The sequence below is a fragment of the Rhodococcus sp. 05-2255-3B1 genome, from assembly GCF_002258545.1.
Taxonomy (GTDB): domain Bacteria; phylum Actinomycetota; class Actinomycetes; order Mycobacteriales; family Mycobacteriaceae; genus Rhodococcoides.
Genome location: NZ_NOZC01000035.1, coordinates 170,520 through 226,101 on the forward strand (window position 1 = coordinate 170,520; position 55,582 = coordinate 226,101).

At 65.0% G+C, this 55,582-nt stretch carries 59 protein-coding genes and 2 pseudogenes (2 of these 61 only partly in view); 38 read left to right on the forward strand and 23 right to left on the reverse strand.

Going from position 1 to position 55,582, the window contains the following annotated elements; genetic code table 11:
- The 5 genes in view from clpB to dnaK are tightly spaced (at most 8 nt apart) and all read right to left on the reverse strand, a layout consistent with a single transcriptional unit that may run on beyond the window.
- Window positions 1-570, reverse strand: the 5' portion of a protein-coding gene (clpB, locus tag CH249_RS20165) for an ATP-dependent chaperone ClpB (protein WP_094648490.1). Its footprint begins 2,064 nt before the window's first position; 570 of the gene's 2,634 nt are visible here — the first part of the coding sequence; the start codon lies at window positions 568-570; its stop codon lies beyond the left edge, outside the window.
- Window positions 552-881: a chaperone modulator CbpM gene (locus CH249_RS20170; RefSeq protein WP_032376243.1), complete on the reverse strand. Its 330-nt coding sequence runs from the start codon at window positions 879-881 to the stop codon at window positions 552-554. The genes clpB and CH249_RS20170 overlap by 19 nt, the downstream gene beginning before the upstream one ends.
- Complete coding sequence (locus CH249_RS20175) at window positions 878-1,807, reverse strand: DnaJ C-terminal domain-containing protein (RefSeq protein ID WP_068055997.1); 930 nt, start codon at window positions 1,805-1,807, stop codon at window positions 878-880. Before CH249_RS20175 ends, CH249_RS20170 begins: the two co-directional genes overlap by 4 nt.
- A 6-nt stretch (window positions 1,808-1,813) precedes the next feature.
- The gene (locus CH249_RS20180; RefSeq protein WP_032396037.1) at window positions 1,814-2,338 is read right to left on the reverse strand and encodes a nucleotide exchange factor GrpE; all 525 of its coding nucleotides are present in this window, start codon (window positions 2,336-2,338) and stop codon (window positions 1,814-1,816) included.
- An 8-nt stretch (window positions 2,339-2,346) separates the two neighbouring features.
- Window positions 2,347-4,227, reverse strand: a complete 1,881-nt coding sequence (gene dnaK / locus CH249_RS20185; protein WP_032396347.1) for a molecular chaperone DnaK — start codon at window positions 4,225-4,227, stop codon at window positions 2,347-2,349.
- 598 nt (window positions 4,228-4,825) lie between these two features.
- Here dnaK and CH249_RS20190 point away from each other — a divergent pair.
- Entirely contained in the window at window positions 4,826-5,122 is a 297-nt protein-coding gene (locus CH249_RS20190) for a putative quinol monooxygenase (RefSeq protein WP_032376247.1), read from the forward strand.
- A gap of 139 nt (window positions 5,123-5,261) precedes the next feature.
- Here CH249_RS20190 and CH249_RS20195 read toward each other — a convergent pair whose 3' ends face one another.
- On the reverse strand, window positions 5,262-6,254 hold the full coding sequence (locus tag CH249_RS20195; RefSeq protein WP_094648488.1) for a phytanoyl-CoA dioxygenase family protein: 993 nt from the start codon (window positions 6,252-6,254) through the stop codon (window positions 5,262-5,264).
- Complete coding sequence (locus CH249_RS20200; protein WP_179272988.1) at window positions 6,245-7,057, reverse strand: bifunctional 2-polyprenyl-6-hydroxyphenol methylase/3-demethylubiquinol 3-O-methyltransferase UbiG; 813 nt, start codon at window positions 7,055-7,057, stop codon at window positions 6,245-6,247. Before CH249_RS20200 ends, CH249_RS20195 begins: the two co-directional genes overlap by 10 nt.
- Window positions 7,058-7,120: 63 nt before the next feature.
- Here CH249_RS20200 and CH249_RS20205 point away from each other — a divergent pair, with 63 nt between their 5' ends.
- The 4 genes from CH249_RS20205 (at window position 7,121) to CH249_RS20220 (ending at window position 10,986) form a co-directional block, all read left to right on the forward strand.
- Entirely contained in the window at window positions 7,121-8,032 is a 912-nt protein-coding gene (locus CH249_RS20205; protein ID WP_143544565.1) for a bifunctional 2-polyprenyl-6-hydroxyphenol methylase/3-demethylubiquinol 3-O-methyltransferase UbiG, read from the forward strand.
- Window positions 8,033-8,211: 179 nt separating this feature from the next.
- Complete coding sequence (locus CH249_RS20210) at window positions 8,212-9,132, forward strand: oxygenase MpaB family protein (RefSeq protein WP_094683604.1); 921 nt, start codon at window positions 8,212-8,214, stop codon at window positions 9,130-9,132.
- 135 nt (window positions 9,133-9,267) lie between these two features.
- Window positions 9,268-10,482 (forward strand): acyl-CoA dehydrogenase family protein, encoded by a 1,215-nt coding sequence (locus tag CH249_RS20215; protein WP_094683605.1) that lies wholly within the window; start codon window positions 9,268-9,270, stop codon window positions 10,480-10,482.
- 45 nt (window positions 10,483-10,527) lie between these two features.
- Window positions 10,528-10,986, forward strand: a complete 459-nt coding sequence (locus CH249_RS20220; protein WP_094683628.1) for a VOC family protein — start codon at window positions 10,528-10,530, stop codon at window positions 10,984-10,986.
- Between the two features lie 25 nt (window positions 10,987-11,011).
- Here the strand turns inward: CH249_RS20220 and CH249_RS20225 are convergent, their stop codons facing one another.
- The 4 genes from CH249_RS20225 to CH249_RS20240 form a co-directional block, all read right to left on the reverse strand.
- On the reverse strand, window positions 11,012-12,517 hold the full coding sequence (locus CH249_RS20225) for a YdiU family protein (RefSeq protein WP_094683606.1): 1,506 nt from the start codon (window positions 12,515-12,517) through the stop codon (window positions 11,012-11,014).
- Between the two features lie 59 nt (window positions 12,518-12,576).
- Window positions 12,577-13,398 carry an ABC transporter ATP-binding protein gene (locus CH249_RS20230; protein ID WP_094630360.1) on the reverse strand — a complete coding sequence of 274 codons (822 nt, stop codon included), beginning with the start codon at window positions 13,396-13,398 and terminating at the stop codon, window positions 12,577-12,579.
- Entirely contained in the window at window positions 13,395-14,360 is a 966-nt protein-coding gene (locus CH249_RS20235) for an iron ABC transporter permease (protein WP_032396341.1), read from the reverse strand. Before CH249_RS20235 ends, CH249_RS20230 begins: the two co-directional genes overlap by 4 nt.
- A 92-nt stretch (window positions 14,361-14,452) precedes the next feature.
- Complete coding sequence (locus CH249_RS20240) at window positions 14,453-15,499, reverse strand: ABC transporter substrate-binding protein (RefSeq protein WP_094683607.1); 1,047 nt, start codon at window positions 15,497-15,499, stop codon at window positions 14,453-14,455.
- Between the two features lie 164 nt (window positions 15,500-15,663).
- Between CH249_RS20240 and CH249_RS20245 the strand changes: the two genes are divergently transcribed.
- The 4 genes from CH249_RS20245 to CH249_RS20260 all read left to right on the forward strand — a co-directional run bounded on the left by CH249_RS20245 (window position 15,664) and on the right by CH249_RS20260 (window position 18,744).
- Window positions 15,664-16,083: a nitroreductase/quinone reductase family protein gene (locus tag CH249_RS20245; protein WP_094630362.1), complete on the forward strand. Its 420-nt coding sequence runs from the start codon at window positions 15,664-15,666 to the stop codon at window positions 16,081-16,083.
- Between the two features lie 561 nt (window positions 16,084-16,644).
- Complete coding sequence (locus CH249_RS20250) at window positions 16,645-17,100, forward strand: nuclear transport factor 2 family protein (RefSeq protein ID WP_141214670.1); 456 nt, start codon at window positions 16,645-16,647, stop codon at window positions 17,098-17,100.
- A 62-nt stretch (window positions 17,101-17,162) separates the two neighbouring features.
- A complete protein-coding gene (locus tag CH249_RS20255; RefSeq protein WP_141214671.1) occupies window positions 17,163-17,759 on the forward strand; it encodes a TetR/AcrR family transcriptional regulator in 597 nt (198 codons plus the stop codon).
- A gap of 118 nt (window positions 17,760-17,877) precedes the next feature.
- Window positions 17,878-18,744, forward strand: a complete 867-nt coding sequence (locus CH249_RS20260) for an alpha/beta hydrolase (protein ID WP_176459123.1) — start codon at window positions 17,878-17,880, stop codon at window positions 18,742-18,744.
- A 27-nt stretch (window positions 18,745-18,771) separates the two neighbouring features.
- Here the strand turns inward: CH249_RS20260 and CH249_RS20265 are convergent, their stop codons facing one another.
- The gene (locus tag CH249_RS20265; protein WP_094683608.1) at window positions 18,772-19,386 is read right to left on the reverse strand and encodes an NAD(P)H-dependent oxidoreductase; all 615 of its coding nucleotides are present in this window, start codon (window positions 19,384-19,386) and stop codon (window positions 18,772-18,774) included.
- Window positions 19,387-19,465: 79 nt separating this feature from the next.
- Between CH249_RS20265 and CH249_RS20270 the strand changes: the two genes are divergently transcribed.
- Window positions 19,466-20,041, forward strand: a complete 576-nt coding sequence (locus CH249_RS20270) for a TetR/AcrR family transcriptional regulator (RefSeq protein ID WP_094683609.1) — start codon at window positions 19,466-19,468, stop codon at window positions 20,039-20,041.
- A gap of 22 nt (window positions 20,042-20,063) precedes the next feature.
- Here CH249_RS20270 and CH249_RS20275 read toward each other — a convergent pair whose 3' ends face one another.
- Window positions 20,064-20,300: a hypothetical protein gene (locus CH249_RS20275; RefSeq protein WP_094683610.1), complete on the reverse strand. Its 237-nt coding sequence runs from the start codon at window positions 20,298-20,300 to the stop codon at window positions 20,064-20,066.
- A 162-nt stretch (window positions 20,301-20,462) separates the two neighbouring features.
- Here CH249_RS20275 and CH249_RS20280 point away from each other — a divergent pair, with 162 nt between their 5' ends.
- Window positions 20,463-20,993 carry a hypothetical protein gene (locus CH249_RS20280; RefSeq protein WP_094648471.1) on the forward strand — a complete coding sequence of 177 codons (531 nt, stop codon included), beginning with the start codon at window positions 20,463-20,465 and terminating at the stop codon, window positions 20,991-20,993.
- A 31-nt stretch (window positions 20,994-21,024) separates the two neighbouring features.
- Here CH249_RS20280 and CH249_RS28550 read toward each other — a convergent pair whose 3' ends face one another.
- A complete protein-coding gene (locus tag CH249_RS28550) occupies window positions 21,025-21,153 on the reverse strand; it encodes a hypothetical protein (RefSeq protein ID WP_256988390.1) in 129 nt (42 codons plus the stop codon).
- 21 nt (window positions 21,154-21,174) lie between these two features.
- On the opposite strand from CH249_RS28550, the gene CH249_RS20285 reads away from it, so the two are divergent.
- Genes CH249_RS20285 through CH249_RS20295 form a run of 3 tightly spaced genes read left to right on the forward strand, consistent with a single transcriptional unit; the run spans window position 21,175 to window position 24,414 of the window.
- Window positions 21,175-22,647, forward strand: coding sequence for a PepSY domain-containing protein (locus CH249_RS20285; protein ID WP_256988391.1), 1,473 nt, complete (start codon window positions 21,175-21,177; stop codon window positions 22,645-22,647).
- Complete coding sequence (locus CH249_RS20290) at window positions 22,644-23,198, forward strand: copper chaperone PCu(A)C (protein ID WP_094683612.1); 555 nt, start codon at window positions 22,644-22,646, stop codon at window positions 23,196-23,198. The genes CH249_RS20285 and CH249_RS20290 overlap by 4 nt, the downstream gene beginning before the upstream one ends.
- Complete coding sequence (locus CH249_RS20295) at window positions 23,191-24,414, forward strand: Dyp-type peroxidase (protein ID WP_094683613.1); 1,224 nt, start codon at window positions 23,191-23,193, stop codon at window positions 24,412-24,414. The genes CH249_RS20290 and CH249_RS20295 overlap by 8 nt, the downstream gene beginning before the upstream one ends.
- A 21-nt stretch (window positions 24,415-24,435) precedes the next feature.
- Here the strand turns inward: CH249_RS20295 and CH249_RS20300 are convergent, their stop codons facing one another.
- From CH249_RS20300 to CH249_RS20310, 3 genes and pseudogenes are all read right to left on the reverse strand, one after another.
- Entirely contained in the window at window positions 24,436-25,038 is a 603-nt protein-coding gene (locus CH249_RS20300; RefSeq protein ID WP_094683614.1) for a TetR/AcrR family transcriptional regulator, read from the reverse strand.
- A gap of 80 nt (window positions 25,039-25,118) precedes the next feature.
- Window positions 25,119-26,238: pseudogene (locus tag CH249_RS20305) on the reverse strand (TIGR03364 family FAD-dependent oxidoreductase).
- A gap of 27 nt (window positions 26,239-26,265) precedes the next feature.
- Window positions 26,266-26,979, reverse strand: a complete 714-nt coding sequence (locus CH249_RS20310) for a GntR family transcriptional regulator (RefSeq protein WP_032396017.1) — start codon at window positions 26,977-26,979, stop codon at window positions 26,266-26,268.
- A gap of 108 nt (window positions 26,980-27,087) precedes the next feature.
- On the opposite strand from CH249_RS20310, the gene CH249_RS20315 reads away from it, so the two are divergent.
- The 6 genes and pseudogenes from CH249_RS20315 to CH249_RS20340 all read left to right on the forward strand — a co-directional run bounded on the left by CH249_RS20315 (window position 27,088) and on the right by CH249_RS20340 (window position 33,169).
- Complete coding sequence (locus CH249_RS20315; protein ID WP_094630382.1) at window positions 27,088-27,786, forward strand: phosphonatase-like hydrolase; 699 nt, start codon at window positions 27,088-27,090, stop codon at window positions 27,784-27,786.
- 77 nt (window positions 27,787-27,863) lie between these two features.
- Window positions 27,864-28,831: pseudogene (locus CH249_RS20320) on the forward strand (phosphate/phosphite/phosphonate ABC transporter substrate-binding protein).
- A complete protein-coding gene (gene phnC / locus CH249_RS20325) occupies window positions 28,831-29,637 on the forward strand; it encodes a phosphonate ABC transporter ATP-binding protein (RefSeq protein WP_179273048.1) in 807 nt (268 codons plus the stop codon). Before CH249_RS20320 ends, phnC begins: the two are co-directional and overlap by 1 nt.
- The gene (gene phnE / locus CH249_RS20330) at window positions 29,634-31,226 is read left to right on the forward strand and encodes a phosphonate ABC transporter, permease protein PhnE (protein ID WP_094683615.1); all 1,593 of its coding nucleotides are present in this window, start codon (window positions 29,634-29,636) and stop codon (window positions 31,224-31,226) included. The genes phnC and phnE overlap by 4 nt, the downstream gene beginning before the upstream one ends.
- The gene (locus CH249_RS20335) at window positions 31,202-32,218 is read left to right on the forward strand and encodes a zinc-binding dehydrogenase (protein WP_094683616.1); all 1,017 of its coding nucleotides are present in this window, start codon (window positions 31,202-31,204) and stop codon (window positions 32,216-32,218) included. Before phnE ends, CH249_RS20335 begins: the two co-directional genes overlap by 25 nt.
- 153 nt (window positions 32,219-32,371) lie before the next feature.
- Entirely contained in the window at window positions 32,372-33,169 is a 798-nt protein-coding gene (locus CH249_RS20340) for a DNA-formamidopyrimidine glycosylase family protein (RefSeq protein WP_094683630.1), read from the forward strand.
- A 120-nt stretch (window positions 33,170-33,289) separates the two neighbouring features.
- Here the strand turns inward: CH249_RS20340 and CH249_RS20345 are convergent, their stop codons facing one another.
- Complete coding sequence (locus tag CH249_RS20345) at window positions 33,290-34,009, reverse strand: GAF and ANTAR domain-containing protein (protein WP_094683617.1); 720 nt, start codon at window positions 34,007-34,009, stop codon at window positions 33,290-33,292.
- 222 nt (window positions 34,010-34,231) lie between these two features.
- Window positions 34,232-34,402: a CsbD family protein gene (locus CH249_RS20350; RefSeq protein WP_008718579.1), complete on the reverse strand. Its 171-nt coding sequence runs from the start codon at window positions 34,400-34,402 to the stop codon at window positions 34,232-34,234.
- Window positions 34,403-34,552: 150 nt separating this feature from the next.
- Here CH249_RS20350 and CH249_RS20355 point away from each other — a divergent pair, with 150 nt between their 5' ends.
- The 14 genes from CH249_RS20355 to CH249_RS20420 all read left to right on the forward strand — a co-directional run bounded on the left by CH249_RS20355 (window position 34,553) and on the right by CH249_RS20420 (window position 47,923).
- A complete protein-coding gene (locus tag CH249_RS20355; protein ID WP_094630639.1) occupies window positions 34,553-35,536 on the forward strand; it encodes a YihY/virulence factor BrkB family protein in 984 nt (327 codons plus the stop codon).
- A gap of 128 nt (window positions 35,537-35,664) precedes the next feature.
- Window positions 35,665-36,267: a TetR/AcrR family transcriptional regulator gene (locus CH249_RS20360; RefSeq protein ID WP_094630386.1), complete on the forward strand. Its 603-nt coding sequence runs from the start codon at window positions 35,665-35,667 to the stop codon at window positions 36,265-36,267.
- Window positions 36,264-37,847, forward strand: a complete 1,584-nt coding sequence (locus tag CH249_RS20365; RefSeq protein ID WP_094683618.1) for a carboxylesterase/lipase family protein — start codon at window positions 36,264-36,266, stop codon at window positions 37,845-37,847. The genes CH249_RS20360 and CH249_RS20365 overlap by 4 nt, the downstream gene beginning before the upstream one ends.
- 579 nt (window positions 37,848-38,426) lie before the next feature.
- Complete coding sequence (locus tag CH249_RS20370) at window positions 38,427-39,425, forward strand: substrate-binding domain-containing protein (RefSeq protein ID WP_032396008.1); 999 nt, start codon at window positions 38,427-38,429, stop codon at window positions 39,423-39,425.
- Between the two features lie 41 nt (window positions 39,426-39,466).
- Window positions 39,467-40,456: an ABC transporter permease gene (locus CH249_RS20375; RefSeq protein WP_032396007.1), complete on the forward strand. Its 990-nt coding sequence runs from the start codon at window positions 39,467-39,469 to the stop codon at window positions 40,454-40,456.
- On the forward strand, window positions 40,453-41,235 hold the full coding sequence (locus CH249_RS20380) for an ATP-binding cassette domain-containing protein (RefSeq protein WP_032396006.1): 783 nt from the start codon (window positions 40,453-40,455) through the stop codon (window positions 41,233-41,235). The genes CH249_RS20375 and CH249_RS20380 overlap by 4 nt, the downstream gene beginning before the upstream one ends.
- Window positions 41,216-42,139: a PfkB family carbohydrate kinase gene (locus tag CH249_RS20385; RefSeq protein ID WP_094681887.1), complete on the forward strand. Its 924-nt coding sequence runs from the start codon at window positions 41,216-41,218 to the stop codon at window positions 42,137-42,139. The genes CH249_RS20380 and CH249_RS20385 overlap by 20 nt, the downstream gene beginning before the upstream one ends.
- Complete coding sequence (locus CH249_RS20390) at window positions 42,129-42,779, forward strand: nucleoside/nucleotide kinase family protein (RefSeq protein WP_045196796.1); 651 nt, start codon at window positions 42,129-42,131, stop codon at window positions 42,777-42,779. Before CH249_RS20385 ends, CH249_RS20390 begins: the two co-directional genes overlap by 11 nt.
- Before the next feature lie 45 nt (window positions 42,780-42,824).
- Window positions 42,825-43,859, forward strand: coding sequence for a LacI family DNA-binding transcriptional regulator (locus CH249_RS20395; RefSeq protein WP_094645778.1), 1,035 nt, complete (start codon window positions 42,825-42,827; stop codon window positions 43,857-43,859).
- Window positions 43,860-43,867: 8 nt separating this feature from the next.
- Window positions 43,868-44,890 carry a class II fructose-bisphosphate aldolase gene (gene fbaA / locus CH249_RS20400; protein WP_032396002.1) on the forward strand — a complete coding sequence of 341 codons (1,023 nt, stop codon included), beginning with the start codon at window positions 43,868-43,870 and terminating at the stop codon, window positions 44,888-44,890.
- A 95-nt stretch (window positions 44,891-44,985) separates the two neighbouring features.
- Window positions 44,986-45,393: a YciI family protein gene (locus tag CH249_RS20405; RefSeq protein ID WP_045196792.1), complete on the forward strand. Its 408-nt coding sequence runs from the start codon at window positions 44,986-44,988 to the stop codon at window positions 45,391-45,393.
- Window positions 45,394-45,401: 8 nt separating this feature from the next.
- Window positions 45,402-46,538, forward strand: coding sequence for an RNA polymerase sigma factor (locus CH249_RS20410; protein ID WP_045196790.1), 1,137 nt, complete (start codon window positions 45,402-45,404; stop codon window positions 46,536-46,538).
- A 93-nt stretch (window positions 46,539-46,631) separates the two neighbouring features.
- Window positions 46,632-47,645, forward strand: a complete 1,014-nt coding sequence (locus CH249_RS20415; protein WP_230596878.1) for an alpha/beta hydrolase family protein — start codon at window positions 46,632-46,634, stop codon at window positions 47,643-47,645.
- Window positions 47,646-47,707: 62 nt separating this feature from the next.
- Window positions 47,708-47,923 carry a DUF2945 domain-containing protein gene (locus CH249_RS20420; RefSeq protein ID WP_032395999.1) on the forward strand — a complete coding sequence of 72 codons (216 nt, stop codon included), beginning with the start codon at window positions 47,708-47,710 and terminating at the stop codon, window positions 47,921-47,923.
- A gap of 57 nt (window positions 47,924-47,980) precedes the next feature.
- Here CH249_RS20420 and CH249_RS20425 read toward each other — a convergent pair whose 3' ends face one another.
- Entirely contained in the window at window positions 47,981-49,969 is a 1,989-nt protein-coding gene (locus CH249_RS20425) for a hypothetical protein (protein WP_094645848.1), read from the reverse strand.
- Between the two features lie 41 nt (window positions 49,970-50,010).
- Window positions 50,011-51,252, reverse strand: a complete 1,242-nt coding sequence (locus CH249_RS20430; RefSeq protein ID WP_094630393.1) for an acetyl-CoA carboxylase biotin carboxylase subunit family protein — start codon at window positions 51,250-51,252, stop codon at window positions 50,011-50,013.
- 216 nt (window positions 51,253-51,468) lie between these two features.
- On the opposite strand from CH249_RS20430, the gene CH249_RS20435 reads away from it, so the two are divergent.
- The 3 genes from CH249_RS20435 to CH249_RS20445 all read left to right on the forward strand — a co-directional run bounded on the left by CH249_RS20435 (window position 51,469) and on the right by CH249_RS20445 (window position 53,431).
- Complete coding sequence (locus CH249_RS20435; RefSeq protein ID WP_094681896.1) at window positions 51,469-51,810, forward strand: GNAT family N-acetyltransferase; 342 nt, start codon at window positions 51,469-51,471, stop codon at window positions 51,808-51,810.
- A gap of 81 nt (window positions 51,811-51,891) precedes the next feature.
- Window positions 51,892-52,827 (forward strand): pirin family protein, encoded by a 936-nt coding sequence (locus tag CH249_RS20440; RefSeq protein ID WP_032395997.1) that lies wholly within the window; start codon window positions 51,892-51,894, stop codon window positions 52,825-52,827.
- A gap of 28 nt (window positions 52,828-52,855) precedes the next feature.
- Window positions 52,856-53,431 carry a hypothetical protein gene (locus CH249_RS20445; protein ID WP_094630395.1) on the forward strand — a complete coding sequence of 192 codons (576 nt, stop codon included), beginning with the start codon at window positions 52,856-52,858 and terminating at the stop codon, window positions 53,429-53,431.
- On the opposite strand, the gene CH249_RS20450 is transcribed toward CH249_RS20445, so the two are convergent.
- Window positions 53,428-54,381 (reverse strand): DAPG hydrolase family protein, encoded by a 954-nt coding sequence (locus tag CH249_RS20450; RefSeq protein ID WP_256988392.1) that lies wholly within the window; start codon window positions 54,379-54,381, stop codon window positions 53,428-53,430. The genes CH249_RS20445 and CH249_RS20450 overlap by 4 nt on opposite strands.
- A gap of 60 nt (window positions 54,382-54,441) precedes the next feature.
- Here CH249_RS20450 and CH249_RS20455 point away from each other — a divergent pair, with 60 nt between their 5' ends.
- Complete coding sequence (locus CH249_RS20455) at window positions 54,442-55,056, forward strand: TetR/AcrR family transcriptional regulator (RefSeq protein ID WP_052049656.1); 615 nt, start codon at window positions 54,442-54,444, stop codon at window positions 55,054-55,056.
- A gap of 15 nt (window positions 55,057-55,071) precedes the next feature.
- On the opposite strand, the gene CH249_RS20460 is transcribed toward CH249_RS20455, so the two are convergent.
- Window positions 55,072-55,582: the 3' portion of a YoaK family protein gene (locus CH249_RS20460; RefSeq protein ID WP_045196782.1), read on the reverse strand. It continues 215 nt past the right edge of the window; the window shows 511 of its 726 coding nt (coding positions 216-726); the start codon falls outside the window, past its right edge; it ends in the stop codon at window positions 55,072-55,074.

Here is a 55,582-nt window from a genome sequence, read left to right on the forward strand (position 1 = left end):
GGCGTCTCGTCCGATCACCGGATCGAGTTTGCCCGCCCGCCCCTCGGCGACCAGATCGCGTCCGTACTTCTCCAGCGCGTCGTACGCACCTTCCGGGCTGGCCGAGGTGACGCGTTGATTGCCGCGCACCTTCGTCAGCGCTGTGAGGAAGGAGTCCCTGGTGATTCCGTGACGGGCGAGTACTCGCCCTGCCGCAGTGGCCGAACCCTCTTCGGCGAGGCCCATCAGGAGATGCTCCACCGACACGTAGGAATCCTTGAGCCGCTTCGCCTCTCGATCGGCGGCGTCGAGGAGCACGGACAAGCGTCGGGTGATCGTCACCTGACCGGTCCCGGCACCGGGGCCGCTGACCTTGGGCCTTCGCGAGAGTTCACGTTCCAGATCGGATTGCAGGGCATCGACCTCGGCACCGGCCTGCTCGAGCAATCGGGGCACCAAGCCATCCTGCTGACCGACCAAGGCGAGCAGTAGGTGCTCTCCGTCGACCTCGGTGTGACCCATTCTGGTCGCAAGGCTCTGGGCCTCCTGCAGTGCTTCGCGCGACTTCTCGGTCAGGTTGCTGATGTCCATGTGGTTGTCCTCCTTCTGCGGGAAGATGCTTCGAGTGTCTCGATTCGTTCCAGCAGGTCGAGCACGAGCCCGATTGCCGAGTAGTTCAGGCCGAGACCGGTCCGCAGTCGTCGAATGCGGGCTGCATGGGCCACTTCGGTTGGTGCGAAGAACATTTCGCCACCTACGACGCGATCTGCGTCGAGCAGACCGAGGACCACGAGCTTCCGTGCAAGTTCCGGATGCAGCCCCGTACGTTCGGCGAAGGCGTCGGTCGACAATTCGGTGCGTCGAACCAGTACGTACCGGACCACCGGGTTCGGGTCGCTCATGTCTTTGTCCTCGGATCGAAGTTCGATTCTGCGGCCAACTGCTCGAACAGTGCGCGTTCGCGTGCTGTCGGTTTCGACGGCACCATCACCTTGATCTCGGCGTACAGGTTGCCGTTGGTACCACGTGGATTCGGCATTCCTTCGCCGCGCAGTCGCAGCTTCCTTCCAGTCGACGAGCCCGGAGCCACTTTCACTTTCGCCTCGCCACCCGGGGTGGGAACGGCGACGGTCGCCCCGAGGACCGCCTCCCATGGCGATACCGGGAGGTCGACGTGAATGTCTCGGCCCTGTACTCGGAACCGGGAATGTGGCTCGATCCGCACCACGAGGTACAGATCCCCCGGCGGCGCGCCGCCGTTGCTCCGTCCGCCTTGTCCGGCCAACCGAATTCGCTGGCCGTCCACGACCCCGGCCGGAATGTCGACGTCGTACTGCCGTCCGTCCAGTCCGAGCGTGCGTGTGCCGCCCCGGTACGCCTCCTCGACCGTCAAGGCCAGTTCCGCTTCCTGATCGGCACCGGGAATCGGCCCGTACCCGCCACCGCCGCCGAACATCTGCCCGAAGAGGTCGTCGAGATCGACACCACCGTCGCCACCGGGACCGAAGTGCACGCGTCTGCTCCCGCGGTCGTATCCTCCGCCACTGTTCCCGCCACCGCGGTATCCACCCGAGTGGGTGCGGGTCCGTTCGTCGTAATCCTCGGGGACACGCCGAAAGTCGGCACCGAACCGGTCGTAGCGTTTCCGAGTGTCCGGGTCGGACAACACCTGGTAGGCCTCGTTCATCTCCTTGAACGTGTCTTCCGCTGCGGGGTCCTTGTTCACGTCGGGGTGATACTTGCGAGCCAGCTTGCGGTAGGCCTGCTGGATCTCGTCGGTGCTCGCACCCCGCGGGACTCCGAGCGATTCGTAGTGGTCACGCGCCATCGGTGCTCACCCCTCGGGGCGGCTGACGACCACCGACGCCGGCCGCAGTTGCCGTCCGTCCTCTCCGTAACCCGGACGGACGACGTCGATCACGGTCCCGGACGGAAGGTCGGGCCGGACCACCACGCTGACCACTTCGTGCAATTGCGGGGAGAACGGAACTCCGACCTCGTCGTGACGCTCGAAACCGAACCGTGACAGCACCTGCACCGCCTGATCGCGGATCGCCTTGACGCCGTCGACAACGGTCTGCGAATCGCTGTCCGCATGTGCCAACGCAAGTTCCAGATTGTCCAGTACCGGCAGCCACGCCGCGGACACCTTCGTCACCTCCGCGGCCCGTTCTCGCTCCAGGTCCTTGGCATACCGCTTGCGCAGGTTGTCCAGATCGGCAAGGGCTCTGCGCCAGCGGTCGTCGAGTCGAGCCTCCTCGGCACTCGTGGCGGCGTGATCCGGTACCGTCTCGGTTCGATCGCCTTCCGTGACGTCGGCCGCTGGTTCGGGTGTCGAATGATCTGCAGCCCTTTCCATCTCGTGCCTCAGCTTCGATCGAATTCGGCGTCGATCACGTCGTCGTCATCGGTCGAGGCCGCGTCCGCGCCACCGACCTGACGTCCGTCACCGCCGTCCTGTACCGGCACGAGCCCGTAGAGGAGCTGTTGGAGCTCGGAGGCGAGTGGTTGTACATCTGCAGGCGAAGCGCCGTCCTTCACTGCCTTTCTGGCATCGGCGATCAGCATCTCGGCCCGTGCCCTGTCGTGCGGTGGCGCGCTGTCACCGAGTTCGGCGAGTCGCCGTTCCACCTGATACGCAACGGAATCGAGTTCGTTGCGCGCGTCGACAGCTTTGCGCAGCGCCTCGTCATCGCCCCGATTCCGTTCGGCCTCGGCCAGCATGCGTTCGACCTCGCTCGGGTCCAGATTGCTCTGCTCACTGATCGTGATGCTCTGTTCCTTGCCGGTGTCCTTGTCCCTGGCCGTGACATTGAGGATGCCGTTGGCGTCGATATCGAACGTGACCTCGACCTGGGCGTCGCCGCGCGGTGCGGGCCGGATGTCTTCCAGACGGAAACGTCCGAGCGAACGGTTGTCGGCGGCCCGCTCGCGTTCGCCCTGCAGCACAACGACATCCACGGCGGACTGCTCGTCCTCCGCGGTGGAGAACACTTCGCTGCGGCGGGCCGGGATGGTCGTGTTGCGCTCGATGATCTTGGTCATCACCCCGCCCTGTGTCTCGACGCCGAGAGACAGCGGGGTGACGTCGAGCAGCAGCACGTCGGAGACCTCGCCCTTGAGCACGCCGGCTTGAACCGCCGCGCCGAGAGCCACGACTTCGTCCGGATTGACGCCCATGTGGGGGTCCTTGCCGCCGGTGAGCCGGCGAACCAGGGCTTGCACCGCCGGGATGCGCGTCGAACCACCGACCAGAATCACTTCGTCTATGTCGTTGGCGGTGACCTTGGCATCACTCATTGCCTGTTTCACCGGGTCGAGGCAGCGCTCCACGAGATCCGCCGTCAGATCCTCGAACTTCGATCGCATGACGGTGGTCGTGAGGTGCTTGGGACCGTCCGAATCGGCGGTGACGAACGGCAGGTTGACCTGGGCCTGGGTCACCGAGGACAACTCGACCTTGGCCTTCTCTGCGGCCTCGAAAAGGCGCTGCAACGCCTGTGCGTCCTTGCGCAGATCGATGTTCTCCACCTGCTGGAAGTCGTCGGCGAGGTAGTCCACCAGGCGTCGATCGAAGTCGTCCCCGCCCAGGTGAGAGTCGCCGGCCGTCGACCGAACCTCGACGACGCCCTCGCCGACGTCGAGCAAGCTCACATCGAAGGTGCCGCCGCCGAGGTCGAAGACCAGTACGGTTTCGTGGACCTGCTTGTCCATGCCGTACGCCAGCGCCGCAGCGGTCGGCTCGTTGATGATCCGCAGGACTTCGAGGCCCGCGATACGGCCGGCGTCCTTGGTGGCGTTGCGCTGCGCGTCGTTGAAGTACGCAGGAACTGTGATGACCGCTTCCTTGACCTTCTCGCCGAGAAACTTGCTCGCGTCGTCGACGAGCTTGCGCAGTACGAGGGCACTGATCTCCTCCGGCGCATACTTCTTGCCCCGCACATCGATTCGGGCCTCGCCGTTGTCACCGGCCACGATGTCGAAGCTGACCGCTCTTGCCTCATCGGAGATCTCGTCGTAGTGGCGTCCGATGAAGCGTTTCGCCGAGTAGATCGTGCCCTTCGGATTCAAGATCGCCTGCCGTCGGGCAAGCTGACCCACCAGCCGTTCTCCGCTCTCGGTGAAGGCCACCACCGACGGCGTCGTCCGCGCTCCCTCGATATTGGAGATCACCACCGGCTCGCCGCCTTGCCAGCTGGCGATGACGGAGTTGGTGGTGCCCAGGTCTATACCCACAGCAGTCGCCATGACTCGTTCCTTTCGATCGGTCCGGCCGGTGAGCATGTGGACAGCGGCGTCCGTTACCCCGACATCGGCGAAGACTTCGTAGTGAGGTGGTTGTACTGGTTGGTACGAGTCGAGATCGGCACGCCTGTTGGGAAATGCAGGTCGAGAAGGTGGCCGACGCACCCGCAGTGAAAAATGATGGGATGAGAACGAATGCGGCTGGTAGACAGCATTATTCACCGTACAACGGAGGTCGACCGCCTGAATCCCTGGTCGCGACTGTCGACGTCGGCCAGTGTCGGTCGTTCGATATTTCTGTATCCGTGCAACAGATCGTGATGTTCGAGCCGATACGCGGTGTGGGCAGTTCGAAGCAGCACACTGAACTGACCGGTAACCCAAAACGTTGGCACATCAACATGTTTCGCGACGTGACCGAAATTCGGCCGGCGCTGCACCTGGCGTGCTTATTCCCTCTACCGGTCGAGTCTCCTCTCTCGGCTGCGAGATTACCAGGGGTAAAACCAAATTCGATCGCGCGCGGACTGCAGACCCTTCCCTTTGCCGGTCCGAGGTGTGATGCTTGGCCGTGTCCACCACTTCGAACAGGAGAATCGTCATGGTCACCAAGGCACTGCTGGTCCGACTCGAAGCCAAGCCCGGCAAGGAAGATGCAGTCGAGGAGTTTCTCCGGTCGGCCCAACCGCTCGTCGAACAGGAGCCCGGCACCCGACCCTGGTTGGCGGTACGGTTCGGCCCATCGACGTTCGGCATCGTCGATGCTTTCCCGGACGACGCCGCCCGTGAAACGCATCTCAACGGACCGGTCGGCCAGGCTCTCGGCGAACGGGCGGACGAACTCTTCGCCTCGCCGCCCGAAATAAGCTACCTCGATGTACTCGCCGAGAAACTTTGACGGTTCCTCCGTCTGCGATGCAGCCCACCTCATTCGGAAGGGAGCGGTCGCATCGGTGCCGGTAGTGCCAGGGTCTGTTGCGCCACTACGGCAGCGTCGACCGATCCCATCGCATGTGGTCTCGGGCGAGCAGTCCGGTTCAGTCTCGGCGGCCGACCACCGGGTTCAGTTCGGAGGCCGCGAGGCCGCCGGGCTCGACACCGGGGAGGAACTCGCGCCACGTGCCACTGATCAGTGTCGGCGATTCCACGACCCGAGCCCCGTCGGCGAAATAGGTGGTGGCCAGTGCTCGGCGCGGCTGTGTCGTCCGATTCGGCCCGGCGGTGTGGAAGCACAGCGCGGAGTGGAACGACACGTCGCCCACTTCGAATGGCTCCGATGCCACCGCGACGCTGCGCTCGACGAAGCGCTGGGCGACGGCCTCGTCGTACGACGTGCCGACCTTGTCGAACTCCAGGTCTTCGACCTCGTCGAGCACGTCTGCTCCGCGCGCGAACGACAGCGGACCCATTCGGCCGGGGATGGCCGACATCGGCATCCACGCAGTGACCGCCTGGACGGTCTGCAGTGGGAAATGCTCCGCGTCGTGATGCCAGGGCGTGCGTCCACAGCCGGGCTCCTTGGACAGCGCGTTGTCGTGGTAGAGCCGCACGGCCGGTTCGTCCAGCAAGGCCGCGGCCAGGCCGCCGATCCGGGGCGAGAGTGCCACGGCACGCATCAGGTCGTCGTGGAGCCACATCTGCTCCAGTGCGGTGAACCGACCGGCGACGTTCTCGCCGTGCTCGGCGCGCAGTAGCTCCTCGAGGCGCTCGGCGAGGCGTCGTACCACGGCAGGGGAGAACACGGCGGGCAGCCGAACGAAGGCCTCCCGGGCGAAGGACCCGACCGCGGCCGGGTCGAGGTCGTACGGCTCGGCAAGCTCACGCTCGACCTGCTCGTCGGACGCTGCGTCGACGTCCGGCAGGCCCGGCCCGTCGACCAACTCGGCGGGCACCTGGTCGTTGGCAGCCAGAGTGACGTACCAATCCCACCAGTCCTGATCGTCGCCTGCCCAGTCCTGGTCGATACCGCCATCGCGATTCTGCTGGGGGAGCCGTTCGTTCGTCGGAGCCGCAGGTTCGTTCAGAGCCACAGCAGGGCCGCCTCGTGCGAGAAGGTGTAGGAACCCGACTCGTCTCGACAGGAGGCGAGGTAGTCTCCCAGCACCGGTGCAGCCTCCATCTCCTCCAGCGACACGGAGTCGTCGAAGGCGCAGCGCTGCAGAAAGCCCTCGGCGACAACACGATCGGATGTCCCGGTGGTGTACGTGACGCGCTGGTCGCGCACATCCGCGCCGGCTCGGATCAGCGCGTCGCGCACCTGCTCGGCCGTCGTGTACGGGGTCGCGTCACGCACGCCTGCCCGGAAGGCGTCGTAGAACGCCAGGTAGTGGGAGCTCGCCGTGGCCTGCGCGACCAAACCGAGGCCGCCGGGGGCCAGCGCAGCCACGAATCGTTCGGCTGCGGCATCCAATTCTGTGGGCGGAAGGGCGTACAGCGCGTGGGTGGCCCACACGATGTCGTACCCGGTCCGATCCGCCGGCAGGTCCTGCAGGGTCATCACCAGGTCGTCTCGAGGCACGAACGGTGTGCCGAGGGCTCCGCGAGCCTCGGCCACCGAGAAGGCAGACGGGTCGAGCAGGTCGTAGGCCAGCTCGGGCACCGTCGACAGATCGGTGTAGCGGCGTAGAGCGGTGGGGAACTTGCCGCTGCCGCAGGCCACGTCGAGCAGCGACCAGCCGTCGCGGCTGTGCTCGGCGAGCAGGGCGGGCCAGTCGGCGGCCAGTGCCAGTTGGTGGTAGTCCTCCGTGGCCAGGGCGTAGAAGGCCTCCATGCCCGTGCGGCCGGCCTCGCTCCAGTGCTCCAGACTGCGCTCGGCCGTGTCTCCGTTGCTCATGGCACTCCTCTCGGGAAGCCAACCGCAACGCATTCCCGGTTGCGTCGTGGTTCACTCGATGTGGTGTCCAACATAGCTCCGTATCCGTCGAGCGACGCTGCAGCCGGGTTCCTCGACGCGTTACGCGCCCTGCGGCGTGACTCCGGGCCTCTGCCCGGTCTCGCGGCCGACTCCTACGCCCGAGACCACGCCGCTTTCGAGCGACTGTCCGACCAGCGCGGTCTGATCGCCGAGCACCTCGCCGCCCGGCTGGCAGCGATGGGGGATGGACCGATCTCGGTGCTGTCGGTGGGCTGCGGTGACGGGTCGCTCGACGTCCGGCTCGCCGCCGGTCTGGTGCAGCGGCTGTCCGGGCAACCAGTGCGGTACGTGGGCATCGACCCCTGGCCCGGGAGTGTGGAGCTGTTCACCGCCAGGATGGCCGCGCTGACGACCGCCGAGCTCAGCGTCGATGCGCACGTCGCGTCCTTCAGTGACGCCCCGGTCGACGAGACTTTCGACGTCGTGTTGTTCGTGCACTCGATGTACTACGTCGCCGACGTGGGGGCGACGCTGCGAAGCGCTCTCGACCTGCTGCGGCCCGGCGGTGAGCTGTGGGTGGCCGTTGCACCGTCGGCTGCGCTCAACGCTCTGGTGGGCGTTCTCGCCCCGCCGCTGGAGGGCCACCGGCAGTGGTTCAGTGCAGACGTCGAGAAAGCCTTCGTCGACGGCGGGATCGCAGTGGATGACGTGGCCACTCTGGACGCGTTGGTAGACCTCGCCTCTGCCGGCGACGAGGTACTCGACTTCGCAGTGCAGGCCCGGCTGACTCCCGAGTTGTACGGCACCGTGCGGGCCTATCTCGACGCGGTCTCGGTGCCGGGCACCGACGGCAGACGTCGGGTGCCGCACCCGGTCGACGTGTTCGCCGCAACCCGTCGTCGACCGGTCACGCAGGATCTGCGCCGACAATGTGCGGCCCTTCGCCGCGAATGAGCTCCGCGGGCCAGGAAAGTCGCCCCTCGTCTTGACCCACAGCGCGCGAACGGGGGGAATTGCCACCGGAGGCGCAAATCTCCGGTGACATATTGACACGAAGACGTTCCTAGTTGCATGGTGAACTGAGAACGGTGCCGTTCCTGTTTGGTGCCGATGACGGAACGTGGAGGTAAGTCATGGCAACGAACGCGGCACTGATGTCTCGGAAGTGGGTGACGGGGCGGGCGGTCGGTCGCCGGATCGAGGAACTCGACCCGGTTGTGGGCAACGAGGAAGCCACGCATCTGAGCCTCGAAGTCCGTTATGGCGACGCCATTTTCGCCCATGCCGCGTACACCGTGGCATTCGCTCGACAGGTGGCGGTTCCGTCGATCGCGCGAATTCTGTACCGGACCGGTACCGGCGACATGATGCACGACGTGCGCAGACGCAACGACGACACGCTGCTCTTCTTCGGCGAGATGCTCCATCACGGGCATTCCAGCGAATACGGCCGATCGATCATCGACCGCATGGAACAGATTCACTCGCGGTTCGGTATCACCGACGACGACAAGCTGTACACATTGGGTTCGCTGGCCTTCGAGCCGGACCGCATCGTCGAACATCTCGGGTTGAGCGTCTTCACCGACAACGAGCGTGAAGCGCGTTTTCACTTCTGGCGTCAGGTCGGGGAGTACATGGGCCTCGATGTTCCGCAGACGCGAGAGCGTTTCTTGCGCTGGACGTTCGACTACGAGTCTCGGTACGAGCACACCGACGGTGCCCGCAAGATCGTCGATCAATTGTTTCTCGATTGGCAGGAGCGATGGTTCCCCGGTCGGACGAAGCGCTTCGCCGACGGCATTCTGCTGTCGGTGTTCACCGAAGACCTGCGTGCGATACATCGATTGCCCGAGCCGTCCCGAGGCCATCGGCATGTCGTGCCGCCGGCGATCGGTGCGTACCTGGCATTTCAGGGCGTTCGCCCGCATCGGCCCCACCGATCCTGGTCCGACCACTTCGGAACGCGGCATCCCAAGCCGCTGGACATTCCCACACTCGGCCACCGCAAGGCCGTCGGACGCACCGATGGCCCGGCACTGGGAAGCCGTTGATGGACAACAGAGTCACGAGGACTCCGATGTACGCACGCGACGAGGCCGGATTGGTCCCGACCGTCGGGTCTTCCAGTCGTTCGAGCCCTCGCACGGCAGTGGACGAATCACGTTGCTCTGACAGATAGTGGTCCGATGGACACGCTGAATCCCGATGTACCCGACGACGTCTTCGCCGACGTGTTGAAGCAGGTCTCGCAGTTCGTGCGGTCGCGTGTCGTCCCGCGCGAACTCGAGATCATGAACACCGATGCCATCCCGGAGGATCTGCGCACGCAGGCTGCCGAGATGGGATTGTTCGGCTATGCGCTTCCGCAGGAGTGGGGTGGGCTGGGCCTGAATCTGATTCAGGATGTCGAGTTCGCCATGGAGCTCGGGTACACCTCGTTGGCGTTGCGATCGATGTTCGGCACCAACAACGGAATTGCCGGGCAGGTGCTGGTGGGGTTCGGCACCGAGGAACAGAAGGCGACATGGTTGCCGGGCATGGCGTCCGGTGACGTCGTTGCGTCCTTCGCGCTGACCGAGGACGGGGCCGGATCCAATCCGGCGGGCCTGAAGACCACTGCGACGGTCGACGGCTCCGGGTGGGTCATCAACGGCAGCAAGCGGTACATCACCAATGCGCCGATCGCGAACATGTTCGTCGTCTTCGCGAAACTGGATCCGAAACCGCTGAGCGGCAACGGTATTGCGGTATTCCTGGTTCCCGCCGACGCTGCGGGAATCGAGGTCGGTGTCAAGGACGCGAAGATGGGGCAGCAGGGATCCGGCACGGCCGACGTGAACTTCACCGACGTACGCGTCGAGGCCGACGCCTTGGTTGGCGGCAACAGCGATGCAGGAGTGGAGCCTGCGGAACGACCCATGATCGATATCGGCTACAAGGCGGCGATGACGTCGTTGGCGCGGGGGCGTGTACATATTGCGGCGCTGGCCGTCGGTCAGGCGCAGCGTGCGCTGGACGAATCGGTCTCGTATGCCGCGGCGTCCACGCAGGGCGGTGAGCCGATCGGGAACTTCCAACTGGTGCAGGCCATGATCGCCGATCAGCAGGTCGGTGTGATGGCGGGCCGGGCCATGGTCCGTGAGGCTGCGCGGGCGTGGGTGCAGGAGACCGATCGGCGTATCGCGCCGTCCGCGGTGAAACTCTTCTGCACCGAGATGGTGGGCAAGGTGGCCGATCTCGCCGTCCAGATCCACGGTGGTGCGGGGTACATGCGTGAGGTTCCGGTCGAGCGCATCTATCGGGATGTGCGACTGCTGCGCCTGTACGAGGGCACGAGCGAAATTCAGCGACTGATCGTCGGTGGCGGCCTGATCCGGGCCGAACAGAAGCGTAACTCGTAAGCGCGGTTCGGCTCGATGGAAATGCTCGGAGGGATACTGGTTTCCATGACTGACGCCACGTCCTTCAGAATTCTACGCTCCGACCATGTCGGATTCTCTGTCGGGTCGCTCGATGACGCCCTTCGATTCTGGATCGACGGTCTCGGAGCAACCCTCGAACGGACGGGGGAGATGGGCGGGGAATTTCTGGGAGAGGTCACCGGAGCACACGGAGCGGCAGTTCGGATGGCGGTGGTCACCGTTGCGGGTCAGACGATCGAGCTGCTGGAGTACCGCGATATTCGCGGAGAGTCTGGGTCGTCTCGACCCTACGATCCGGGTTTCGCCCACCTTGCTTTCGAGGTCGACGACATCGATGCGGCCCTGACGCGCATAGCGGAGTTCGGGTGGACGGCGCAGGGAACTCCACAACCGATTGCCGGCGGCACCAAGGTGGGCACCCGAGTCATGTACGCAGTGGGCCCGAATGGAGAGACCATCGAATTCATGGAGCCGCCGCGGTGACGATCAGGCAGGTGCGCGCAGGAAGTCAGGTTCCGCAGAAGGTCCGAAAACCAGCACTGAAGTTCTCGGGCGCAGGCAGGGAGTAATCCGATCGGTCATCGTGTCGGTCGAATGGCGATGTGACGACCTCGAGAAGACGCTCGAAGGGCCCGAGATCGCCGGTAGTCGCAGCCTGGAGCGCAGCGTCGACCAGGTGGTTCCGGGGAATGTATGCTGGGTTGACGCGGTCCATACCGTCGGCGACGGATGAAAAGTCCTGTCCCCGAGCCGAAACCGCAGTCCTCCAACTTTCGAGCCAACTCCTGGAGGCGTCGGGTGGGACGAGGGAGTCGAACGGCGCCGAGTTTCCGCGTAGGTTCTCGGCGAGGGCGCGGAAAGTCAGGGTCCAGTCGGCGCGGTGATCCGTGAGCAACCGATGCAGATCGTCGACGAGAGCGCCATCGACTGCACCCTCGTCCAGGCCGAGTTTGGCGGCCATCGCGGCGCCGTAGTGCTGTCGGTAGCGATCCCCGTAGGTGTCCAGGACCGCGGTCAGGGCGGTGATCGCGAGATCGGGAGTCGAATTCACCAGTGGCAGTAGTGTTTCGCCGAATCTCGCCAGATTCCACCCGAGAACGGCGGGTTGGTTGCCGTAGGCGTAGCGGCCACCGTGGTCGATGGAGCTGAACACCGTGGCGGGATCGTAGGCGTCCAGAAAGGCACACGGCCCGTAGTCGATGGTCTCGCCGGAAATCGTCGTGTTGTCGGTGTTCATGACGCCGTGCACGAATCCGACCGACATCCATTGTGCGACAAGGGACGCCTGAGCATCGACGACGGCCTCGAAGAATGCGAGGTACCGATCCTCGGGTGCTCGCTCGACGAATTCGGGGTAGTGGCGGGCGATCGCGTAGTCCGCGAGGGTCTGCGCGAGTCCCTCTCTTCGGGCAGCGAACTCGAAGGTGCCCACCCGCAGATGGCTCGACGCGACCCTGGCCAGTACCGCGCCGGGCTGCGGACCTCCCTCTCGCACCACCTGTTCTCCGGTCGTGACGACGGCGAGTGAGCGGGTGGTGGGGATGTGCAGCGCATGCATCGCCTCGCTGATCAGGTACTCGCGCAGCATGGCTGCCACCACCGCACGCCCGTCACCACCGCGCGAGAACGGCGTGGCACCGGAACCCTTGAGATGCAGATCGACCCGACGGCCCTGATCGTCGCGAAGCTCACCGAGCAGCAGCGCTCGGCCGTCCCCCAGCAAGGGCTGGTAGTTGCCGAACTGATGACCCGCGTACGCCATCGCCACGGTGGCGGTCTCGGTCGGAGAAACGGATCCGGACAGCACGCCGGCCCCGTCCGGAGTGCGCAGCGACGCAGGGTCGAGCGCGAGTGACCGGGCCAGGCCGTCGTTGAGGATCAGAACGCGAGGATCCGGTGCGTGGGTGCCCTGCCACGGCAACGTGACGCCGGGGACCTGGTCGGCCAAGGTCGACTCGAACCCGAATGGGGGCAGGCTCGTGGTCGAAACGCCCGGTCCGAAAGATTCGCTCATGGTTCAGGGGTACCACGAATCGTGGCACCCAACCTCCCGGGACTGCAGTCCGACTCCGATCAGCCGCGAGAGCCTGCCGTCACGCGGGTGTTCTGCTCACCCTCGACGGTCTCGTACCCGGCCGCCGCATCGAAACGGATGTGCACCCGTCCGTTCTCGTCGTCCACCGACACCCGCGCCCGCACTCGATACACCTCGGCGATGAGTTCTTCGGTCAGCACGTCCGCAGGTGCGCCACCTGCGACGACCTTGCCGTCCTGGAGCACGAGCACCTCGTCGCAGAACATCGCGGCCAGATTCAGGTCGTGCAGCGCGACGATGCTGGTGATCGGCAGACGGGCGACGAGGGCCAGCAATTCGAGCTGGTGATGGATGTCGAGGTGGTTGGTCGGCTCGTCCAGCAACATCTCGCGAGGCTGCTGGGCGAGTGCGCGTGCAATGTGCGCCCGCTGCTGCTCACCACCGGAGAGCGTGCGCCACAACCGATCCGCTTTGTCGGTGAGTCCGGTCTGCGCGAGCGCGTCGTCCACTGCGTCGTCGTCGAGGTCGCTACCGCCGAACGCCCCGCGATGGGGGATCCGTCCCAGACGCACGACATCGCCGACCGTCACGTCGACGTCCGTGTGCGCGTGCTGTCCGACGACCGCGACGGCGCGAGCGATGTGCTTGCGTTTGAGCGAACCGAGCTCGGCACCGTCCAACTCGACGACGCCTGAGGTGGGCGACGCGGCCCCGGCCAGCAGGTGGAGCAGCGAGGACTTACCGGAACCGTTGGGCCCCAACAGGCCAACCGTTCGGCCGGGTGCCGGGTGCAGCGTCACTCCGTCGACCACGAGTGCGCCGCCGCGCTTCCAGGAGACGTTCGACGCGTGCAGTGTCATCGAATTCCTCTCTTGCGAGCCATGATTGCGATGAAGGCAGGGACGCCGACCAGTGCTGTTCCGACGCCGACCGGCAGTGGGGTCGGGGCGAAGGCGACTCGGGAGACGGCGTCGACCCACACCATGAAGATCGCGCCGATGACGGCAGTGGTGGGCACGAGGCGGCTGTGGTTGGGCCCCACCAACAGTCGCGCCGCGTGCGGAAGAATGAGGCCGACGAAACCGATGGCACCGGCCACGCTGACGAGTGTCGCAGTGATCAGGGCGGTTCCCACGAGCAGTGCCAGGCGCACCTTCTTGACGTCGAAGCCGAGCGAGGACGCCACCGAGTTTCCGAACGCGAATGCGTCGAGCACGTACGCGTAGTAGCAACAGACCACTGCGCCGATACCGGCAACGGTCACACAGAGCACGACGTCGTTCCATCGCACTCCCTCGAACGATCCGAGGAGCCAGAACATCACGCCGCGGGTCTCGTCGGAGTCCGCGAACGCGAAGATCACGAAAGATGTGAGCGCCGAGAACAATTGAGTGGTCGCGACACCGGCGAGGATGACGCGGTCGTTTCCGCTACCGGACATGCGGGCAAGGAAGAGCACCAACCCGAACGCAACGAGCGCACCGATGAACGCGCCGCCCGACAGACCGAGTGCGGCACCGCCGACACCGAGAACGCCGACCACCACGGCTCCCGTCGACGCACCCGAGGACACCCCGAGCACGAACGGATCCGCCAACGGATTGCGCAGAAGCGACTGCATGATGACGCCGCAGATCCCGAGCCCGACGCCACTGGCCGCAGCGACGAGTGCTCGGGGGAGCCGCTCCTCCCAGACGATCGCGTTCTTCGACACTTTCACCGGCACATCGGTGACGCCGAGATGGTTGAGCACCACATCGCGAACGTTGACCAGCGAGATGTTCGCGGGCCCGAGCGTGATGGCGACGAGAACCGACACCACACACAGCACGACACCGCCCAGCAGAGCCAACCCCCAACGCCACAGGTCGGTCTGCGATCGCTGGGCGGTCCGCCGCGGGGTGATGGTCGCGGTCAGGACGACAGTCCCAGGTCGCGCAGTCCGGCCGACACCTTCTCGACGCCGTCGACGGCCCGGATCGACGGGTTCATCTCCGCGCCGTGCAGCGAGATGTAGCGCTTGTCGCGGACGGCGGCCATCGTGCTGGTGACGGGGTCGGACTCGAGGAATGCGATCTTGTCGGCGAGCAGGTCACCGGGGAAGCGATTGCGGGCCAGGTCACCCAGTACGAGGACGGTCGGATCCCGATCCACCATGGTCTCCCAGCCGACGGCGGGCCAGTCGTCGTCGGTATCGGCGAAGACGTTCGTCATTCCGACCGTTCTGGCGAGCAGATCGGCCGAGCCGCGTCCGCCTGCGATGTACGGGCTCTTGGTGTCCGCGAACCAGAAGGCCACGGACACATCGGCATTTGCGGTTCGCGCGGTGGCGTCGGCCATGCGGGTCTTCAGTTCTTCGACGAATTCGGCACCGCGCTCGTTGACGTCGAAAATCGCCGCGAGTTCGGTGATCTCCTGGTACAGCGACTCCATGGTGAGCGGCGTCGTCCGGGTGTTGCCCCCGTTGACGCTACGACCGGCGTCGCAGTCGGTGGGGGAAAGATACGTGGCGGCACCGGTTTCGGTGAAGCGCGAACGCTGCGCGACGCCGCCCTGCTCGAAGTGGCGTCCGAACGATGCGGTGACGAGGTCGGGTTCGGTATCGACGACGACCTCGTAGGTGGGGGCATTGTCGGCCAGTCGAGGAACCGCGGCGTTGGCGTCTGCGAGGTTGTCGCGGACCGGATCGGTCCAGGATGCGGTGCCCACCATCCGATCCTGCACACCGAGCGAGAGAAGGATTTCGGTGGAGTTCTGGTCGAGTGACACCACTCGCTGCGGGGCGGAGTCGAAGGTGACCGACTCGCCGCAGTTCTCGATCGTCAGCGGATACGACGTCCCTCCGTCGGTGGTCTCCGCGGTGGCGTCGGAGACCTCCTCGGATGCTCCGCAGGCGACGAGCGATCCGATCAGGGCGGCGGCGGCAGCGAGGGTGCCTGCGCGGCGAGGAACGTTGAGCACGTGGAATGTCCTTCGGGTTCAGACAGCAACGAGCCGCCGGGGATTGCCCGACGGCGGCACACACCGATGTGCGTATGAGCACAGGCTAACCTTTGTCTTGCGCCGATGGAAATCGTGGCATTCGATCGGGTCCGAAACGACGTGGTGGGCGGCATGCTCGTCCTATGGCCGACTTCAACCAGATGATCATCGACGAGTTCCGGAGCAACGGCGGACACGTGTCGACGGCAGGGTTCGGTGATGCGCTCGTCGTGCTGCACTCCATCGGAGCCAAGAGCGGTGAGATCCGGTTGAACCCACTCATGGCAGTTCCGGAGGACGACAGCTGGCTGATCGTGGGCTCGGCAGCCGGCTCACCGAAACATCCTGCGTGGGTGCACAACCTGCGTGCACACCCCGCCATCGACGTCGAGGTTCCCGGCGACGGTGCCGTCCGAACCATCGCGGTGACCGTGTCGGAACTCCCCGACGACGAGTGGGACGCGAACTGGCAGAAGTTCTTGGACGCGTCCGAGGGCTTCGCGAAATACGTCGAGACGGCGGAGGGTCGTCGGTTCCCGATCTTTCGGTTGACGCCGGCCTGACTCGATCGCGCCGGTGCGGGCGCGGTGCTGATGTCGATCGCCGCGCTCGCGAAGTGCTCGGTTAAACCCACTTCGCTCGCGGCACAGGGTCACGGCTGCGGAATCTTTGTCGACCTACAGGTGAACAGTCGGTGTGGTTGCGCTCGATTTCGGGGTGCCGGTCTCGGTGGACGCTGTGCCGCCGCGCAGCAGATCTGCTGCCGCACATGCCCGGGGGCACCGGAATTGTCGCGATAACCGTGGTTTCGCGGGTTTCGGATATCGGTTCGGGACCATCGGACCGGAAGGTGCCGAATGGCTTCTGTTGGTGCACAATGCTTGTCGAACTGCACTGCTCGACGACGGGGACGAGATATGCACATTGTCGTGGGAACCACGTGTGTCGCCACAGCGGCGGCTCTTCGTCGGTTCGTGTCGCAGGCGTCTGCGCCGTTCGTCGACAGCTCGCGAAACATGATCATCTGCCGAACGTGACCGGCACCGGCACCAGACAGCGTGCTTCCCCTCGGTCGACCCGCGAACAATCGTCGCGGACAATACTGCAACACAGAAGGATTCGACGTGGCCGCAACCGTGGAGCAAGCCTCCTATGTCTTTCGTGAGTGGCACAAGCGCATCGGGGATCGAGACGCGCCCGCTCTGTCCGAGTTGTACGCCGCAGGTGCGGTTCTCGAAAGCCCCTTGGTTCCGGTGCTGTTCGATCTGCGATCCGGAATAGTCGAAGGACGAATCGCACTCGACAGCTTTCTGCAGGAGACCACGCGCCGGCGATCCGACGAGAACGAATCGCCGTCGCCGGACCGCGTGGGCATCTACACGTTCGACGGGCACCGTCTGGTCTGGGAACACCCGCGCCAGACGGCGAACGGCGACAAACTCGATCTCGTCGAGATCGTGGAGCTCGACGGACCCCTCATCTCGAGACATCGAATCTATTGGGACTGGCACGGCATCGGGCGCATCGATCCCGCCGAACGACCTCGAGTCACTCGAAGGAAGCGAAGCGGCCAGAGCTGAGGGTGTCCCTCGTGACGGTGGCGGTGCCCGATTTCGAGGCAGTTCTCCATACACTGAAGCCCGTGACTCGGGTGAGCGGTTTCCACGGCTCCGATCGTGCTCGGCTTCTGGCCGGTGGGGCGATCGAGCTGCTGGCTACCGACGGTGTGCACGGACTGACTCACCGTCGTCTCGACAAGGCGCTCGGTATCCCTCCCGGCTCCACCTCGAATGTCTTTCGTCGTCGCATCGATCTGCTGCGGGCCGCTCTCGATGCGCTCGTCGAGCAGGAAATGGTGGTCGTGTACGACGCTCTGGGCGATCGTGAGCCAGGGCCGTGGAGTGTGGACACCGCTGCCGAAGTATTCGCGGATGTGGTCGACGCGTGGCTGCTGCCGGCCAATCGCACTCTGCTCGTCGCGCGCTACACGCTGATTCTCGAGTCCTCACGATCCGACGAATTGGCACCGTTGTTGACCGCCGCGCGCAGTCGCTTCACCGCATTGGCGGAATTGCTCTGTGCCGCAGCCGGTGTCGGTTCCGAGGAGGCCTCCATCGATCCGGCGATTCAGCTTGTGGCCTGGGCGGATGGTGTGCTGTTAGCACACGTCACCGCTGGGGTCCGGGCACCGACGCGTGCTGATGTCGCGCAGGGAGTTCGCAGGTTGCTCGGTCTCTGACGACAACGTCGCGCTCGGATTTCGAACCGCGTTGGATGTCGTTCCCGTACGGTATGCAGAAACTACGATCGTAGTTTTCCGTCGATTCGGACGGGGGCGAACGGCCGAGGGGTGGACGATGATCGAGGAACAGACGACTTTCACGGTGGACGGTATCGAAGTAGCCGCAGTGTTGACTTTGCCCGAAGGAGAGAACGCCATGCGGTGCCCGGCGGTGTTCACGGCTCCTGGGTTCGCCGGAGTGAAGGAAATGCTGATACCGAACTACAGCGCAGACCTGGCCGCAGGTGGGGTGGCATCGCTCGCATTCGACTACCCGGGGTTCGGCGCAAGCGGAGGCGACGTACGCCAGCACATCGACCTACCTCAGCAGTTGCGGTCCTTCCATGCCGCGCTCGACGTACTGGCGCGCGACCCACGGATCGATTCCGACCGAATTGCCGTGTGGGGTACCAGCATGTCGGGAGGGCATGCCATTGCTGTGGCCGCGGACGATCCGCGAGTGAAGGCGGTTGCCGCGATCATCCCGTTCATCCGCCTCACTCCCACCGGCAATCTCGAGCTCGCACCGGTCATCGTTCGGGATGCGCTACGACGTCTGTTCCGTAGGCCGGGATTGACCATTCCGGCGGCGGGACGGCCGGGTGAGGTGGCGACGATGAACTCGGACGGAGCCTACGAATGGTCACAGGAGATGGCGCGCGGAGCGGAGAACTACCGCAACGAGGTGACCGTCGCTTCGCTACCGGCCATGTTGCGGTGGTCGACGCGCAAGGCGGCAGCCCGACTCACCGTTCCGGTTCTCGCGATACTCGCCGAATCCGACACCATCACTCCGCCCTCGCGAGTGCGCACAGCGTTCGCTGACGTCGACACGGTCGAGTACGTGTCCTACCCCGAATCGCACTTCGAGCTGTTCACCGATCACGCTGACGCAGTTCGTAAGTCGACGGTGGAGTGGTTGGTCGACAAGATCGGAGAATGACTTGCGCCGCCTGACGTGATGGGTCTTTCAGTGCACGAGGGCCTGCTGTCGGCCGGCCACTCGGGCGGCAATGGCAGAAGCGAGATCGGCGACCTCCGCAGAGAGAGCGTCGGGGGTCTTGGTATCGGTTTCGTGCAGGAAAGTCGTCGACCCCACTGTGGCACCGCAGTATTCGACGATACCGCGTTCGATCTGCGTGCGGAATGCGTCGTACACGCCGTGGCGCTCGAAGCTGTCGGCGTCGTCGCCGGCAAGGGAGACCAGGTGGACGGTGAGTCGATCCAGCTTCTTGACGATGCCGTAGTCGGCAGTGAGATCGTAGGCCCACTCGCTGACGAAGACGCGATCGATCCACCCTTTCAGCAGTGCAGGCATGGACCACCAGTACATCGGGAAGACCAGAACCAGGTGATCGGCGCGGTCTATCCGTTCCTGTTCGGCAATCACGTCCGCAGGCGCGATGCCGTTGCCCCGAAACAGATTCAGGTCCTCACCGGCGAAACGTGGGTCGAAGTTCTCCGCGGCGAGATCGGCCGTCTCGACGGTGTCACCTGCAGTGCGGATTGCGTCGGTCACGGATCGGGCGACGTGGTGGGTCAGTGAGTCGGGGTCGGGATGGGAGACTACGACGAGTGCGGGCATGGCTGATTCCTTCTGCGAGGCGAAACGGCTATGTACCAACAGTAGGTTACTATTAGTACATAGCGCAAGGGGGTCTCCGATGGCGCGGACGCGATTGTCTCGATCCGACCGATACGACCAGTTGGTCGAGGTCTCGTGGGCGCTCGTGCGAGCGGAGGGGGCCGACGCTCTGACGCTGGGCCGACTCGCCGAACATGCCGGCGTCGCAAAACCCGTGGTGTACAGCCACTTCGCCTCGCGTGCAGAACTGTTGGCCGCACTGTTCACAGAATTCGACGACCGGCAAACGGTCATGCTCGAGGAATCTCTGCGCTCCGCGCCCGACTCGTTGAACGGATCCGCGCAGGCCATCGCCGACTCGTACGTCGGCTGCGCGTTGGCGCAGGGTCGTGAGCTGACGGGTGTGCTGGCGGCACTGGAGGGCTCGCCCGAACTCGAACAGGTCAAGAGAACGGCCGAACGGGCGTACTCCGAACGATGCCGGTCGATTCTCGAGCCGTACAGCGGATCAGGGGGTATCTCGGCACCGTCGTTCACTGCGATCTTCGGTGCAGCGGAGGCTCTCTCTCAGGCGGCGGTATCCGGCACTCTCGCACCGGAGGACGCGACGGGGGAACTTGCTCGACTGATCGTCGCTGCGGTCGGCAAGGACTGACCCCGACCCGAGCGGAGGGCCGCTACACGGCGGGGAATCGGTTGCGCAACGCATCGAGCTGGCGGTGCAGCTCGTAGAGCGACTGCTTCTGAGTCTGCGCCTCGTCGCTGTGCCACACGTGGCTGCGGGAATCGCCGACGCGCAGGGCTTTGCGGGCGAGTTGCTCGGAGTCCTCGACGCGACTCGACGCGGCCGCGATCTCGGCGGTCAGCATGTCGGCGAACACCCTCGCCTGAGCCGCGTCCGAATTCTCTGCCATGTGCGACCACTCTCGATCTCGCGGCTCGACCGTTGATCGTTCGAGTACCGATGATCAGGATAACCAACTGTAAAAAGACCGCTGGACCGGCTTTGGTGTAACGGGAGCGTCGCTGCCGTGCCCGAACTACTACTCGGTGTAGTCGGTAGTAAGCTCCCGTCCATGTCCGAGCCGACGGAAGGATTCGCGCCTCTGCGCGGTGCCTCCGTGGGCGGACTCTCGGCGCTGGTCACCGCCTGGGCGCACACCGTCGGCGGCGGGATGGCCCCGTCCGATGCGGCGATCGTGCTGCTGGCGCTGGTGTGCTCGGCCGTCGGATACGCAACCGCGGTGGCACCGACGGGGGCTGCACCGCGCACTCGACTGCTGGTCGTTCTCGCTGCGGCCCAGTCGATCGGCCATCTACTGCTCACCGTCGTCGACAGTCACCATCACGGTCCCATGATCACCGAGCAGATGTTCGCGGCCCACGTGGTCGCCATCCTGGTCGGTGCCCTGGCCATCAGGGGTGCAGAACTCGGCATCCGACGCGCGGTGACCTCGCTGGGCAGGGCTCTCCCACTACTGGCCGCCCTCGTCGTCGACGACAAGCGCATCGCCCCGCCACTGCCGGTGTACCGGATTCCGGGATCACCGCGACTTCTCGACCTTTCTGGCTGCGGAAACCGCGGGCCACCGGCTCGAACTGCCTGAGCACAACCCACCGTCACACCCTCCCTGCTCGTCAGGCGTCGGGTAGTGCGTTGTTGCCGCATTCGATCCTGTACTTCGCACTGTCGTCGATTCGCGCCGTCCGCGCACGGCTCGATCCGTCGTGCGATGCCATCTCGCGCACATCCGCGCGCCCAGTCATGTCTTCACGAAAGAAGTCCTCGTGTCCACACCGGAAATGGAACGCGTCGCCGATCCTTCCCCGCCCACCCGTCCGACCAGCCCCCGCAGTTGGCGTCCGCTGATCCTGCGGCTGCACTTCTATGCGGGCATCCTCGTCGCACCGTTCATCCTGATCGCCACCATCAGCGGCGGGCTGTACGCCGTCGCACCGACCATCGAACAACTCCTGTATCGGGACTACCTGCACGTCGACCCCACCGGCCCGGCCGTACCGGTGGCGGATCAGATCCGAGCTGCGCAGGCAGAACAACCCGACCTCACCGTCGCCGCAGTGCGACCGGCCACCGACCCCGGCGACACCACCCGGGTGATGTTCACCGACCCCTCCCTCGGTGAATCGAAGCGGCTGGCCGTCTTCGTCGATCCCTCGACCGCGACGTCCGTGGGCGAGTCGACGGTGTACGGCTCCTCCGGCGCGTTACCTCTACGCACCTGGATTTCCGAACTCCACCGCCACCTGCACCTGGGTGAGCCCGGTCGGCTCTACAGCGAACTCGCCGCATCGTGGCTGTGGGTGATCGCGCTCGGCGGGCTCTACCTGTGGGTCGAGCGCTACCGGCGCAACCGCGACAAAACCAGGCTGCTGACCTTCGATCGAAAATCCAAAGGCCGCAACAGGTCTTTGAACTGGCATGGTGTGGCGGGCATCTGGATCGCCGTCGGTCTGGTATTTCTCTCCGCCACCGGACTCACGTGGTCCACCTACGCGGGGGAGAACGTCACCGAGCTGCGTTCGGCATTGAGCTGGACCACACCCGCCATCACCGAGACCATCGGCTCTTCCGACGCCGCGACGCCCGATCATTCCGGTCACGGCGGGCATTCGATGGACATGGCGGCCGACGCGTCGACGACGAACAGCAAAGTCGGACGCATCGATTCGGTCCTCGACATCGCGAAGGCCAACGGTATCGACGGGGCCGTGGAGGCGTCGATCCCAGCGTCGGACGACGCAGCGTTCGTCGTCGCCGAAACCCGTCAGCCCTGGCTGATGTCGAACAATTCCATCTCGATCGACGGCAGCACCGGCACGGTTGTCGACACCCTGTACTTCTCCGACTGGCCGCTCGCGGCCAAGCTGGCTGCCTGGGGTATTCAACTGCACATGGGAACGCTGTTCGGTGTGGCCAATCAGCTGGCCCTGCTCGCACTTTCAGTTGCGCTGGCATCGGTCATCGTGCGCGGCTACATGATGTGGTGGAAGCGCCGGCCCACCAAGGCAACCGGTCTCACTGCGGGCCGGCCACCTCTGCGCGGCGGTCTTCGCCGTATCTCGCCGATCTCCGTCGCCGTCTTGGCGGTCGTCGCCGTCGCAGTCGGCTGGTTCGTCCCACTCCTCGGGCTGAGCCTGGTGGCCTTCCTCGCTGTCGACGTCGTGCTCGGCTCGATTCGTCGAGCTCGGACCAGAGCCGCCAATTCCGCTGCTTCCCAACATGAAAGCGAACTCGCATGAATATCACCCGTCGCACCTCGACGCTGGTGACCGCGCTGTCGGTCACCGGCCTGATGCTCACCGGATGCTCGAGCACCCAGCCGGCCGCCGCGGCGAAGGAGTCCGATTCCGTCGTCGTTCGCGAACAATGGGTCAAAGCCGCCGACTCCGGTATGACCGCGGCGTTCGCCGAATTGCAGAACAGCGGCGACGCCGACGTGCACGTGGTCGGTGCATCGTCACCGGCATCGAGCCGAACGGAATTGCACGAGATGGCAACCGGGGACGACGGAGCGATGGTGATGCGGCCCAAGGAGGGCGGCTTCGTCATTCCGGCGGGCGGCACGCACGTGCTCGCCGCGGGCGGCGACCACCTGATGCTCATGGACGTCACATCTCCGCTGACGCCAGGAGCCGACGCAGAGTTCACCCTCGAGTTCGAGGATGCGTCGACTGCGACGTTCACCGCCCAGGTCAGGGACTTCTCCGGGGCCCAGGAGAACTACGAGCCCGGCACCATGGGCATGAACACGGACGGGTCGGCGACCCCTGCGCCGACGCACGGTGGCTGAGAACGAGAACCGGTCCCCACGCTCGCTGAGCCGGCGACGCCTCCTCGGTGGAGGCGTCGCCGCGCTCGGCGTCGCGGGCGTGGGAGCAGCGACCGGTTACGGAGTCTTCGGCAACCATGCGGCCGAGACGACCACCGGAGCCGACACGGTGCCGTGGCGCGGCATTCATCAAGCCGGGATCGATACCGTTCCGCCGCAGGCACACTCGACGTTCGTCGGTCTGAATCTGCAGGATCGTGTCGGACGCGACGAGCTGATCGGGATTCTGAAGGTCTGGACCGAGGACATCGGACGGCTCACTGCCGGCGCACCCGCGCTGGCCGATACCGAGGCGGAATTGGCACTTCGGCCGGCGCGTCTGACGGTGACGGTCGGACTCGGCCCCGGTGTGTTCGATGCGATCGGTCTGCCGGATCGGCGCCCAACGTGGCTGGCGCCGCTTCCTGCGTTCGGAATCGACCGTCTGGAACCGGGATTCACCGGTGGAGATCTGTTGCTGCAGGTGTGCTCGGACGATCCTGTGACCGTTGCGCACGCAGTGCGGGTACTCACCAAGAATGTTCGATCGTTGGTGACGATCGCCTGGATGCAGCGCGGGTTCCGCCGTTCGCGGGGAACCGAGGAATCGGGCAACACGATGCGCAATCTGATGGGCCAGGTCGACGGCACGGTCAATCCGGCGGCCGGAAGTACGGACTTCGACGGTCTGGTCTGGGACGACGGCAGCGATCAGCCCTGGATGCAGCACGGAACGTCGATGGTGTTGCGGCGCATTCGAATCGAGATGGATACCTGGGACGAATTGGACCGACCCGGCCGCGAGTTGTCGGTGGGGCGAACTCTCGACACCGGTGCGCCGTTGACCGGAACCGACGAGTTCGACGAGGCCGATTTCGACGTGACCGATCGATTCGGCATTCCGGTCATCCCACCGTCCTCGCACATCGCTCGGGCGCGGCACACTCACGACGGCGAGCGAATCTTCCGGCGGGCGTACAACTACGACGACCCACCTGCTCCCGGCTCGGTGTCGAACTCCGGGCTGCTGTTCGCAAGCTATCAGCGCGATGTGCTCACCCAGTTCCTCCCGATTCAGCGGCGCCTCGCCGAATTCGATGCGCTCAACGAATGGACGACACCCATCGGGTCCGCGGTGTTCGCCGTGCTGCCGGGAGTGGTCGACGACGGCTATCTGGGCCGGAGCCTGCTCGAGTGACGGCCCGACACACGGGTGCGCTCAGAAAGAGGTCGCCAGGGCGACGCCGAGCGCGGTCAATGTGTCGACGAACTCCACTTCGGTGAAGTCCAGATCGCCGCGAAGCCACCGGTCGAGTAGCTCGGTCGTGCCTGCCACCATCAGGACGGTCGCTGCCTCGGCCCGTGGGTTCGCGGGGTCGGCGTCGAGCACTGCTCGCATCAGCAGTGGTGTGAACGTGTCGACCATCTGTCGGCGTCGGGCCTCGAGTGCGGGATTGGCCGACGCCGAGGTGTACAGCAGGGACGACCGTGGATCGGAGGTGAGCGCGCGCACCAGAACGGCTGCAGTCTGGGCGACGCGGTCCGAGGTCGACCCCTGTTCCTGCACAATCTCTTCGAGAGCAGTTCCCACGGTGTCGATCACGTCGTCGAGAGCGCTCACCAGAATGGCGTCGCGGTCTCCGAAACTTTCGTAGAAGTACCTCTTGGACAGGCCGGCGCGCGCACAGATGCCGTCGACCGTGACGGCGGCGACACCGGACTCCGCAACCACGTCGAGGCAGGCGTCGAGCAGTTTCTCGCGGCGCTCGCGGCGACGTTTGTCTGCGGCGACACCTCGGTAGGGGCGAACGACCGGCGGCATGACTACATCTTGACACGGGGGTGTGCCCAGTAGTGTCGCGAGCCGAACAGTGAGGTGAGGCGAAAACGGGGGTGTCGGCGCTAGACGAGCGTCGGCGCGTTGTCCACGTTGGACAACGCCAGACCCATGCTGGTGGTCATGCCGATCCCGGTCGTGACGGTGACGATGTGCACACGGTCGATGGGCTCTTCCAAGGGGTTCCGAACCCGGTGCGGAGCAGTACGTTCCCTGCCATCGCTCGACGACGTCGATGCGGTCGACTCCGAACAGCGTTCTCGCTTCGCCGAGCAACACCTCGAAACCGTCTTCGCTCTGGAACGGCGAGGTGGTGATCTCGCGAACGTGGGTGTCGCCCAACAGGATCGACCCGTCCGGTTGTGGGGTGTACATCTGGTGCAGGCCGAGTTCGACGTAGTCGGGATACTCGGCCTGCAGGCGGGCAGCGACGTCTGCAACGGCGGGCAGGTTCTCGAAGCCCGAGTACCTCAGCAGCGACCAGCCGGTGAACAGCGGCGAGGGAAGCGATGCACGCAGCGGCATGGTGGCTCGCATCATGTGCAGTCGGCACCGCACCAGTCCGCCGCGTTCGGCGCTCTCGGGAAACAGGCGATCGATGTCGTGGTTGACGGTGACGAACGTGGCACCGGCATGCAGGTCGCCGCGGGAGGTGCGAACGATTCCCGGCGCGAACGACGTTGCAGCGGTGCGCCAGTGGAAGTCCACCCCGGAATCGGCGAGCCAGCGTGCGACGGCCGGAGCGGCGGAGCGCGGGTCCACCTGGACGTCCAGAGGCAGGTACATGCCGCCGACCACATCGGTGTCGGCAAGGGGGAGTCGGTTCAGTACCTCGCTGCGGTCCAGCAGCTGTACCTGATCCTCGCCCCGTAGTTCGGCGAACTGCTCGAGCACCGCGAGCTCGTCCTCGTGCCGGGCGACGCAGTGCGTTCCCGATTCCGCTGCCCAGAAGTCGGCTCTTCGGGCGAGGTCGAGCCAGTGACTGCGGCCTGCTCGCGCGTACTCGAGTGCGGTCCCGGATTGCGCTGTGATGCAGGCGTGTCCGAAGTTCTGGACGGAGGCACCTGCGACACGATCGGCATGATCGATCACAGCCACGGTGAGTCCGCGCCGATGGGCGTGATACGCGTGTGCGAGGCCGACGATCCCGGCCCCGACGACCACGACGTCGTACGTCGATGTCATACGGAAAGTCTTTCTGCTGAGGTCATGTCAGGCGTCCATGACGGCGGTGAAGGTCATCCGGTCTCCGCGATAGAGCGACCGTCGGTGTTCGATGGGAACACCGTCCGTGTCGTAGGAGACACGGCCGAGCAGAAACATCGGTGTCCGAGTGTCGACGGTGAGCAGTGCGGCTTCCCTGGCATCGGGGAGGACGGTTTCGATGGTGTCGACAACGCGCCCGAACGTGACTCCCCGGGCTGCCAATTCGGCATAGAGAGACGTTCGGTGATCGAAACTGTCCTGTAGCCCCGGGATTCGATAGGCGGGAATGCGGGTCGTTTCCAGTCCGACTCGCACGTCGCCGGTGGTGAAGACGCGTTCGAGTTGCACCACCTCCGAACCGATCTCGATCGCGAGGAGTTCCGCCAGCACGTCGTCTGCTCGGAACACTTCCCAGCCGACCAGAATTCGAGTGGCGCTCATGCCCTTCTCGCGCGCGGCCTCGGTGTAGGAGCCGATCGCCAACGGCAGCACCACTTTGGGTTCGGCCACCACCGTCGCCCGGCCGCGACGTTCGATTCGACCGGCTACCAACAGTTCTCGGATGGCTTGACGCAGTGTCTCGCGGGACACGTCGTATCGATCGGCGAGATCGCGCTCGGACGGAAACGCGTCGCCCGCAGACATTCCGTCGAGCATCGCGTCGAGGCTTCTGCGGACGATCTGATGCTTGAGTACGCGAGGTTCGGTGTCCACGGCCATGGACCAACCATAGCATCAATTGGTCTAGACCTAATTGTCGTGCGACGTTCACGGTCCGTTCACTCACGTTCCACGTAATGGTCTATACCAAACGGCAGTCTCTTCCCCATGCCGAACTCCACCAGCCCGAACATCAGCACCCCCGTCGAGCTCGTCGTCCTCGACATGGCCGGAACCACTGTCACCGACGACGGTCTGGTACTGGAATCGTTCGATGCCGCAGCCACCGCCGTCGGACTTGCCGACGCCGGTCCGGAACGCGACGACGCCCGCCGCTATGTGCTCGACACGATGGGTCGGTCCAAGATCGAGGTGTTCCGCGCACTGTTCGGAACAGAGGACCGCGCTCAGGCTGCCAACCGCGCCTTCGAATCGGCCTACGACGCCCGCATCGACGCCGGGGTCTCACCTGTACCCGGTGCGGCCCAGGCGATCACGAAGCTTCGCGAATCCGGAATCACCGTCGTCCTGACGACCGGATTCTCGGCACCCACCCAGAATCGCATCATCGACGCGCTCGGCTGGCGGGATCTGCCCGACGCATTCCTCGCACCCGGGAGTGCCGGTCGTGGCCGTCCGCACCCCGATCTCGTGCTCTCGGCCGCCCTGCTCGCCGAGGTGACCGACATTTCCGCGGTCGCCGTCGTCGGTGACACGTCGAGCGACATCCTGTCCGGTCGCCGAGCCGGCGCATCGCTGTTGGTCGGCGTGCTCACCGGAGCTCATTCCGAGAACCAGCTGCTCGAAGCAGGTGCCACCCACGTGCTCGACAGCGTCGCCGACCTTCCCCCCATCGTTCTGCCCTGAACAGCTCTGCCCTGAACAGCTCTGCCCTGAACAGCTCTGCCCTGAACATCCACCACACCCCGAACGGACATCACGCCATGACCACCATCTCTCGCCGTCGTGCCGGAACCGCCGCGGCCGTGCTCTCTGCCGCGGCTCTCGTCGCAGCCGGTTGTTCGAGCTCATCCGAGGGAGCAACCACCGAGCAGGGATTCCCCGAAACCATCACGCTCGCAGCCATTCCCGCCGAGAACTCCACAGACCTGAAAGCCAGCTACGACCCCGTCATCGAGCGGCTGGAGAACGAGACCGGAGCGAGCGTCGAGTTCATCCAGGCCTCGGACTACGCCGGCGTGGTCGAGGGCCTGATCGCAGGCAACGTCGACATCGCGTTCTTCGGCCCCTTCGCGTACGTCGTCGCAGGCATCAACGGTGCGGAGATGACACCGCTGGGTGCCGTCGTCCAGGACGAGGGAACTCCTCCCGGCTACCAGTCGTACGGAATCGCTCGTTCGGACAATGCCTCGGTGAACGGTCTCGCCGACTACGCAGGCAAGAAGGTCTGCTTCGTCGACCCGAGCTCCACCTCCGGATTCCTCTACCCGACAGCGGGACTCATCGAGGACAACGTCATTTCCTCCGGTTCCGAGGCCGACATCTCCGCCGCGATGACCCCGATCTACGCCGGCGGACACGATGCATCGGCGCTGGCCGTCAAGGCCGGAGACTGCGACGCCGGATTCGCGTTCGACACCATGGTCGACCGCACGATGATCGACAACGGTGAACTTGCACCCGGTGAGCTCAAGACGGTGTGGAAGTCCGAGATGATCGCCGGATCGCTCTTCGCAGCCACAACGATCTCGGTGCCGACGCCATTGCCAAGCTCCAGGACGTCTTCAGCGACGGCATGAACTCGGATGCCTTTGTGGCCGACGGCATCTGTGCCGAGGAATGCCGCATCACCGACGAGGACGCCTGGGGCGTCGTTCCCGCCCAGGACAGCGATTACGACGGCGTGCGCCACGTATGCGAGGTCACCGGCTCCGAGAAGTGCCAGGGCTGATGATGTCCGCACCGATGGACCGGGGCGACGTGGTGGTCAGTGTTCGCAACGTCACCAAGACATTCGGATCCACCACAGCGCTCGAGAACGTGAATCTCGATGTGCATCACAGTGAGATGTTGGTTCTGCTCGGGCTTTCCGGCTCCGGGAAGTCGACGCTGTTGCGGTGCATCAACGGCTTGCAGCCCGTGACGTCGGGGAGCGTGACTGCACTCGACATCCGGGTCGATCTGGCGAACCGCCGCCGTGTGCGCGAGCTACGCCGAGATGTCGGCTTCGTCTTTCAGCACTTCAATCTCGTGGGCCGGCTGAGTTGCCTCGAGAACGTACTCGTGGGAGGCATCGGCCGACTGTCGATTCCGCGCTACGGCGCACTCACCTACCCGAAAGCGATGCGAGAGGAAGCCCGCGCGTGCCTCGACCGAGTCGGGTTGGCGGACTTCGCCGAACGGCGCGCCGACACGCTGTCGGGTGGACAGCAGCAACGGGTGGCGATCGCACGCACCCTGATGCAGCGTCCGCGGATCGTCCTCGCGGACGAACCCGTCGCCTCGCTCGACCCCGAGAACGCGGGCGTGGTGATGGATCTGTTGCAGCGAGTGTCCAGCGAGGAGAAACTGACCGTGGTGTGCACGTTGCATCAGGTCGATCTCGCCCTCGGCTGGGCCCATCGCCTCGTGGGTCTCCGAGACGGTCGGGTGGTGCTCGATCGCCCCGCCGCCGGTCTCCAGCGTGATGACATCATGCCGATCTATCAACGGATCGCGCCCGACCCCGGGAGCATGACCACGGTGGCACCGACATGACCGTCACCGTCGAACCGAAGCCCACGAACACTGCAGGGCAGAAGGATCCGCAGCGGCGCCGATGGCTGTTCCCGGCACTGGGTGTCGTCGCGCTCGTTCTCACCGTGCTCTCGGCGGGCTACATCGACTTCGCGCCGACGACCTTGATCGACGGTCTCGAGGATGTGGGCAACCTGCTCGAGCGGATGCTGCCGCCGCGTGTCGACGACACCGGAAGGATCGCCTCCCTCGCGCTCGACACCTTGCTCATGGCAGTGCTGGGCACCGTGCTCGCAGCGGTCGTCTCGGTACCGCTGGCGTTCCTCGCGGCACGGAACACCTCGCCCCACCCGGCCCTGTACGGCATCGCGCGCGCCGTCATCACCTTCTGCCGGGCGATGCCGGATCTGCTGTTCGCGGTGCTGTTCGTCCGGGCGTTGGGAATCGGTGTGCTGCCCGGCATCCTGGCTCTGGCACTACATTCCATCGGCATGCTCGGCAAACTGTTCGCCGACGCCATCGAAGAGACCGATGTCGGACCGCGAGAGGCGCTCCGTGCAGCTGGAGCCGGCTACTACCGGGAGATGATCAATGCCGTTGTTCCGCAGGTGGTTCCGGCGTGGATCGGCGCTTTCGTCTATCGAATCGACATCAATCTGCGCATGTCGGTCGTGCTCGGCTTCGTCGGGGCAGGCGGCATCGGTTTTGCCCTGCAGGACGCTCTCCGCGGACTGATCTACCCGCGTGCTCTCGGAATCGTGTTGGTGATCCTGGTGATCATCGCCGCAATGGAATTTGTAGCGATGGCTCTGCGCCGCATGCTGCTGGTCCCGTCCGCGGCCGGCCCGCAGCGCGATCGACTGATGCGCATCGGGGCGTCGGCTGTGCTCTTGTTCGCGATCGTGGCGTCGTTCGTGGTTCTCGAATTGGATCCGCGCTCGCTGCTGACCTGGATCGGGCCGTCGATCGAGGTGTTCGGTCGAATGGTCCCACCGGATTTCTCCGCGCTGGGATCGGACCTGTTCGACGCCGCCGTACAGACCGTCGCCATCGGAGTCGTGGCCACCGCAATCGGTATCGTGCTGTCGATTCCCGTCGGAGTTCTGGCTGCGCGCAACGCAACTCCGCATCCCGCGGTGTATTGGGTTGCGCGATCCTGGATTGTGTTGGTTCGGGCTGTGCCCGAACTCATCCTCGCCGTCGTGTTCGTCGCAGCGCTCGGATTGGGTCCGGTGGCGGGAACCTGCGCACTGGCCATCGGATCCGTCGGATTTCTTGGCAAACTCGTGGCGGACGCGATCGAGGAGATCGATCCCGGTCCCCTCGAAGCGGTGGCGTCGGTGGGTGGCGGTTGGTGGAACAGGACATTGAGTGCCGTTGTTCCTCAGGCCATTCCATCGATGGTCGGTTCGAGCTTGTATCTGCTCGACGTGAACATTCGTACCTCGACCATTCTCGGGATCGTCGGTGCGGGCGGTATCGGCTTCCTGCTCTTCGAGTCGATTCGTACCCTGAACTTCGACGTCGCCGGTGCGATCGTTCTCGTCATCTTCGTCGTCGTGTACATCGTGGAAAGGGTCTCAGGATGGATCAGATCACTGTTGGTCTGACACCGGCCGCCGTCTGGACGGGGAGCGGGATCGAGATGTGGGACATCGAGATTCCCGCCCTCGAGTCGGGTGATCTGCTGGTGCGCGTCGATCTCGCCACGGTGTGCGGGAGCGATCTGCACACGGTGTCCGGTCGACGGCACGGAGCGTGCCCGTCGGTACTCGGGCACGAGGCCGTCGGTCGCGTCGTGGCCGCCGGTGATGCCACATCCCCAGCGGCGGTCGGGGATCGGATCGTGTGGTCGGTGACCGTGCCCTGCGGCCGATGCAGTCGATGCGTCCGCGGGTTCACGGCCAAGTGCTCGTCCGTGCGCAAGGTGGGGCACGAATCTGCCGAGAGTCCATGGGTTCTCAGCGGCTCCTACGCCCGACACATCGTGCTTCCTCGCGGTACCGCAGTTGCCCGGGTTCCCGACACCATGCCCGACGCCGTCGCCGCACCGGCAGCGTGTGCGACGGCGACGGTCATGGCGGCTCTTGACGCAGCGGGTGCTATGAACGGCCGACGAGTACTGATCGTCGGGGCCGGAATGCTGGGGGTCACCGCCGCCGCAGCGGCATGCGAGCGAGGGGCATCGGTGACGGTCGTCGATCGAGACCCGGAGCGACAGAGACAATCTCGTGCATTCGGGGCCGGTGAGGACGACGGTGCACGAACAGATGTGGCAATCGACTTCTCCGGATCGTCGGCGGCCGTGCAGTCGGCGTTGGGGCGACTCGACGTCGGTGGGCGGCTCGTGCTTGCCGGATCCGTCGCGCCGGGTCCGCCGATCACCGTCGACCCGGAAGCAGTGGTCCGGAACTGGCTGACCATCACCGGCATCCACAACTACGAGCCGCGGCACCTCCATCAGGCCGTTGCCTTCCTACGCGACACCGGCGCGAAGTATCCGTGGGAATCCCTCGTCGAGGCACCGGTGCCGTTGGCCGAACTCGCGTCGGTGTTGCGGCCGACGCCGTCGGGAATTCTCCGATCCTCGGTCGCGCCGTAGGTTCTGGGTCTGTCCACCAGCTCTGTCGTGCCCACGCCGGCCGGGGCGTGTCGCCGACGGCGTCGCTCTCGACATAGCGAGCGACGATCACATCCGGCCGATGCGGGCCCGGTGTTCGGATTGCGTTTCGTTCGAGCGGGATACCCGGAGGTCATGCCCGAAGGTGACACCGTGTTCGTATTGGCCGCGAGGTTGCGTCGGGCATTGGACGGCACATCGTTGCGGGCCGGAAGGCTGCAGGTGCCCGCGCATGCAGTCGAGAATCTGGCCGGGCGAACCGTCGTCGCACACCGGACCCACGGCAAACATCTGCTGACCGATTTCGACGACGACACGACGCTGCACACGCATCTGCGGATGAGCGGATCGTGGACGGTGGTGCGGGCCGGTCGCTCGATTCCGCAGCGTGTCCGACCCGACGTGCGGGTGCGGCTCGCCGCGGTCGACGGGCCCACCGCCTACGGAATTCTGCTACCGGTCGTCGATTACGGATACACACCGGACATGAACGCGCTGATCGCACATCTGGGACCGGACCCACTGCACTCGAAGTTCGACGCAGACCGAGCGGTTGCCAACATTGCCGCTCAGGGAACGCGGCCGATCATCGCGACGCTGCTGGACCAGAGGGTGATCGCCGGGCCGGGAAATCTATGGGCGAACGAGCTCTGCTTTCTGCGCGGGCTGTGGCCGTGGACTCCGTCGACCGCCGTCGACGCCCAGCGGTTGGTCGCGTTGCTCGAACGAGCGATGCGTCACTCGGCGACGGTCCCGGGTGCGATGCAGGTGACCACCGGGGACACTCGCCGGGGCCGCACGCATTGGGTCGCCGGTCGAGCCGGGAAGCCGTGCCTGCGGTGCGGAACATCGATTCGGGTGGTAGCAGAAGTGAACGGTGACCCGGACAGGCGTCGAACGTGGTGGTGTCCGAGCTGTCAACCGGAGCAATAGCGACGGGCGGTCGATCGCTGTTGTCTCAACGAGATAACCGCCCGCGGGTATCGCGTGTCGCCTGCCGGTACCACTGACAGCCATTCCTCGCGAGCGGCGAATCGAAACCCCGTCGTCTCGTCAGAAGGTCGAGTCCGTCGGATGATCGGTCTCCACCAGATCACGGGCCACGAGGTGCAGAGGGAGGTTCTGTTGCTGTGACAGCTTGGCCAACAGCTCGAAGGCCTGCACCGCGTCGAGGTCGTAGCGTTCCATGATCATGCCCTTGGCCTGACCGATGATGTCTCGACTGGCCAGACCGGTTCGGAACTGCTCGTGGTCACGGGCGCTGAGCATCGCGATGGCAGCGTGGGCAGAAAGCGCTTCACCGATGGTCACCGCGTCGGCGTGGAATGCGCCGGGTCGGTCGCTGTAGAGCACGAGCGCACCGAGGTCGTCGGCGTTGCTGTAGAGCTGGAACGCAGCAAGTGATTTGAAACCCTCTTCGACGGCGGTGGCAGCGAATCGAGGCCACCGATCCTCGTCGGTCAGATCGGCGGCGACGACGACGTCGAAGTGATGAACCTCGGTGGAAATGGGTCCTTCGCCGAGCTCGTACTGCAGGCGACACAGCTTCTCCGCAACCGGATCGGTGGACGCGACCACCGTCCGCTCGCCCTTTTTCACCGTGGTGATGCATCCGGTGACTGCACCCGGGATCATCGTGATGGCAGTACGCAGAATCGCATCGAGTGTCTGCGGCATCGAGCGCCGAGTCTCACGCAAGGATCGGGCGAATTCGGCCAAGCTCGAGGCGTCCGCCGATGCGGCTGTGTTGTCTTCGATAGAAGAGTGCGGCATGCACACAGTCCTCTCGCATGGGACCCCTGCCGACTTCGTCGCAGAGATCCGAGATCATGCGCCTTCTGCTGGACGCTCGATTCGGCCGACGGTGTCGGCTCCGTGCATTTTATACGCTGCCTTCGGGACGGTTGTACGTAGAACCGTCGAGCATCGGCGGCGGCACCCGAAAACGCAGCGAGGGCCGCCGATCCGCAGATCGACGGCCCTCGCGGGTGCGACTTACTTGAAGGTGTCCTTGATGTTCTCGCCGACCTTCTTCACGCCTGCCGAACCCTGGTCCTTCTTGCCCTCGGCCTCGAGGTCCTTGTTGTCGGTGGCGTCGCCCACAACTTCCTTGGCCTTGCCGATGGCGTCTTCTGCTGCGTTCTTGGCCTTGTCGATGAAGCTCATGTGAGTCCCTTTCTCGTTTCGTGCGGTGTCAGTAGTTGGTCGATGCTCGAACCGGAAAGCGCACGCCGAACCTATGAGATCTGGGTCACATCGAACGCCGCGCTCGGTCGACGTTTCGAGGAGCGGCACGGCGGATACATTCGAGCGATGATGGTCGGCAAGGTGGACAGCTTTCAGCGCAGGCACCCGTCAGCGGGTTTCCCGCTCGCAGTTCTGTACAAGTTCCTCGACGATCGAGGTGGATATCTCGCGGCTCTCATCGCGTACTACTCGTTTCTCTCGTTGTTCCCGTTGCTGCTGCTCTTCACCACCGTGTTGGGAATCGTGCTGGCCGGCGACCCCGAATTGCAGAGTCGAATCATCGATTCCGCGATGAGCCAGATCCCGGTCATCGGTGACCAACTCGGTCAGCCGGACCGCCTCAGCGGCGGAACGACCGCCATCGTCATCGGCGTGGTGGGGTCGTTGTACGGCGGACTCGGAGTGTCACTTGCCGCGCAGTACGCGATGAACACCGCGTGGTCCGTCCCGCGAAACGAACAACCGGATCCGATCAAGGGACGCCTGCGAGGGCTGTTGCTGCTGAGCACCGTCGGCACGGCGATCATCGGACTGACCGTTCTCAACGGAGTCGCGTCCTCGGGTGTGTTCGGTTTTGCCGGCGGTGCGTTGGCGCTTGTCGGGGCCGTCGTCGTCAACGTCGTGGTCTTCACCGCCGCATTCCGTATCGGCACCGCCCGAGCCCTGACCGTGCGTGAGGTGCTGCCCGGCGCTGCGATCGCCGCGGTGATCTGGCAGGCACTGCAATCGTTCGGCGGGATCTACATTCGCTATGTCGTCGGCAACGCCAGCGCCAGCAACGGAATCTTTGCGATCGTCCTCGGCCTGCTCGGCTTTCTCTACGTCTCGTCGGTGCTCATCGTGCTGTGTATCGAAATCAATGCCGTGCGTGTCGACCACCTGCACCCACGGGCGCTGTTGACGCCGTTCACCGACAACGTCGAACTCACCGAGGGTGACAAGAACTCCTACACCGGACAGGCAGAAGCGCAGCGCAACAAAGGATTCCAGGACATCACGGTCACCTACGACGAGCCGGATTCGGTGACCGGGGAAGACGCGCCGACCAAGTGACCCGTGTGTCCACTATTTCTGCTCGCGAGCGGGATCCCGTGTTCGGATGCGAATCGTGGTCACTCCTGGCGGCTCGAAATTTCTGACATGCATGGGAAAAATAATGCGTCAGTGCTAAAGTTGGGATCATGCCATCGCCCAAGGCGGACCGTCCCGAACCCACATTCATTCAGAACGCCCGTCGCGAACAGCTGATCCAATGCGCTGTCGATGTCATCGCGGAAGCGGGGGCGGAGAAGGCGTCGTTCGTCCGCATCGCCGAGCGCGCCGGAATCAGTCGCGGCGTCATCTCCTACCATTTCGGCACCCGCGAGGAACTCCTCGATGGCGTCGTCCAGCTCGTCTACGCACTCGGTGAACAGGAGGTCGGACCTCTCGTTCGTGCGGCAGGTTCGAGTCGAGAAGCGTTGCTGGAGTTCATCGGCGGCAGCGTCATGTTCTACGCTGCCTACCCTCGGCACATGAAGGCACTGTCGGCAATCTTCGCCACAGCTCCCGCTCGCGGTGAACGATCCGAGCACGGAGCCGAGATGCTCGAAGTCCACGGCCTTCTCGAGTCGGGGCAGCGGACTGGTGAGTTCCGGTCCTTCGACACCCGGATCATGGCCATGACGATTCGCGCTGCTCTCGACGCGGCCGTGTGGCAAGTAGGAGCTGGCGACGATGCGGTGAAGCTGGCCGACGAGCTGCGTCGAACATTCGATGCCGCAACACGATCGGACGGCCGATGAGGAAGTTGCCGGTCGCCCTCGCTACCGTGCTCCTGGTACTCGCCGGGTGCGCATCTACCTCGGATCCATCCGACAGCGCGCCCCTCGACGTCGCCACGACCACAGCTACCGTGCACGGGGTTGCTGCGCAGAACACGCGGCAATTTCTCGGCATCAGGTATGCGGAGCCTCCGGTCGGTGATCTGAGATGGTCACCTCCACAACCGCTTCCGGCATCCGACGACGATGCCGACGCCACTGCGCCGGGTTCGCAGTGTCCGCAGAGCTCGGCCGAGTCCGGTGGAACACCGACGACGGACGAAGATTGCCTCTTCCTCAATGTGACGACGCCGCTGGTGACGTCGAACGAGCCACTGCCGGTGATGGTGTGGTGGCACGGCGGCGGTTTCACGTCTGGGGCGGGCTCCGCATACGAAGCTCAGCGGATCGCTTCGGAGGGCAATGTCATCGTGGTGACGGTGAACTACCGACTGGGCATGCTGGGTTACCTGGGGCTCCCCGACCTGGACGGGGGCGGCAACTTCGGATTCGCCGATCAGATTCAGTCCCTGCGGTGGGTGAACGACAATGCCGCAGCATTCGGGGGAGACCCCGACAACGTCACCGTGTTCGGAGAGTCCGCAGGCGGTATGGCGGCGTGTGCTGCGTTGACATCGCCTGCCGCGCAGGGGTTGGTGGACAAGGTGGCCATCATGTCGGGGTCGTGTGCGTTGAACTTTCCGACCGACTCGATCTACCCGGGCGTGCCCGAGCAACGACCTTACGTTGCGCTGGCCGACAACGAGGCCACCGGAGCCGAAGTGGCGAAGCAACTGGGATGCTCGGGCTCGGGCGCGATCGAATGTTTGCGTGCGCTGCCCGTCGATGCTCTCGTAGCGCAGGGACAGAATTTCTCCAATCAACTCGCCTACGGTACCGAGCTGCTACCCGCCGATCCGGCGCGTGCTGTCGAAGCCGGTGCAGCCCTGAACGTTCCGGTGTTCTCCGGTGGCAACCGGGCCGAACAGAATTCGTTCGTCGGTGGGGCGCTGTTGGCGGATCCGACTTCGGTGACAGCCGATTCGTATCCCGCACTCCTCGCCGATGCATTCGGACCCGAGGCCGCCGGCGTCGCCGATCTGTATCCGCTGCAGAACTTTTCGTCTGCGGCGCTGGCATGGGCGTCGGCGACCACCGATGCCGGTTGGTCGTGCCCGACGTACCGAAACAACCGGGCTCTGGCAGTGAATGCGCCGGTGTATTCGTACGAGTTCGCCGATACCGGGACCGCTGACGTCAGTGGCGTCGGTGCGTCCGGCGTGCCACAGGATGCCGCACATGCGACGGATATGCCGTACTTCTTCGACATTGCGGGACACGATCTGCTGAAGACTCCGGCGCAGCACGATCTCGCCCGAACGATGATCGCGTACCTCACCTCGTTCGCCCACACCGGAACACCCAGTGCAGACAATGCACCGCCGTGGCCTCGTACCACCGCAGACGTCAGCCCCGTTCTGCAGTTCGTCTCCGACGACATCTCGGTGATCGACGCCGATGCCGAGCATCACTGTGACTTCTGGAATTCGCTCGCGCGCTGACAGATGGGTTCGGTCGACGGGCAAACGCGCGCGCATTCGTCAGGTGCGCGCGGAATTGCCGGGTGATCGGGCGCTGATTCGCGCGCGGATGGCAAGTGCGCGCGCGTTTGCGAGTGAACGGGGCAGGGGCTGGGGAGCGCTGCTGTCGCCGCGTAGGGATTGACTGCGGGGGACGAGTCGGGGGTCGGCCGGTTCGCTGGCCGATCGGGCTGAGGCAAACGCGCGCGCATTCGTCGGATGCGAGCGGAATTGCCGGGTGATCGGGCGCTGATTCGCGCGCGGATGGCAAGTGCGCTCGCGTTTGCGGGGCACGGGGGACCGGCAGCGGGGGGAACCGGGGACCGGCAGCGGGGGACCGGCAGCGAGGGACCGGGGAATCGGCAGCGGAGGGCAGGGCGAAGATGGCGGACGTCGACGACCGGTGGCGATGGAGTGACCCCTGTCACGAACCGGCTGACCGGTCGGCTGAAACAAACTTCGAGTTCGTTTCGCGAAAGCGCATGCGCAAGCGCTTGTATGCGTCCTAGGCTCCTGCAATCGAGCGACGCGACCGCGTGGCCAGGGGACAAGGGAGTCCACATGTTCAATCACCGTCGGAAGTCCGCGCTGACGATCGGGACCGTGCTCATGGCCGGTTCGCTCGTGCTGGGTCTGACCGCCTGCAGCAGTTCGGATTCGGACAGCGTCAAGGTCGGGCTCATCACCAAGACGGACTCGAATCCGTACTTCGTGAAGCTCCGCGAGGCAGCACAGGCCAAGGCCGATTCCAGCGGAGCCGAGTTGGTGGCTCTGGCCGGCGCATTCGACGGTGACAACGAAGGACAGGTCGCGGCGATCGAGAACCTGGTCGGCCAGGGTGTGAAGGGAATTCTGATCACCCCGAACTCGTCCACCGGAGTCCTCGACGCGATCAAGAAGGCCCGTGACGCCGGCGTCGTCGTCATCGCCCTCGACACCGCAACCGACCCCGAGGACGCGGTCGACGCCACGTTCGCCACCGACAACAAGGCGGCCGGAGTGAGCCAGGGTGCCTGGGTCAAGGGCACGCTCGGCACCACCGCACCCCAGGTCATCATGCTCGACGGCACCGCGGGCGGCACGGTCGACACCTTCCGTCACGACGGGTTCCTCGAAGGCATGGGTCTGACCGACAGTTCGCCGGAGATCGTGGGCCAGGAGAACACCAACGGTGATCAGACCAAGGCGCAGACCGCCATGGAGAACCTGCTGCAGCGCGCTCCGGGCGTCAACGCTCTCTACACGATCAACGAGCCTGCAGCTGCGGGTGCGTACCAGGCGATCCAGTCCGCCGGTCGCGCCGACCAGATCACCATCGGGTCGATCGACGGTAGCTGCACCGGCATCGCGAATGTGAAGTCCGGCATCATCGGCGCGACGGTGCTGCAGTTCCCCGCCAAGATGGCCGAGCAGGGCGTCGACGCAGTGGTGAAGTTCGCGCAGGACGGCACCAAGCCCAGCGGTTTCAACGACACCGGTTCGCAGCTCGTCACCGACAAGCCCGTTGCCGGAATCGATTCCCAGGACACCGCGTGGGGCGAAGCGAATTGCTGGGGCTGATCGCGAATTCCCGGACCGCCGTCGAGTACGAGGACTGATCAGTGAGTACCGAAACCGCTGCGCCTCCCAAGGCACCGAGCCGGTTCAACGTGGGAACCGTCCTGCGTGAACCGCTGCTCGGGCCGTTGGCCGCGCTCGTCATTGCCATCATCGTGTTCAGCTCTATTTCGAGCTCGTTCCTCAACCCGCAGAACGTCTCTCTGATTCTGCAGCAGTCGGTGGTGGTCGGCATTCTCGCCGTCGGCCAGACACTGATCATTCTCACGTCCGGGATCGATCTGTCGATCGGCGCGGTCGCGGTGATGGGCACCATCGTGATGGCACAGTCGGCCGGGGCGAACGGACCGGTCGTAGCGTTGGGTTCGACGCTTGCCGTGTGCGTGGCGTTCGGCGCGATCAACGGCGGATTGGTGACGGTACTGAGACTGCCGCCGTTCATCGTCACGCTCGGCACGTTCACCGCGATTCAAGCGGCCACCAGACTGTTGGCCGGATCCGAGACCTATCAGGTCCCGAGCGGGCCGCTGACTTTTCTCGGCACCTCGTTCAAGGTCGGTAGCTTCTCCACCACCTACGGCGTGGTGGTGATGCTGCTGGTGTACGCCGTGATGTGGTACGCGTTGTCCCAAACGTCCTGGGGCAGGCATATTTACGCGGTCGGCGGGAGTCCGCAGGCCTCGGACCGTTCCGGCATCAAGTCCGGTCGCGTGCTGTTCTCGGTCTACATCGTCACCGGCGTCATCGCGGCGATCGCGGCGTGGGCGGCTCTCGGACGAATCCCCAATGCCGACCCGAATGCGTATCAGAACGCCAATCTGGAAACGATCACCGCGGTGGTCATCGGTGGAACCAGCCTGTTCGGTGGCCGCGGTACCGTCATCGGAACTCTCGTCGGAACCCTGATCGTCGGTGTGTTGCGCAACGGTCTCACCCAGGCAGGCGTCGACAGCCTGTACCAGAACATCGCGACCGGCATTCTCGTCATCGTGGCGGTGGCCGTCGATCAATTCGCACGTCGGAGGTCACAGTGAACGCCCCTCTCGCTCTGGAAGCGCGTGGTCTGGTCAAGACCTACGGCAGCGTGACGGCCATCAACGGTGCAGATTTCGAGTTGCGGGCCGGTGAAGTGTTGGCGGTGATCGGCGACAACGGTGCCGGGAAGTCCAGTCTCATCAAAGCTCTGGCCGGGGCTGTCATTCCGGATTCGGGTGAGATCCTGATGAACGGATCGCCGGTGTCGTTCAAGAACACGCGCGACGCACGAGCGGCAGGCATCGAGACGGTCTATCAGGACCTGGCCGTCATTCCGGCGCTCGACATCGCCTCCAACGTCTACCTGGGGCGCGAGATCAAGCGTAAAGGCATCAGCGGCAGTCTCTTTCGACGGCTGGACATGCCGAGGATGCGAGAGGAGTCGTCGAAGCACCTGCAGGACCTCAAGATCGGTATCAAGTCGGTCAACCAGGCGGTCGAGACGCTCTCCGGTGGCCAACGTCAGGGTGTGGCCGTAGCGCGGGCAGCAGCGTTCGGCCGCGGAGTGATCATCATGGACGAGCCGACTGCCGCACTGGGTGTGCGAGAGTCGGGCATGGTGATCGATCTGATTCGCACCATTCGCGACCGCGGCATACCTGTGGTGCTCATCAGCCACGACATGCCGCACGTGTTCGAGGTCGCCGACCGGATCCACATCCACCGCCTCGGCAAGCGGGCGGGCGTGGTCGATCCGAAGAACCGCAGTATGTCCGAGGTCGTCGCGCTCATGACCGGCGCGGAGGAGCCGACCGACGATGAACGCGCCGGGCTCTGAATCGACAAGCCCGGTCGGTGTTTTCGTCGGGCTGGCGACACTCGACGTCATCCATCGAGTGTCGGCAGCGCCCGCACCCAACCAGAAGATCACCTCGAGCGCTCAGTTCGTCGCGGCGGGAGGTCCTGCCGCCAACGCGGCCGTCACCTTTGCCGCGCTCGGCGGGACGGCCGTGCTCGTCACCGCACTCGGAGACGACCCGGTGGCCGCGCTGGTGAAGGCGGACCTGGCTGCGTTCGGCGTCCGCGTGATCGACGCGGCCGAGGGCTCGAGCAGATCGGTGCCCGTCTCGGCGGTGACGGTGATCGAATCGACCGGCGATCGATCGGTCGTCTCGGCCGACGCCGTGAGATCCGACGCCTCACCGCCGGAGGGGCTGGAGGCCGTCGTCGCCGGTGCCGACGTCGTTCTGGTCGACGGGCACCACCCCCTGATCGCCTGCGCCGCCGCGGAACATGCGGCGGTGCGGGTTACCACGTTGGTCGTGGACGCCGGTCGCTGGAAACCGGTGATGACCGAGCTGATCGAGCACGCCACGGACATGGTGTGCTCGGCGGACTTTCGCGCCCCCGGCACCTCGGACACGGCCGCGAACGCCGCGGAACTCGTTGCATCCGGTGTGCGGACCGTCGTCACCACCCACGGCGGCGAGCCCGTCGAGTGGTGGTCCGAGGGATCGACCGGATCGGTCGATGTGGAGCCGGTCGCGGTGGTCGATACTCTGGGTGCCGGGGATGCGTTCCACGGCGCGTATGCCTACTACTGCACGCAGCCGGGCTCGCTGGCCGAGCGCATCGACAGCTCGGCTCACGTTGCCGCGCTGCGCTGCTCGGTGATCGGCCCCAGAGCATGGCTACGCGAACTTTCCATCAACGGACTCGAAAGCGACAACGGTGAGCATTGACCAGGACGTACAGGAAGCCGCCCTCGACGAACTCGTGGAGCTGGCGCGAAAGCTGGCCGTACCGGGTGAGCGGCGCATACTAGGCCTGACCGGTGCACCGGGTGCCGGAAAATCCACTGTGGCACAGCAACTCGTCGACGCGCTCGGGCCCGAACTCGCGGTACTGGTTCCGATGGACGGATTCCATCTCGCCAACGAGGTGTTGATCGAACTGGGTCGGCTCGATCGCAAGGGTGCCCACGACACGTTCGACGACGGTGGATACGCGCGGTTGATCGCGGCCGTTCACGATCAGCAGCCCGGTGGTCCCCTCGTGTACGCGCCGAGATTTCGCCGAGAGATCGAGGAGTCGATCGGTTCCTCCATCCCGGTCCCGTCGACTGTTCCGCTGGTCATCACCGAAGGCAACTACCTGCTGATGGAATCCGATGCGTGGCCGGCGGCGCGGGCGATGATCGACGAAGTCTGGTTTCTGGCTCCACACACGAGAGTTCGGCACGAGCGGCTGGTGGCCAGGCACGAGGCCTACGGAAAGTCGCACGAGGACGCGGAGTTCTGGGCACTGGGATCGGACGAACGCAACGCGGAATTGATCGGGTCCACCGCACGTCGCGCCGATCGAATCCTGCGGCTGACATGACGATTGCGCAGAACCACGAGACACGACAGCGCTGGGCCGACTGACATGCCCACGATGGACGACGTCGCCCGATTGGCAGGTGTATCGGTATCGACTGTCTCGCACGTGCTCAACGGAACTCGCAACGTCAATGCCGCCACCCGGGAACGTGTCGACGCGGCGATTGCCGAGATCGGATACCGCCGCAACGTCGTCGCTCGATCGCTCGCGGCAGGTCGGACTCACACCGTGGGACTGTCGATCGCCGCGTTGACCAACCCGTATTTCGGAAGCCTGGTCCATGCCGTCGAGCAGCGATTGTCCGAGGCCGGTTACGTCTTGATCCTCGGTGATTCGCACGACGAGCCCAGGTCCGAGCGAAGGGTGACGGACTCGTTGCTCGACCGTCAGGTCGACGGCATGATTCTCGCACCCGCGGCGGGCTCCGAATTCTCGACCATTCCCGAGATCGTCCGCAGTGGAACGCCTCTGGTGTTGATCGACCGGATGCTCGACGTCTCCTGCGATCAGGTGGGTCCGGAGAACGACGCGTCGGCGCACGAGCTCACCACCCACCTCCTCGACGCCGGACACCGACGTATCGCGATCGTGCGCGGCATCGAAGGGATCTCCTCCACGACCGAGCGATTCGACGGCTACGCCCGCGCGCTGGCCGATCGAGGAATCGAACTCGATCCTCGACTGATTCTCGACGGCCGGTCCAACGTCGAGGTGGCCGAGTCTCTGGTGCGTGAGCTGATGTCCGGTCCGGACCGGCCGTCGGCCCTGGTGTCGATGAACAACTCGATGACGATCGGATCGCTGAAAGCAGTTCGAGGCCTGGGTTTGTCGATTCCGGCGGACCTGGCCTTCGTCTGCTATGACGACTTCGAGTGGTCGGACCTGTTCGAGCCTCGGCTCACGGCGGCAGCTCAGGACGTGCAGACCATCGGCCGAACCGCAGCCGACCTGGTTCTCCGGCGCATCGAGGGACACGAGGACGCGCCCCGATCGATCCGAGTACCGACCACCTTCACCCACCGAAATTCCTGCGGCTGCAGTGCACCTCGAGCCGACGTGCCGGCCGCACCCGAAAGATAGGACAGTTCATGCCGATTGCCAGTCCGGACCAGTACGCCGCCATGCTGGATCGCGCCAAGGAGGGCGGGTTCGCCTACCCGTCGATCAACGTCACCGGTTCACAGACACTCAACGCAGCCCTTCAGGGCTTCGCCGAGGCCGAGAGCGACGGGATCATTCAGGTATCGGTGGGCACGGCGCTCTATCTGTCCGGCAATGCGGTGCAGAACCGATTCGCCGGCTCCAAGGCGCTCGCACAGTACGCCCACGAAGTGGCGCAGCACTATTCGATCTCGGTGGCGCTGCACACCGATCACTGCCCAGCCGAGAATCTGGACGACTGGGTGCGGCCCCTGCTGGCCGACGCCATCGACCGACGCGGACGCGGACTCGACCCGCTGTACCAATCGCACATGTGGGACGGCTCGGCGGTGCCGCTCGACGAAAACCTGCGTGTCGCTCGGGAATTGCTCGATCTGTCGATGCAGGCGAACACGATCCTCGAAATCGAGGTCGGCGTCATCGGCGGCGAGGAGGACGGCGTCTCGCACGAGATCAACGAACAGCTGTACTCGACCGTCGACGATGCTCGGGCCACGATCGCCGCGCTCGGTGCCGGGGAGCGCGGTCGCTACATGACCGCCCTGACCTTCGGCAACGTGCACGGTGTCTACAACCCCGACTCGGTGCACCTACGCCCGGAAATCCTCGCCGAGATCCAGGCCGTCGTCGGAGCCGAGACCGGTAAGGACAACCCGTTCGATCTGGTGTTCCACGGTGGATCGGGATCCAGCGCAGAAGATATCGCCTCCGCGGTCGCGAGCGGGGTGATCAAGATGAACATCGACACCGACACCCAATACGCGTTCACCCGGTCCATCGCCGGGCACATGATCAGCAAGTACGACCAAGTCCTCAAGGTCGACGGCGAGTACGGCAACAAGAAGGCCTACGACCCGCGATCGTGGGGCAAGCCGGCCGAGACAGCGATGGCGGCTCGGGTGGTCGAGGCGACGCAGATGCTGGGCTCGGCAGGTCGCACGATGCGCTGAGAATCTTTTTCGTCGAACGTGTCGAAATCTGCGGACCGGTTCCGTCCCAGGGTCGAATGCGGCAAGAATGGCCGCATCGGACGACAGGAGACACCATGGCCAAGTACCTCATGCTCAAGCACTACCGCGGAGCCCCCGAGCCTGCCGACTGGATCCCGATGGACCGGTGGACACCCGCCGAAGTGCGCGATCACATCGAGTTCATGCAGGACTTCGCCGCCGAACTCGAGAAGACCGGCGAATTCGTCGACGCGCAGGCTCTGGCCCCCGAGGGAACGTGGGTGCGCTCGGATGGGGAAGGGAAGCCTCCGGTCACCGATGGCCCGTTCGCGGAGACGAAGGACCTCATCGCAGGCTGGATGGTGATCGACGTCGACTCCTACGAACGCGCGCTCGAGCTGGCAGGGCAGCTGTCGGCAGCGCCCGGTGCCGGTGGGAAGCCGATCGACGAGTGGCTCGAACTGCGTCCGTTCATGGAGGCACCTCCCACCATCGCCGACTGACGACCGTCGTGGATCCACGGATTCTGCGGGAACTGACGCCCGCGGTGATCGGCGTCCTCGTCCACCGCGGAGCAGATTTCGCGGCGGCCGAGGATGCTGTGCAGGAAGCGATGCTCGAGGCGATCTCGACGTGGGTCTCCGAAGCACCGACCGACCCGAAGGGCTGGTTGGTCACTGTTGCCTGGCGGAAATTTCTCGACGCGCAACGCTCCGAGAACGCGCGACGAGCACGTGAGGATCGAGTCGCCGCCCAACCGGATCCCGGCAGTGTCGGCGGCGTCGACGACACGTTGCAGTTGTTCTTCCTGTGCGCGCATCCCTCGCTCGGTCCGGCGGCAGCGGTGGCACTGACTCTGCGTGCCGTCGGGGGATTGACGACTCGGCAGATCGCGCAGGCATACCTGGTGCCGGAGAAGACCATGGCGCAACGCATCAGCCGAGCCAAGCGCACGGTGCGCGACGTGCGTTTCGACGCCCCCGGTGATGTGGGGACGGTACGACGGGTGCTGTATCTCGTCTTCAACGAGGGGTACAGCGGGGACATCGATCCGGCGGCCGAGGCGATTCGGTTGACCCGGCAGCTGGCCAGGTTGTCCGACGACGAGGAAACGGCCGGACTGTTGGCGCTGATGCTGCTTCACCACGCACGCCGTTCGGCCAGGACAGGGCCCGACGGTCACCTCATTCCTCTCGCCGAGCAGGATCGATCTCGTTGGGATACAACGCTGATCGCGGAGGGAGTGCAGATTCTGCAGACTGCGCTCGCCCGAGATCGGTTGGGAGAGTTCCAGGCGCAGGCGGCCATCGCCGCCCTGCACGCCGACGCGTCGCGTGTGGAGGAGACCGACTGGGTGCAGATCGTCGAGTGGTACGACGAGTTACTCGCTCTCACAGGCAGTTCCGTCGTGCGGCTCAATCGAGCGGTGGCGATCGGGGAGGCCGACGGTCCGGCGGCGGGGCTTGCGGCACTGGGCGAGGTCGATTCGGCCGTCCCGCGGCACACAGCAGCGGCCGCGTACCTGCACGAGAAGTCCGGTGATCTGCAGCGTGCCGCCGAGTTGTACGTGCAGGCAGCCGAGAGGGCGTCGTCGATGTCCGAGCGGCACCACCTGACGCTGCAGGCCGCGCGGATCCGGGCCGAGTGAGCCCTCCTGGGAGCAAGCGAACGGACCGATCGGTTTCGTAATCCGATCGTTAGCGGTAGGAAGCGAAATTCGTGCGACCCTCGTGTGGTGCTGATGTTGCGTGTGGGGCAGAAGAGGAAGAAGCGGACTCGATCCGCTGCGGTCGTGGCGGCTGCGGCGGTGGCGTCGATGCTGATGACCGGAGCGTCGGTGCAGGCGCTGCCGGGGAACACGGGGTCGGCCGACGCGGCTGCGGGCGCCGTCGGCATCCATCAGGTGTCGGCGACCCGAGCGGTACTGAACGTGTTCTCCCCGTCCATGAATCGCGTCGTATCCAACGAGGTGCTGCATTCCCCCGACGACGGACCAGCACCCACTCTCGTGCTGCTCAACGGCGCGCTCGGCAACGAGGACGGCGTGGGCTGGCTCAACAATTCCGGCGTCGAGAAGTTCTTCCTCGACAAGAAGGTCACCGTGGTGGCACCGATCGGTGGCCGGTTCAGTTTCTACACCGACTGGCAGACAACGGATCCGGTGCTCGGCAGCAACAAGTGGCAGACCTACCTCACCCGCGAACTGCCCGCCGCCGTCGACGCAGCCTACGGATCGACCGGCAGGCGCGGCGTGGCAGGGCTGTCGATGAGTGGTGGTCCGGCACTCGACCTCGCGATCCAGGCCCCGGACGTGTTCGACGCGGCCGCGTCCTTCAGTGGATGTCCGGCACCGTCCACTCCGCTTGCCACGGCGGGTATATCGGCGATGATCGCCGGCGGACTCAACAATCCCTTCAATATGTGGGGGCTACCGGGAAGCCAGGGATGGCGCGATCACGACCCATCGCTCAACGTCGAGCGGCTGCGCGGAACCGCGGTGTACGTCAGTTCGTCCCGCGGACTCCCGGGGCCTGTCGATCGCATTCCCGAGGGCGCGATCCCGCCCTTCGGAGGGATGGCGGTCGAAGCGATGGTCAACCACTGCACGTCGATCTTCGTCGACGCTCTGCGCCGAGCCGACGTGCCGGCGACGGTGTCCATGCGCGAGGAGGGCGCGCACACCTGGCCGCTGTTCGAGGATCAGCTACGCGAGGCGTGGTTCACCACGCTGGCACCTGCTCTGGGAACCAGGTGATTGCGCCGACACCGGCGCGGGTACGCGTCGGTGGACAACACCGACGAAGGGACGACTCGAACATGTCGAAGGACGAATTGCACAAGGGCGACAAGGTCGAATGGCAGACCCACGGAACGAAGACCGAGGGCGAAGTGGTGGAGAAGATCACCTCCGATACCGAAGCCGCAGGCCGGACCGTGAAGGCGTCGAAGGACGACCCGCAGTACCGGGTCGAGAGCGACAAGTCGGGTAAGGACGCGGTGCACAAGCCGGACGCGCTCGACAAGAAGGACTGACGACACCCGGCTCTTTCGATGCACCCGAGTGCACGGCCTCGGGTGCATCGGAGGATCTCAGGCCTGAGGCACCGAACGTTCTGCGCCCCAACTCCGTTCGATGTATCCTCGAATCCGCTCGATGTCTGCGGCCGGGATTCTCTCCGGCTCGCCGTGTTCGAGTGGATCGGTGTGGAAGATGTAGAGCCGTGAGGCGAACTGGTCGAACGGCAGCGAACCTTCGCCTGCGCGTTCGCCGTTGCCCGCCGTACCCACCACGACGCCGTCGCCCCAGTCCTGCCCGCTGTCGTTGTTCGGGTTGAAGAAGTACACCCGCATGACACCGTCGGGGTCTGCGGACACCCGCAGAATCGTGATGGCGTGCCATCCCACATACCGTGCCGCACTGTCGGTTACGGCCACACCGGCCGGTTGTGGATGGATCAACGGTTGGTGCCCGTTGTATTCCGGGTGGTACGCGGCGTAGAACTGCCGCAGGAAGACGTCCAGGTCCACGAGATTGCCGGTCGCGACGTCGACGTCGATGTGGAATTCGCGTGCCGACCACCAGCCGTGGAACTCGGGGTTGACCCAGCGGTGCGGATCACCGGGACGATCGGCGCAACGGCGGACCATCTCGGCGTAGATGCGGTCGAGGTGCGGAACCAACAACAACGACGCGGGATCGAGGTCAACCGGATCGGACGTGGCGACGCCGCTGACGCTCTCGGTCGACGAGATCGACTGCCCCTCGAAGTGCATGACGATCTCCTCGTCACGCGCCGCCCACACCACCATCTGCAGCAAGTAGTCGGGATCGTTGTAGGCCCACATCGACAACGCCCGCGCCGACTGACACGTCGGGTTGTCCCCCTGGCCGACGCCCAGGGGCTGCCCGAGCATCGAGAGCAAACCCCCGAGCAAGCGTGACTCCGGCGCGGGGACGGGCCCGAACGAGGTGATCAGTCGCTCCCGCACCGCGGGAGCGAGTTTCAGCGAGATCTGGCGCCACAGGGACGGCACGATCGGCGGCTGATGCAGAATTCCCCGATCGAGCAGCAGCGCCAATCCGTAGAGGCACTGCGCGGTCTCGGGATACACCGTCTCCTCGATGAGGCGATGAACCAGTTCGGGATACCGCGTCAGGCAGGTCCGGCCGGTATCGGACAGACCGAGCGCCTCGGGCAGAACATACGAGTAATGGTCGACGAGATACTGCGTCAGCGTCGCGTGGTACGGCGAGACCAGACCGGTGTCGTGCATGGCCCGCGCGAATCCACGGGCCTCGAACTGCAATGCCTCGACGTCCATCGCCTCGAGCCGAGACCGGTACACCTCGACGCCCGGGTCCTCGCGGCAGGCATCGGTGGTGCCGAACAGCGCCGTGATCAATCGATCGAGGCCCTGCCCGGAGTTGCCGAGGTCCACGGTCGGGTCGTCGCGATAGATGGCGATGCGCGTGACCATCGCCTTGATGGTGTCCACCTGAATCGGACGCTGGCGCAGAATCCGCCAGATCTCCTCGACCAACTCGTCGAGCACGCTGTCGTACCCGATCTGCTGCGCGACGTAGCCGAACAGATCACGAATCAGATGCGCGGTGCGGCCCAATCGAACTCGCTCCGACTCCGACGGCGGTGTGAAGAGCACGTCGAGGTTGAGTGCGAGAACCTGCGAGAGAAATCGTCGAGCCTCCTCGGCGGTCACGGCCGGATGCTCGTACTCACCCGCGACGATCGCGATCATGCGCAGTTCGCTGGTCGCCTCGAGCACCACGGTGTCGTCGTTGCCGCTGCGCAGGCTCGGCCCCACGAACGCCGGGACGAGAATGTCCGGCTGGGCCCAGTCGGTACCTGCGAACAGTCCGGCCTGCTCGAGCATCGCGGCTCGTTCGCGAATTGCGCTGCAACCGCCGGGCTGCAACAACACTCGATGCAGGCCGTCGAGCACCCGCCGTACCTTGGTGTTCTTGCTGAACTCGGGTGCTCCGGCCAGCGCCTCGGTGGCGTGGTCCAGCTGGGCCAGCCGTGACACCAGAGCCTTGTCGACCGGTGCAGAGTCGTTCATCGTCTGCGTCGATGGTTCGTGGTCGTTGCCGAGTTGCTGCTTCACACGTAGAAGTCCAGTTCTTCCTGTTGCCTGAGCAGATCACGCATTCGGTACGGGTCCTCGCCGAAGAAGTACAGCAGGCCCCAGTGAGTACCGAATGCTGTTCTCTTGGTGACGGTTTCCTCGACCGGAGCGGACAGGTCGTTGGTCTCGTAGTAGTCGTCGTCTGCGGTGACATCGGGGATGACGAGATCGCTGACGACGCGTCGCCGCGGGTAGACGCCGAAGCATCCGGCGTGACCGGTGGCGTCGACCACCTCTCTCGGGAAGAAGGCGTCGATCTCCTCCTCGGTGGTTTTCGGGTCGAACGCCAATGCCAGGCCCTGGTACGCGTTGAAGCCGTAGGCGCGCTCGAGCAGCTCGAAGACTTTGAAACCCGGTGGCCGGTAAGCAACTTCACCGAAGTACATCTCGCCGTCGCTGGTGACGAAGTACTCGGGGTGAATGAAACCGAACTCGATGTCGAAGGCCTTGATCAGCTTCTCGATCTGCACCGTGATCTGCTCGCGGTACTTCTCCAGTTCCGGTGTGGCCGGGACGAACACCGAGTAACCGAGCCTGACGTACTCGGAGATGTTGAGGAACTTGATCTTGCCGTTGTGAATCCATGCTTCGACCGCGAATTCCCAGCCGTCGAGGTGCGATTCCATCAGCGCCGGAAATTCCTCGTCGGGAATGGAGTCGACCTCGTCAGGGGTGCGAATGACGCGGTGGCCGAGGCAACCTGCCTTGTCGAAGGCCTTGACATGAATCGGGTCGTTGGGATCGCCGTCGAGCTTGAGCAGCGTCTGGTTGACACGCTTGAGGAATCGAATGACGTCCTCACGGTCGTGGGCTTCCTCGAAGATGCCCACTCGAATGCCGCCGAGCTGAGCACGGCGCTTCATCAAGGACTTGTCGCGCAACAGCATTGCCTGACCGAACAGGCGTGGGTTGCCGAGCAACACCGAGTTGATGGCACCGGCCCACTCCACTGTCTCCTCGTACAACGGAATCGCGACGTCGACGCCCTTGGCCTGCAGGGTCTCGGCGATTTCCAGCGAGCGATCGTTGAGTCGCTCGAAGTTCCACGGGAGGTACGGAATGTCGTGCTCGGTGCAGTACGCCTCGGCCCACTCCGGAGCGACGACCACGTAGCGCCGATCGAACTTGTCCAGTGCTTCCACTGCGGCCAAACTCCAGCCCAGCAGGGCCACGAAACCTTTGTTCGGGTCTTTCTCCAGCCTGTCTGGCTGAGCCATGAAGTTCCTTCCCCTTGATGATTCATCGGTCGAGGTCCTTCGCTCCACCGTACAGAGGCGCAAACGGTCGCTCGGCACCCCTGTCGGTGACGGTGGATCACGAACCCGCCGTACGCAGGTGCTCGGTGCGGTTCACGATCGACAGATCTCCGCCGATCGTGCACGATCGTGACCGACGAGGTGCGGTGCGCGCCTACCGGGAACGAGGAGTGCGGAATGACGGTCGACAAAACCGGTGCCGAGGTCGAGATCGCCCAGCAGGCGGACCGTTTCACCGTCTCGGTGGAGGGTTCGCAGGTCGGCTTCACCGAGTTCGCCGATGACGAGCAGGGCAGGCGCATCTTCTTCCACACCGAGGTCGACGCAGCCTACGGCGGACGTGGTCTGGCAACGATTCTCGTGCAGCAGGCGCTCGACGCCACCCGTTCCGACGCCAGGCGAATCGTTCCGATCTGCGAACTGGTGGCCGCCTTCGTGGGTAAGCATCGGGAGTACGACGACATCGTCGAACCGGTCACCGACGAGATCCGGCAGTGGCTGGCCGACCGGCAGGGCTGACCGCGGGAATACCGTCGGACACCGCCGGGTTGAAGCGCGTAGAGTAGTTGCAGAGTCAACTACATTGCCGAAAGGGAGCCCATGCCCGCAGTGACGGTCGACAACATCCTCGCGTTGCCCCGCATCCCCATGCCCGACGCCACCGCCGTCCCCCGGCCGGTCCGGTCGGTCACGACGGCACCGACGGGATACGAGGGGGAGGGCTTTCCCGTTCGCAGAGCATTCGCCGGGCTGGACATGTCGTCCCTCGACCCGTTCATTCACATGGATCAGATGGGCGAGGTGAATTACGCGCCCGGTGAGCCGAAGGGGACGCCGTGGCATCCGCACCGCGGGTTCGAGACGGTGACCTACATGATAGATGGGATCATGGAGCACAAGGACTCCCACGGCGGCGGCGGAATCATCAGCGGTGGCGACACCCAGTGGATGACGGCGGGCGGTGGCATTCTGCACATCGAGGCTCCGCCCGAGCATCTGGTGATGTCGGGCGGGCTGTTCCACGGTGTGCAGCTCTGGGTCAATCTGCCGCGCGAGAACAAGATGGCGCATCCGCGTTACCAGGACATCACCGGGAGCAAGGTGGCGCTGGCGTCGAGTCCGGACGGCGGTGCGCTGGTGCGTGTCATCGCCGGTGAGATCGCCGGTCTGCAGGGACCGGGTTCGACGTACACCCCGATTGCGCTCTCGCACAGCACGATCGCGCCGGGAGCGGCGCTGACGCTGCCGTGGAATCGAGAATTCAACGCACTCGTCTATGTTCTCGCGGGAGAGGGCACGGTGGGCGCGGAGAAGCGTCCGATCAGGATGGGGCAGACGGCACTGTTCGGCCGCGGCGACACCATCGAGATGTCCGCATCCGCGGTGGGGGAGTCGCTCGAGGTGTTCGTTCTGGGTGGCCGGCCGATTCGGGAACCCGTCGCGATGGCAGGCCCGTTCGTGATGAACACCAAGTCCGAAGTGCTGCAGGCGTTCGAGGACTACCAGGCCGGTCGGCTCGGAGTCCCCGTCGAATAATCGCGCCTACCGTGCAACGATCTCCGGCATGAGCGACGCAGAACCCGGTATCGGTGGAACACGGCTGTACAGCCGATTGGTCACCCGCGCGGACGGCCCGCTCGAGCCCGCGCGGGCGGCCAGGAGGCTTTCCGCCTACGTCTACGGAAACATCCTGGTCCTCGCGGCGGTCGCAGCATCGACGCCCAGCTCGATCGAGCACGGAACGGCGGCTGTTCTGGTTCTGGCCACTGCGGTGACGACGTTTCTCGCGCATGTGTTCGCGGACTTCGTCGCGGGCAGTCAGATCCCCGAAGCGCACGGTGATGCCACCGACGAGCAACGCAAGTTCAAGGCCGTCGAGGAATTTCGCGATGCCGTTCCCATCCTGAGTTCCGGCACCGTCCCTGCGTTGATGCTGGCCCTCGGTTGGTTGTCGGTGCTCCCGGGCCAGTGGTCGGAATTGCTGGCCGGCGGAGTGATCGTGGTGCGCATCGCCACGATTCAGATGGTCACCCAGCGAATTCGCGGCAATCGCTTGACCTTCCGTGCCTTTCTGGGTGGCCTGGCCACCGCTGCGGTTGCTGCGTCGATCGTGCTGGCGAAGGTGTTCCTGGGGCACTAGCTCCCGAACTCGGCGTACAACTCCGGTAGGAAGCCCGCGAGATGGTTCATCTCCTGTCCGCAGTGCAGCAGGAGGTCTCGGGCGAGATCGAGGCCAAGAACGAGGTCCGTCGGGTCCACCGACGCCCCACGGCCGACGGCGCACGCGGCCTGCTTGACGTCCGGTACGTGGAGCCCTCGTAGGTTCAGGAAGAAGCGGCTACGCATCTCGGCACCACCGTCGACAGGGCGCACCTGGTGGGCCAGCCAGCCCAGATCCACCGGTGCGATGGAACTGCCCACTCGGCCGAAGACGATCGTCTGATCTGCGGGAACGTCGAATCCGTGCGCGATCGGATCGCGAAAGGCAATGCCCAGCTGCTGCAGCTTCGGACCGACGTATTCGTCCACGAACGTCGTGTTGCCGATGTACTTGGCCTTGTCGGGAATGTCGAGTGACGTTCGATCCTCGGCGAAGTCTGCGTAGAGGTGGGCATCGGGATGCCACAGCTTGTATCGCGCGGCCTCGGTGGAATGCCAGCCGAACCACCAGTCCCACATCGCTGCCGTCACGCGCGGCATCACCGTACGGACCGCTACGAACGTCACCCCGTCGGCGCGGCGACCGTATCCGGTCTCGATCGTGGAGTAGCCGGTGGACGCGAGATCGGTTGTGATCGCATCGAATCCGGGGATCGACTCGGGCGCGATGGCAGGTCCCGCGTAGGCGTCCGCGACGACCGCCGGTGCGGGCGTCGTCCTCGGTGCCATGTATCTGGCATACGGCAGGTTTCGATCGGCCTCGCGGTAGCCCTGGTAGCGCTCGGTGCACTGGCCGCCCGAGCCGGTCGCCGGGGCCGCTGCCGCCTTGGCGACCGGGCCGACGACGGCGATGGTGGCCGCGGCAGCCGCTCCGATCATGATCTGGCGTCTGGTGGGCCCCCGGCCCGTGTTCCCCCCGTTGCTCAACATCGGTTGAGACTAGGTCTCGGAATCGACGAATGTCAACGGCCTGGCACTACACTGCGCGGTATGAGGTCGGCACACTCCAAGGACGACGAGTCGAGAGTGCGTCGGCGCGACGAGATCGCCACTGCCGCCATCGAGGTGCTCGCCACGCAGGGGCTGCGCGGCTTGACCCACCGGGCGGTGGACGCCGCAGCGGGACTCGGCCCCGGATCGGTGAACTACCACGCGCCCACCCGGAGTCGGCTGCTTCACCTGGCTCTCGGTCAACTGTTCGTCCGCGACTTCGAGGTGGCCGGAGCGACGTTCGGCACTCTGGTGGACGTCAAACCGCTCACCGTCGACGTCGTGATCTCCCACATCATCGACTTCATCGACGCCATGACATCGGCAGACGCGGTCAAACGGGTGATCGCGCGCCACATCATGCTCGGCGAGGCGCAGCACGACGACGAAATCCGCGAGTTGTTCGACAGTCAACGTGCAGCATTCGTCACCTACACCCAGTGGATCGTCGCCTCGCTGGACTCCGAGGATCCGCCCTCCGACGCCGAAACTCTCGTGGTGATGATCGAAGGTCTCGTTCAGCGGCAAGTGCTGATCGGATCGCGCCTTTCCCCCACCTTCATCGAGCAGATGTTGCGCAAGATCATCGTGGCCTCGCCGTTGGTCGAGGGCTGACCGGGGGACGTTGCTTCATCCCAGCAGCGTGCGACGCTCGGTGTGGGTGAAGGTGAAGATCGTTGCGCCGAAGCTGAGCAGTGCGGTCAGAAGCAGCACCTGGGGTCCGGTGATGACGACGCCGATGAAGGCTCCGATCGCTCCGCCCAACGCGAACGATCCGAGAAGGGCTGTGTAGCACAGCCAGTCGTAGCGCGTTCCCCCGCCGAACAGGTGCCGTTCGATACCCTGGCCCAGCTTCACCAGCGTTCCGGTGACGTAGCTCAGCGGAATGTAGGTCTCTTCCTTCTTCGTGAACGCGGTGTTGAGTGCGCCGAGTGCGAAGGCCACCAACAGAATCGGGTAGAAGTTCACGTTCGCCGACGACCATCCCGAGATGGCGATGTCGATGGCTCCCGCTCCGGCGAGCGCGATCGTGGTCAGCACCGTTGCTCCGTGGGGATGGTTCGACCAGTACCGACGGCGGCAGATCGACGAGATCACCACCCCGGCCAGAAAAGAGCCCATGAGCGCGAGAGCCGCTATC

Bases quoted from the DNA above. Each gene is read 5' to 3' on its own strand.
- CH249_RS20420 (WP_032395999.1), top strand. From the start codon at position 47,708: ATGTCGAAGGACGAATTGCACAAGGGCGACAAGGTCGAATGGCAGACC.
- CH249_RS20355 (WP_094630639.1), top strand. From the start codon at position 34,553: ATGGTCGGCAAGGTGGACAGCTTTCAGCGCAGGCACCCGTCAGCGGGT.
- CH249_RS20265 (WP_094683608.1), bottom strand. From the start codon at position 19,386: ATGCCCGCACTCGTCGTAGTCTCCCATCCCGACCCCGACTCACTGACC.
- dnaK (WP_032396347.1), bottom strand. From the start codon at position 4,227: ATGGCGACTGCTGTGGGTATAGACCTGGGCACCACCAACTCCGTCATC.
- CH249_RS20425 (WP_094645848.1), bottom strand. From the start codon at position 49,969: ATGAACGACTCTGCACCGGTCGACAAGGCTCTGGTGTCACGGCTGGCC.
- CH249_RS20200 (WP_179272988.1), bottom strand. From the start codon at position 7,057: ATGAGCAACGGAGACACGGCCGAGCGCAGTCTGGAGCACTGGAGCGAG.
- CH249_RS20385 (WP_094681887.1), top strand. From the start codon at position 41,216: ATGAACGCGCCGGGCTCTGAATCGACAAGCCCGGTCGGTGTTTTCGTC.
- CH249_RS20315 (WP_094630382.1), top strand. From the start codon at position 27,088: ATGCCGAACTCCACCAGCCCGAACATCAGCACCCCCGTCGAGCTCGTC.
- CH249_RS20220 (WP_094683628.1), top strand. From the start codon at position 10,528: ATGACTGACGCCACGTCCTTCAGAATTCTACGCTCCGACCATGTCGGA.
- CH249_RS20455 (WP_052049656.1), top strand. From the start codon at position 54,442: ATGAGGTCGGCACACTCCAAGGACGACGAGTCGAGAGTGCGTCGGCGC.
- CH249_RS20275 (WP_094683610.1), bottom strand. From the start codon at position 20,300: ATGGCAGAGAATTCGGACGCGGCTCAGGCGAGGGTGTTCGCCGACATG.
- phnE (WP_094683615.1), top strand. From the start codon at position 29,634: ATGACCGTCACCGTCGAACCGAAGCCCACGAACACTGCAGGGCAGAAG.
- CH249_RS20290 (WP_094683612.1), top strand. From the start codon at position 22,644: ATGAATATCACCCGTCGCACCTCGACGCTGGTGACCGCGCTGTCGGTC.
- CH249_RS20310 (WP_032396017.1), bottom strand. From the start codon at position 26,979: ATGGCCGTGGACACCGAACCTCGCGTACTCAAGCATCAGATCGTCCGC.
- CH249_RS20440 (WP_032395997.1), top strand. From the start codon at position 51,892: ATGCCCGCAGTGACGGTCGACAACATCCTCGCGTTGCCCCGCATCCCC.
- CH249_RS20280 (WP_094648471.1), top strand. From the start codon at position 20,463: ATGTCCGAGCCGACGGAAGGATTCGCGCCTCTGCGCGGTGCCTCCGTG.
- CH249_RS20300 (WP_094683614.1), bottom strand. From the start codon at position 25,038: ATGCCGCCGGTCGTTCGCCCCTACCGAGGTGTCGCCGCAGACAAACGT.
- CH249_RS20340 (WP_094683630.1), top strand. From the start codon at position 32,372: ATGCCCGAAGGTGACACCGTGTTCGTATTGGCCGCGAGGTTGCGTCGG.
- CH249_RS20395 (WP_094645778.1), top strand. From the start codon at position 42,825: ATGCCCACGATGGACGACGTCGCCCGATTGGCAGGTGTATCGGTATCG.
- CH249_RS20415 (WP_230596878.1), top strand. From the start codon at position 46,632: ATGTTGCGTGTGGGGCAGAAGAGGAAGAAGCGGACTCGATCCGCTGCG.
- phnC (WP_179273048.1), top strand. From the start codon at position 28,831: ATGATGTCCGCACCGATGGACCGGGGCGACGTGGTGGTCAGTGTTCGC.
- CH249_RS20270 (WP_094683609.1), top strand. From the start codon at position 19,466: ATGGCGCGGACGCGATTGTCTCGATCCGACCGATACGACCAGTTGGTC.
- CH249_RS20365 (WP_094683618.1), top strand. From the start codon at position 36,264: ATGAGGAAGTTGCCGGTCGCCCTCGCTACCGTGCTCCTGGTACTCGCC.
- CH249_RS20225 (WP_094683606.1), bottom strand. From the start codon at position 12,517: ATGAGCGAATCTTTCGGACCGGGCGTTTCGACCACGAGCCTGCCCCCA.
- CH249_RS20260 (WP_176459123.1), top strand. From the start codon at position 17,878: ATGATCGAGGAACAGACGACTTTCACGGTGGACGGTATCGAAGTAGCC.
- CH249_RS20335 (WP_094683616.1), top strand. From the start codon at position 31,202: ATGGATCAGATCACTGTTGGTCTGACACCGGCCGCCGTCTGGACGGGG.
- CH249_RS20170 (WP_032376243.1), bottom strand. From the start codon at position 881: ATGAGCGACCCGAACCCGGTGGTCCGGTACGTACTGGTTCGACGCACC.
- CH249_RS20445 (WP_094630395.1), top strand. From the start codon at position 52,856: ATGAGCGACGCAGAACCCGGTATCGGTGGAACACGGCTGTACAGCCGA.
- CH249_RS20230 (WP_094630360.1), bottom strand. From the start codon at position 13,398: ATGACACTGCACGCGTCGAACGTCTCCTGGAAGCGCGGCGGCGCACTC.
- CH249_RS20190 (WP_032376247.1), top strand. From the start codon at position 4,826: ATGGTCACCAAGGCACTGCTGGTCCGACTCGAAGCCAAGCCCGGCAAG.
- CH249_RS20435 (WP_094681896.1), top strand. From the start codon at position 51,469: ATGACGGTCGACAAAACCGGTGCCGAGGTCGAGATCGCCCAGCAGGCG.
- CH249_RS20180 (WP_032396037.1), bottom strand. From the start codon at position 2,338: ATGGAAAGGGCTGCAGATCATTCGACACCCGAACCAGCGGCCGACGTC.
- CH249_RS20430 (WP_094630393.1), bottom strand. From the start codon at position 51,252: ATGGCTCAGCCAGACAGGCTGGAGAAAGACCCGAACAAAGGTTTCGTG.
- CH249_RS20405 (WP_045196792.1), top strand. From the start codon at position 44,986: ATGGCCAAGTACCTCATGCTCAAGCACTACCGCGGAGCCCCCGAGCCT.
- fbaA (WP_032396002.1), top strand. From the start codon at position 43,868: ATGCCGATTGCCAGTCCGGACCAGTACGCCGCCATGCTGGATCGCGCC.
- CH249_RS20450 (WP_256988392.1), bottom strand. From the start codon at position 54,381: ATGTTGAGCAACGGGGGGAACACGGGCCGGGGGCCCACCAGACGCCAG.
- CH249_RS20350 (WP_008718579.1), bottom strand. From the start codon at position 34,402: ATGAGCTTCATCGACAAGGCCAAGAACGCAGCAGAAGACGCCATCGGC.
- CH249_RS20215 (WP_094683605.1), top strand. From the start codon at position 9,268: ATGGACACGCTGAATCCCGATGTACCCGACGACGTCTTCGCCGACGTG.
- CH249_RS20360 (WP_094630386.1), top strand. From the start codon at position 35,665: ATGCCATCGCCCAAGGCGGACCGTCCCGAACCCACATTCATTCAGAAC.
- CH249_RS20345 (WP_094683617.1), bottom strand. From the start codon at position 34,009: ATGCCGCACTCTTCTATCGAAGACAACACAGCCGCATCGGCGGACGCC.
- CH249_RS28550 (WP_256988390.1), bottom strand. From the start codon at position 21,153: ATGACTGGGCGCGCGGATGTGCGCGAGATGGCATCGCACGACGGATCG.
- CH249_RS20370 (WP_032396008.1), top strand. From the start codon at position 38,427: ATGTTCAATCACCGTCGGAAGTCCGCGCTGACGATCGGGACCGTGCTC.
- CH249_RS20175 (WP_068055997.1), bottom strand. From the start codon at position 1,807: ATGGCGCGTGACCACTACGAATCGCTCGGAGTCCCGCGGGGTGCGAGC.
- CH249_RS20245 (WP_094630362.1), top strand. From the start codon at position 15,664: ATGGCCGACTTCAACCAGATGATCATCGACGAGTTCCGGAGCAACGGC.
- CH249_RS20210 (WP_094683604.1), top strand. From the start codon at position 8,212: ATGGCAACGAACGCGGCACTGATGTCTCGGAAGTGGGTGACGGGGCGG.